Consider the following 57,671-nt stretch of genomic DNA (forward strand, 5'->3'; position numbering starts at 1 on the left):
TATGGATCCCGGGCCCGCGCCAAGTGGCGCGTCCCGGAATGACGAGGCTGAGAGACATGCTATTCACCGCCGACCACGACGACATCCGCCGATCCCTGCAGAAATTCATCGCCAACGAGATCAATCCCCATGTCGACGAATGGGAGAAAGCCGACATCTTCCCGGCGCACGAGCTGTTCAAGAAGATGGGCAATCTCGGCTTTCTCGGGCTGAACAAGCCGGTCGAGTTCGGCGGCTCCGGCCTCGACTATTCCTACGCGTTGATGATGGCGGAGGAGTTAGGGGCCATCACCTGCGGCGGCGTGCCGATGGCGATCGGAGTGCAGACGGACATGGCGACGCCCGCGTTGGCGCGATTCGGCTCGGACGAGGTCCGTCGTGAATTTCTGGCGCCCTCGATTACCGGAGATTACGTTGCCTGCATCGGTGTCTCCGAGCCCGGCGCGGGCTCCGATGTCGCCTCGATCAAGACCCAGGCGCGCTCCGACGGCGACGATTACGTCATCAATGGCGGCAAGATGTGGATCACCAACGGCACCCAGGCCGACTGGATCTGCCTGCTCGCCAACACCGGCGACGGGCCCGTTCACCGCAACAAGTCGCTGATCTGCGTGCCCATGAAGAGCAAGGGCGTCACCGTCGCGCGCAAGCTCGACAAGATGGGCATGCGCTCGTCCGACACCGCGCAGATCTTCTTCGACAATGTCCGCGTGCCCAAGCGCAACCGCATCGGCGAGGAGGGCAAGGGCTTCACCTATCAGATGATCCAGTTCCAGGAGGAGCGGCTGTGGGGCGCGGCGGCCTGTCTCAAGGCGCATGAATACATCATCGACCAGACGGTTGAGTACACCCGCAATCGCAAAGCTTTCGGCCAGAGCATTCTCGACAACCAGGTCGTGCACTTCAAGCTCGCGGAGATGCAGACCGAGGTCGAGCTGCTGCGCGCGCTGATCTATCGCGCCGGCGAGCAGCTGGTCGCCGGCGAGGACGTGACGCGGCTCGCGACCATGGCCAAGCTGAAGGCCGGCCGGCTCGGCCGCGAGCTCACCGACGCCTGCTTGCAATATTGGGGCGGAATGGGCTTTACCAACGAGACGCCGGTCAGCCGCGCCTATCGCGACAGCCGCCTGACCTCGATCGGCGGCGGCGCCGACGAGGTCATGCTGATGGTCCTGTGCAAGATGATGGGCACGTTGCCCGGCAGCAAAGGGAGTGCTTGATGATCACGCTCTATCACTGCGACGCCGCGCGCTCGTTTCGCCCGCTCTGGATGCTGGAGGAGATGGGGCTGGCCTACGAGCTGAAGATGCTGCCGTTCCCGCCGCGCGTGTTCGCCAAGGAATATCTTGCGGTCAATCCGCTGGGCACGATTCCCTTCATGGTCGACGGCGAAACGAGGATGACCGAATCCTCCGGCATCTGCCATTATCTCGGCATCAAATACGGCCCGACGCCGCTGATGGTCGGACCGGAGGATCCCGCCTATGGCGCCTTCCTGAACTGGATGTATTTCAGCGACGCCACGTTAACCTTTCCGCAGACGCTGGTGCTCCGATACACCCAGCTCGAGCCGGAGGAGCGCCGCAACCCGCAAGTCGCCACCGATTACGCAAAATGGTTCTTGGGCAGACTGCGCGCCGTTGAGGCAGCGACGGCGAATGCCGAAACATTGTGCGCAGGCCGCTTCACCGCCGCTGACATCGTCATCGGCTACGCGCTTCGCCTGGCGAGCAACATCGGCCTTGCCAAGGATTTTGGGCCAAATGTCGCAGCCTATTGGGCGCGCCTGCAGCAGCGCGACGGTTTCGAGCGCGCAGTTGCTGCGGAACAGAAGGCCGGCGCCGAGCAGAACGTTGCAGCGAGGCTGAGGGCGTAAGTTTCCCTCATTCCGGGGCGATGCGCAGCATCGAACTCCGGTGCGCCGTTGCGCACCTGAGAATCTCGAGGTTCCAGGCTCGGTCCTGCCGACCGCCTCGGAACGATGGCGCCTTTTCATGACAGCGCTATCCTATCGTGACAGCGCCCAAATTTCCGCTAAGGTGACCTCGTCCGCAGCGGCCAGAGAGCCGCGCGAGGAGGACCCCAATGGAAGATAAAGGTCGCGAATCCGACCATCTGATGCTGATCACGCCGGAGCGGGTATTTTATGCCGGGCTGCTCGGTCGGCCCCGCAAGCGGACCCCCGGCTGCTGCCATGTCTATGTGGCGGTGAAGGGCAGCCTGCATCTGACGATCGACGATGCTCATACGTCGGACGAGTTGATCGTGACCCTGCCGAACCAGCGGCACACCATTGCCAGCGACTACCGCACCGTGATCAGCGTGACGCTGGAGCCGGAAAGCATGCCGGATGGCGCGATCGAGGCGTTGGCCGAGCGGCTCCGGGGGCCGGACAAGGCCGCCTATGCGCGCAAGATCCTGGCCGCCTACACGCTGCTGCGCCAGCGCCGCTACGGCGACATCACCACTGCCGAGTTCGACGAGATGTGCTTTGGCGAGGCGCTGCCACGTCGTGTGCTCGACCCGCGCGTGATGCGTGCCGTCGCCCGCATCGGGCGTTTCTCCGGCGAGCCGGTGACGGCGGATACGTGTGCGGCGGAAGCGGGCCTCTCGGCATCGCGCTTCCTGCATCTGTTCAAGGAGGAGACCGGCATCTCCTTCCGCTCCTTCCGCGCCTGGAAGCGCGCGCGGCATCTGCTGCACTTCGCCAACCAGGACCTCAACCTCGCCCATCTCGCGCAGGACATCGGCTATCCCGACTCGACCCATTTCAGCCATTCGATCCGCCGCTTCTACGGCTTGAAGCCGCGCGCGATCTTCGTCGGCTCGCGCGACCTCGCGATCTATCGCAGCACCGAGACGGTGCGGCTGGCCGAGGCTTCGTAAGGTGGGTTACGCCATCGGCCAACTCACCCTATAAGCGCTCGCTTTTGCAGCTTCTCCGCGCAAGAAGAAGCATGTCGCGCGTCACATGATCGCAAGCGTTGAATTCTCAACCTGCGAGACATTACGGGCATGACCGACAAGGCCGTCATCACCTGCGCGCTGAACGGCGTGCTCACCGACCCGAAGCAGCACAACGTGCCGGTGACGCCCGAGCAGATGGCGCGCGAGGCCAAGGCTGCGTTCGACGCCGGCGCGTCCATCATGCATATCCATCTGCGCCAGCAGGCGCCGAACAAGGGGCATCTGCCGTCCTGGGAGGTCGCTGTCAGCAAGGAGATCCAGCAGGCGATCCGCGAAGCGTGCCCTGGCGTGATCATCAACCACACCTCGGGCGTGTCAGGGCCGAACTACTCAGGCGCGCTCGACTGCATCCGCGAGACCAGGCCGGAGATCGCCGCCTGCAACGCCGGCTCGCTGAACTACCTGAAAGTAAAGGCCGACAACACCTGGGCCTGGCCGCCGATGATGTTCGACAATGCCGTCGAGAAGGTGAAGGACTATCTCGACGTCATGAACGCGGTCGGCACCATCCCCGAGTTCGAGTGCTTCGATGTCGGTATCGTCCGCTGCGTCGGCATGTATCGCCAGGTCGGCATGTACAACGGCCCGCTCGAGTATAATTTCGTGATGGGTGTCGCCTCCGGCATGCCTGCTGATCCCGAGCTGCTGCCGATCCTGATCAAGCTCAAGCGCCCCGAGGCGAACTGGCAGGTCACCGCGATCGGCCGCGAGGAGATCTGGCCGCTGCACCAGCGCTGCGCGGAGCTCGGCGGTCATCTCCGCACGGGGCTGGAGGACACCTTCTATCTCGCCGACGGCACGAAGGTGACCTCGAACGGCCAGCTGATCGAGGCCGTCGCCGCCTGCGCAAGGCGAGCAGGCCGCGAGATCGCAAGCCCGGCTGAGGCGCGGAAGACCTTTGGGACGAATCGGTAAAGTATCGCCTCACCCGTCATTGCGAGCGAAGCGAAGCAATCCAGAGTCTCCGCGGAAGCAGTCTGGATTGCTTCGTCGCTTCGCTCCTCGCAATGACGAGCAGGATCAAGTCATGTCCATCCTCGAAAACACCATCTCCTCCGGCGGCGCCGCCTACCACGCCAACCGCGACGGCATGCTCGCGCTGATCGATCGCATGCGCGCGCTGGAAGAGCGCACACGGGCGGCGTCGGCCGCGGCCAAGGATCGCTTCCACAAGCGCGGACAATTGCTGCCGCGCGAACGCGTCGCCCTGGTGCTCGATCCCGGCGCGCCCTTCATCGAGCTGTCCACCCTCGCGGGCTACATGTTCGACGTGCCGGATTCGAACAAGAGCGTGCCCGGCGGCGGCGTCATTGCCGGCATCGGCTTCGTCTCGGGCATTCGCTGCATGGTCAGCGCCAGTGATTCCGGCATCGACGCCGGCGCGCTGCAACCTTACGGTCTCGACAAGACGCTGCGGGTGCAGGAGCTCGCGCTGGAGAACAAGCTGCCTTACGTGCAGCTCGTCGAAAGCGCCGGTGCCAATTTGCTGCGCTACCGTGTCGAGGATTTTGTCCGCGGCGGCAACATCTTTCGCAACCTGGCGCGCCTTTCCGCGGCCGGCCTGCCGGTCGTCACCGTCACGCACGGCTCGTCCACCGCCGGCGGCGCCTATCAGACCGGTCTCTCCGATTACATCGTCATGGTCCGCGGCCGCACCCGTGCGTTCCTCGCCGGACCGCCGCTGCTGAAGGCCGCAACCGGCGAGATCGCGACCGAGGAAGAGCTCGGTGGCGCCGAGATGCATACGCAGATCTCCGGCCTCGGCGATTACCTGGCCGAAGACGATCGCGACGCGCTGCGCATCGCGCGCGAGATCATGGCGGCGCTGGAATGGGAGCGGCCGGGCAGGGCGACGCCAGAATTCAAGCCGCCGCGCTACGACCAGGACGAGCTGCTCGGCATCATGCCGATGGACCACAAGCGCCCCGTGGACATGAAGCAGGTGATCGCGCGCATCGTCGATAATTCCGACTTCACCGAGATGGCGCCGAATTACGGGCCCGCCACGGTGTGCGGCCATGCCCGCATCGAAGGGCAGGCCATCGGCATCATCACCAACAATGGCCCGCTCGATCCCGCCGGCGCCAACAAGGCGACGCATTTCATCCAGGCCTGCTGTCAGACCCGCACACCGCTGCTCTACCTGAACAACACCACCGGCTATATGGTCGGCAAGGCCTACGAAGAGGCCGGCATGATAAAGCACGGCTCCAAGATGATTCAGGCAGTCACCTCGGCGACGGTGCCGCAGATCACCATCTATTGCGGTGCTTCCTTCGGGGCCGGCAATTACGGCATGTGTGGGCGCGGCTTCCATCCGCGCTTCTGCTTCTCGTGGCCGAATGCCAAGACGGCCGTGATGGGCGGCGAGCAGGCGGCCGAAACCATGGCGATCGTGACCGAAGCCGCCGCGGCGCGCCGCGGCAAGCCGATCGAGAGGGACAAGCTGGACGCCATGAAGGCGCAGATCGTCGGTGTGTTCGACGGCCAGATGGACGTGTTCTCCACCAGCGCACGCGTGCTCGACGACGGCGTGATCGACCCGCGCGACACCCGTGCGGTGCTGTCTGAAGTGCTCGCGATCTGCCGCGAGGGTGACGCACGGAATCCTCAGCGCATGCAGTTCTCGGTGGCCCGCCCATGAGGAACGGATCAGTGCAGCACCGGCCGTTCTTCAGGGTTCTGGTGGCCAATCGCGGCGAGATCGCACTGCGGGTGATGCGCAGCGCGCGCAAGCTGGGCCTCGGCGTTGTCGCGGTCTATTCGGACGTCGATCGCGATGCGCTCCATGTGAAGCACGCCGATCAGGCCGTGCGGATCGGCGAAGCGCTTCCGGCGCAATCCTATCTCAGCATTCCCGCGATCATCGGAGCCGCGAAAGCGAGCGGCGCGGATGCCGTGCATCCCGGCTACGGCTTCCTTGCCGAGAACGAGGAGTTCGCGCGCGCCTGCAAGGAGGTCGGTCTCGTCTTCATCGGCCCGTCGCCGCAGGCGATCGAGGCGATGGGCAACAAGGCCGGTGCCAAGGAGATCATGAAGAAGGCCGGCGTCCCCATCGTGCCCGGCTATCAGGGCGCAGACCAGGGCGACGAGGTGATGCTCGCGGAAGCCAGGAAAATCGGGTTTCCCGTGATGATCAAGGCGGTCGCCGGTGGCGGCGGGCGCGGCATGCGGTTCGTTGCCGATGCCGCCTCGTTTCCCGATGCGCTGCGCAGTGCGCGTTCCGAGGCGAAGGCCGCGTTCGGCGACCCGACCGTCATCCTCGAGCGTGCGATTCAGAACCCCCGCCATATCGAGATCCAGGTGTTCGGCGACAGCCACGGCAACGCCATCCATCTCGGCGAGCGCGACTGCTCGGTGCAGCGGCGGCACCAGAAGCTGATCGAGGAGGCGCCGTCGCCCGCAGTCACGCCCGAGCTGCGCGCGAGGATGGGAGAGGTCGCGGTCGCCGCGGTAAAGGCGCTGCGCTACGAAGGGGCGGGGACGCTGGAGTTCCTGCTCGACGAACGTGGCGAGTTCTACTTCATGGAGATGAACACGCGTCTCCAGGTGGAGCATCCCGTGACCGAGGCGGTCACCGGACTCGATCTCGTCGAGTTGCAGCTGCGCGTCGCGCGCGGCGAGCCGTTGCCGGTGAGGCAGCAGGACATCCGCTTCGAGGGTCATGCCATCGAGGTGCGGCTTTGCTCCGAGGATGCCGCGCAGGATTTCATGCCGCAGTCTGGCCGCATGGCGCGCTGGCAGGTGCCAGACGGCATCCGCGTCGAGCACGCGCTGCAGTCGGGCTCCGAAATCCCACCGTTCTACGATTCCATGATCGCCAAGATCATCAGCCATGGTGCGAGTCGCGAGGAGGCGAGGGGGCGGCTGATCGTCGGCCTGGAGCAGCTCACGGCGCTTGGCGTGACCACGAACCAGGCGTTCCTGATGTCGTGCCTGCGCCATCCCGAGTTTGCCGGGGGCGAGGCGACGACGGCGTTCATTGGTGCACATCGCGACGAGCTGATAGCGCCCTCCGCGAACGCCGCATTCGACGCTGCGCTGGCCGGGCTCCTGCTCTACGTCACAAATCCGCGCGCGCCTGCCTGGCAAAGTGGCCGCAGTCTGTCCGCAACGTTCCCGCTTCCAGCGAAACTCGAGATCGCCGGCCACATCCACGAGCTCGAAGTCACGCGCGAGCGCGATGGCAGCTACGCCGTCGCCATCGGCGGCCGTCGGGACAGGTTCGAGATCGTGCAGCTCGATGCCGATGCCATCCGTTTTCGCCATGACGGCGTGATGGACAGCGCAAAATTCCTGCGCGATGGCGACCGGCTCTACCTCCAGCATCGCGGCATCCCGCTTGCGGTCATCGATCTCACGCTGGCCGCACCCAAGGCTGCAGCGGGCAATGGCGGCGACGGCAAGGTCCGCGCCGCCATGAATGGCCGCGTTGTCGCCGTCCTGGTCGAGCCGGGCGATCGCGTCACCGCGGGCCAACCGGTGCTGACGCTGGAAGCGATGAAGATGGAGCACGTCCACAAGGCCGGCCGCGACGGCATCATCGCGGCGATCGACGTCACCGAAGGCGAGCAGGTGACCACCGGAAGGATCGTGGCGGAGATCGAGGCGTAGTCTCCTGTCCTGGAGGCGCGAGCCGGGACACATGGCTCCGATGCCATCCTGGGTCTTCGCCTTCGCGGGGACACGAGCCCTATGCCGGTCGCCCCGTCCCTTCATTGAGCAAGCACGCCACCTGGTGCACGTCGCCAGCGTCCACCAGCGCCGGCCGCTCCGTCCTGCAGCGTTCCATCGCAAACCGGCAGCGCGTGTGAAACGCACAGCCCGAAGGCGGGTTGACCGGGCTCGGCACGTCGCCGTCGACGAGTGGCGCGAGCTTTTTGGCCAGCGGGTTGGCGACTGGCACCGACGCGAGCAGGGCCTGCGTATAGGGATGACGGGGATTGCGGAACAGCTCGTCCTTTCCGGCGATCTCGACGATCCGCCCGAGATACATCACCGCGACGCGGTGGCTGATATGGGCGACCACGGCGAGATCGTGGGCGATGAAGAGGTAGGAGAAGTCGTGCTGACGTTGCAGGTCGATCAGGAGATTGATCACCTGCGCCTGGATCGAGACGTCGAGCGCGGACACCGGCTCGTCGCAGACGATCAGGCGCGGTCCCAGCGCCAGGGCCCGTGCAATGCAGATGCGCTGGCGCTGGCCACCGGAGAATTGATGCGGGAAGTTGCGCATTTGGTCGGGCCGCAGGCCCACCTGCTCGAATAGCTGTGCGACGCGCGCCTCCAGCGCCTTGCCGCTTGCAAGACCATGCACGGCGACGGGTTCGCCAACGATGTCGCCCGCAGTCATGCGCGGGTTAAGTGACGCAAACGGGTCCTGGAAGACGATCTGCATCGAACGGCGGTGCGGGCGCAGCGCCGTCTTCGACAGATGCGTGATGTCCTCGCCGTCGAGGCGGATCTGCCCTGAGGTCGGCTCGACCAGCCGCAGCACGCTCCGCGCCACCGTGGACTTGCCGCAGCCGGATTCGCCGACGAGGCCGAGCGTCTCGCCGGTCCCTAGCGCGAACGAGACGCCGTCGACCGCATGCACGGTGCCGACTTGCCGGCGCAACACGCCGGCGCGCACCGGGTAGTGCTTTTTGAGGTCGGTGACTTCGAGCAGCGCCTCGGTCATGCCACCTCCGCGACTTCTTCCGCGCGCCAGCAGGCCGCGAGATGGCCGCCGCCCCAGTCAGCCAGCGGCGGATATTCGGCCTCGCAGCGTTTGATGGCGAGCTTGCAGCGCGGCGCGAAGGCGCAGCCCTTGGGCAGCCGCACCAGCGAGGGCACCGTGCCGGGGATTTCGTTCAGCCGCGCCTGCGCAGGAACACCGGATGCCGGGACGGCTGGGATCGAGGCCATCAGCCCGCGCGTATAGGGATGCTTTGGTGACGCGAACAGCGCCTCGACGCTGGCTTCCTCGACCTTTCGCCCCGCATACATCACGATCACGCGCTGCGCGGTCTGTGCGACGACGCCGAGATCGTGCGTGATCAGCACGAGGCCGGTGCCGAGCTCTTTCTGGAGATCGAGGATCAGCGCCAGGATCTGCGCCTGGATGGTGACGTCGAGCGCGGTGGTCGGCTCGTCCGCGATCAGCAGTGCCGGCCGGCACGCCAGTGCCATCGCGATCATCGCACGCTGGCGCATACCGCCGGACAGCTGATGCGGATATTCCCGCGCGCGCCGCGCCGGCTCTGGAATGCGCACCAGCCTCAGCATCTCGACCGCGATATTCTGCGCCTCCTTCGACGTGATGTCCCGGTGCAGCTGCACCGCCTCGACGATCTGGTCGCCGATCCGCATCACCGGATTGAGCGAGGTCATCGGCTCCTGGAAGATCATGGAGATGCGGTTGCCCCTGACCGCGCGCATCCGCGCTTCATCCAGCGACAGCAGCTCGGTGCCTTCGAGCGTGACGGAGCCGCCGACGATGCGGCCAGGCGGATCGGGCACGAGCCGCATCAAGGAGAGTGCGGTGACGCTCTTGCCGCAGCCGGATTCGCCGACGATCGCCAGCGTCTCGCCGCGCTTCACGCTGAACGAGAGGTCGTCGACGGCCTTGAACAGGCCGGAATTGGTGAAGAACACCGTCTTCAGGTTCCTCACGTCGAGCACGAGATCGGATTTGTCCGCCATCAGCCGCGCTGCCTCGGATCCAGGATGTCGCGCAGGGCGTCGCCGAACAGGTTGGCGCCGAACACGGCGAGGCTGATCGCGATGCCCGGGAAGATCACGAGCCACGGCGCGGTACGGACATATTCGGCGGCCGATTCCGACAGCATGCGCCCCCATGACGGATAAGGCTCGGGAATGCCGAGGCCCAGGAAGGACAGCGAGGCTTCGGTGAGGATGGTCGAGCCGAGCTGCGCGGTCGCCAGCACGATCAGCGGCGCCAGCGTGTTCGGCAGCACGTGGCGCAGCGCGATCCGCATCTCGCTCATGCCGATCGATTTGGCGGCTTCCACGAATGGCTGCTCGCGAAGCGCCAGCGTATTGGCACGGATCACGCGCGCGACCGTCGGGATCAGCGGAATGGCGATGGCGATGATCACATTGGGCAGCGAGGGGCCGAGCGCCGCCGTCATCACCAGGGCCAGCACCAGCAGCGGCAGCGCCTGGAGAACGTCGGAGACGCGCTGGAATACGAGATCGACCCAGCCGGAGAGATAGCCGGAGGTGAGACCGACGATCACGCCGATGGTGCCGCCGAGCGCGGTCGAGCCAAGGCCGACCGCAAGCGAGATCCGCGCCCCGTGGATGATGCGGCTGAACACGTCCCGGCCGAAAGAATCGGTGCCCATCCAGTGTGCCAGGCTCGGGCGGGCGAGCGCGCGGGCGGAATCGACCGTCAGCGGATCATAGCGCGCAATGAAGTCGGCGAAGGCTGCCGTCAGCACGAACACCGTCATGATGACGAGCCCGGCCGCGCCCAGCACATGCCGTTGCGCCATGTACAGGACGCGCCGCCAGCCACCGGTCGCATATGCGCCGGCCCGCCTCAGTTCAACGTCGAAGTCGATCGCGGCCATGTGGGCCTCCGCAGGGAGATGCACCTCTCCCCATCGGGAAGAGGTGGAGCACCGCTGTCGCGTCTGGTTGTTTCCACCTCATGCGACTAGTCCGTGTACCTGATGCGCGGGTCGAATACCGCGTAGAGCATGTCGACGGTGAAATTCGCGAACACCACCACGACCGCGATGAACATCACGAGGTTCTGCACGATCGGATAGTCGCGCCAGCGGATCGCCTCGACCAGGAAACGCGCGACGCCGGGAATGTTGAACACGGTCTCGGTGACGATCAGGCCGCCTATCAGGAACGCCGCCTCGATGCCGATCACGGTGATCACGGGCAGGATCGCGTTCTTCAGCGCGTGATGATAGTTCACCGCGGCGTCGGAGGCGCCCTTGGCGCGGGCGGTGCGGATATAGTCCTGCCGCAGCACCTCCAGCATCGAGGAGCGGGTGATGCGCATGGTCAGTGCGGCGCTGCGGAAACCGACGGCGGCGGCCGGCACGGCGTAGGTTGTGAATGCCTCAAGCCAGGTCTTCGGATTCGGATTGAAGATCGGCATCTGGCCGAACATCGCCACCGACGCAGTGAGGATCAGAAGGCCGAGCCAGAACGAGGGCAGCGACAATCCGCTGAGGCTGACGACGCGAAGCGCGTAGTCGAGCTTTGTGCCCTGCTTCACCGCGCTGATGACGCCGAGCGGAATGCCGATCGATGCCGAGAACAAAAGCGCGAGGCCGGCGAGCCGCGCCGTGATCGGTATCCGCGGCAGGATCTCCTGCAGCGCAGGCTTCTCCGAGACATAGGAGTAGCCGAGATCGCCGCGCAGCAAGCCACCGATCCACTGCAGATATTGCGCAATCAATGGCTGGTCGATGCCGAGCTGCTTCTCGAGATCAGCCTTGTCGGCCGGATCGACGTAGCCGGCGGCGGCGAACAGGATATCGACGATGTTGCCGGGGACGATGCGCAGCAGGAAGAAGATGACGATCGAGATCCCGAACAGGGTCACGAGCATCAGGAACAGGCGCCGCACCAGATAGGCAAACATGCATCGCCCTCCGCGAGCCGCTAGTCGTCAGCCTGGCCTGCTACTTGTCGAGCCACACATCCTCATAGCGGAAGCCGTTGTAGGAACTGTTCGACATGATCGTGACGCCCTTGACATAGGGCTGCCAGCAGGTGCCGGCCCGTGCATGGAAGATGATCGGGCGGGCGACATCTTCCTGCAGCTTCTTGTCGATATCCCACACCAATGGCTTGCGCTTGCTGGCGTCGGTCTCCTGCGACTGCACGTCGAACAGCTTCTCGATCTCCTTGTTGCAGTAGTTGGTATAGTTCCGTTCCGAACCGCAGGAATAGTTCTCGTAGAACGACTGGTCCGGATCGTCGACGGAATTGCCGGTCAGATTGAGGCCGAGCATGTAGTCCTTGCGCGCGACCTTCGGAAACCAGTTGGCGGTTTCCACGACGTCGAGCTCGCCGTCGATATAGATGGTCTTGAGCTGGTCGATGAGGATCACGGCTGGGTCGCGATACTCCGCGATATTCCGTGTCGAGACCTTCACCGCGAGATGCTTGTCCGGGCCATAGCCCGCCTTCTGCATCAGCTTCTTCGCCTGCTCCCGGTTGGCGTTGATGTCCCGGCCATACCCTGGAATGGTCTCCAGCTTGTCCTTGGGCATGCCCCAGATGCCTTGAGGTGGCGGCAGCATGGTGCCGCCGATGTCGGCCTGGCCTTCGAACAGGATGTCGACGAACGCCTTGCGGTCGAGTGCAAGCGCCATCGCCCGGCGGATGTCGATATTGTCGAACGGCGGCGAGGTCGAATTGACGATGATGTTGGTCGAGACGTTGGTCGGCTCGACGGCGCAGACCGCGTTCGGCGCCTGCGACTTGATGTCCTTCAGGAGCGGGATCGTGATATGCGTCGGAAAGGTCATGTCGAACTTGCCGGCAACGAACGCCAGGATCGCGGTCGAGCGGTTGGTGATGATGGTGTACTCGATGCCGTCGAGATAGGGCAGGCCCTTCTTCCAGTAGTCCGGATTTCGCGTGAGCTTGATCGATTCGTTGGCCTTGAACTCGACGAACTTGAACGGTCCGGTCCCGATCGGATGGGTGCGCATGTCCGCCGGCGAGACGTGACAGGGATAGACCGGCGTGTAGCCGGAGGCCAGCATCGCCAGCAGGGAGGGCTGCGGCCGCTTCAGATCGAAGGTGACCTCGAACTCGCCATTCGTCGTGACCTCGTTGACCTCGCTGTACCAGGCCTTGCGCGGATTCTGCCGCAGCTTCTGCTGCGATTTGCCCATCAGCAGGTCGAAGCTGCACTTGACGTCGGCCGATGTGAACGGCTTGCCGTCGTGCCATTTCACGCCCTGGCGGAGCTTGAACGTCAGCTTCTTGTTGTCGCTGCTCCAGGACCAGCTTTCGGCCAGCTCAGGCCTGAGAGTATCCGGGCTGTTCTGCGCGATGTGCTGATCGTAGATGACGAGATTGTTGAACACGCCCATGAACGGCACGTTGACCGAATAGGTCGCGCCCTCGAGAATTGACGCGTTGGCCGGACTGTCACGGTGGTACATCCGCAGGGTTCCGCCCTGCTTGGGCTCGCCGGCGAGCGTGGCGGTTGAGGCCGTCAGCACAGATAGCGCCGCCATTGCGGCGAGCGCCCACACGCTCCGCATGCTCATCCTCCCTGGACCTCGGCCTTTTGCGGCCCGTTTGCCAGACGATAGCACGCAAGCCGACGGAGGCAACCGCTAACGCCACATGCCGCCTCGACAATTCGGATGACGGAAGGCTGCGGGGCTTACACTTTCACAATGCGAGAGTGCAGGTGCGAACGGTTCCTGCGCGGGTGTCGGTCTCGGCTGCCGCAACAAGCGCCACCGTGGTCTCGGACAAGCGCGCCTCAAGCGCTTGCGCTTGCCCGGGACGACAGCGGATTTTGTGGCGCTTGCCGGTGCGCGCTATCCAGCACAGCCCTCACACGATCCGCGACGCCTTGGTCCCCCAGTACCGGTCCCGCAGCAGCCGCTTGTACAGCTTCCCCGTCGGCAGCCGCGGCAACTCCTTCTCGAAATCGACCGAGCGCGGCACCTTCTGCCGCGACAGCGATTTTGCGCAGAACGCGATCAGCTCTTCGGCGAGAGCCGGTCCCGGCACCACGCCCGGCATCGGCTGCACCACGGCCTTCACCTCTTCGCCGAGATCGGCATTGGGCACACCGAAAACGGCGGCATCGGCAACCTTCGGATGAGTGATCAGGAGGTTCTCGCATTCCTGCGGATAGATGTTCACCCCGCCGGAGATGATCATGAAGGTCGCGCGGTCGGTCAGGTACAGGAAGCGGTCGGCGTCGACATAGCCGACGTCGCCGACCGTGCTCATGCTGCCGTCGGGCGAGCGCGCTTCCCTGGTCTTCTCCGGATCGTTGAAATATTCGAACGGCGTTGCCGTCTTGAACCAGACCTGGCCGGGTGTGCCGATCGGGCATTCCCGCATGTTCTCATCCAGGATGTGGAGATCGCCGAGCAGCACCTTGCCGACCGTGCCGCGATGGGCGAGCCATTCCTCGCTGTTGCAGGCGGTGAAGCCGAGGCCTTCGGTCGCGCCGTAATATTCGTGGATGATCGGTCCCCACCATTTGATCATGTCGTCCTTGACCAGGGCCGGGCAGGGCGCGGCGGCATGGATCGCGATCTCCAGCGACGACAGGTCGTAGCGATTGCGCACCTCCGCCGGCAACTTCAGCATGCGCGAAAACATCGTCGGCACCAGTTGCGTGTGGGTGATGCCCCATTGCTCCACGAGCTGGAGGTAACGCTCTGGATCGAAACTCTCCATGATGATCACGGTGCCGCCCATGCGGATCGTCAGGTTCACGGCAGCCTGCGGAGCGGAGTGATAGAGCGGTGCGGGCGACAGATAGACCATGCCTTCCCGGTAGTGCCAAAGCTTCGTCAGAAAATCGAACAGCGGCAGATTGTGCCTCGGCGGCTCCTCCGGCAGGGGCCGCAAGATGCCCTTCGGGCGCCCCGTCGTGCCGGACGAATAGAGCATGGCGGTACCGAGCCACTCGTCGGCGATCGGCGTCCTGGGCAGCTCGGCAGTCACCTCCGCAAGCCCGACGATACGTTCGCTCTCACCCGGGCCGTCGGCGACGATGCAGAGCTTGACGTCGGGACAGGCCTGGATCGCCTCGCGCGCGATGTCGAGCTTGGCCACGGAGGTGATCAGGATCTTCGACTGGCTGTTGACGAGGAGATAGGCGAGCTCGCCAGGCGTCAGGAAGGAGTTGATGCAGGTGTAGTAAAGCCCGGCGCGTTCTCCCGCGCCGCAGGCCTCCAGATAGCGCGAATTGTTCTCCATGAAGATCGAGTAGTGATCGAGCTGCTTCAAGCCGTGCTTGCGGAACAGATGCGCCAGCCGGTTGCTGCGTGCCTCGAGCTCGCGATAGGTGACCGCCTCGCCCGTCGCCGCCATGATGAATGCGGGCTGGAGCGGGCGAAGGCGGGCATGCGTACCAGTATACATCGATCCTCCGGCTTTCGATCAGGCGGCAAGAAGCAGGATTTCGCGCACGTCTGCAGGGCCATCGATCTTGCGTGGGTTGCGCGGAATCCAGTTCGTACGCATCGCCTGTTCGGCGATGGCGTCGAAATGCTCCGGCGACACACGCACGTCAGTGAGGCTGCGCGGCATGCCGAGCGAACGGATGAAGGCATCGAGCACATCGGCGGCGTCGTGGCCGGGATAGCCCATGGCGGCGGAAACGATCATTTGCCGCTCGGCGTTGTCGCGCGCATTCCAGCGCATCACCGCCGGAAGCATGATGCAGGACGTGTAGCCGTGCGGCACGTCGAAGGCCGCGCCCAGCACGTAGCCGATGCCGTGGCTCGCGCCCATGGGCACGCCGGCTGAAAGTGCGCCCATCGACAGCCAGGTGCCGATCTGCGCGTCCATCCGCGCATCGAGATCGGCAGGATCGGCCTTCACCCGCGGCAACGCATCGGCGAGCATGGCGAGGCCCTTCACCGCTTGCGCGTCGGCATAGGGATGCGTCTCGCGCGAGCAGATCGCTTCGACGCAATGATCGACGGCGCGGATGCCGGTGGACAGGAATAGCCATTCCGGCGTGTGCACGGTGATGGCGGGATCGAGAATGGTCGCGCGCGGCACAATGAGCGGATGCCGCAGCATCTGCTTCACATGCGTGTTGCGGTCGGTGACGCCCGCGATCGCGCTGAACTCGCCCCCGGCGATCGTGGTCGGCACGCTGATCTGCCGCACGCTTGGCGCGGTCATCTCGGGCGCGGTGCCCTTATGGACGCGGATGCGCTCGATGCCCTCGACGTCGTCGATGCCGTTGGCAAGGCAGAGCTGCACCGCCTTGGCACCGTCGGTGATCGAGCCGCCGCCCACGGTCACGATGAGGTCGGCGCCTGCCTCGCGCGCCGCTTGGGTCGCCGCGATCACCGCCTCGCGCGGCGTATGTGCCGGCATGGCATCGAAAACTCCGGCGCAGTGCGAGCCAAGCGCCTCCTTGATCTTCGTGATCTCGTCGGTCTGTCGATTTAGCGTGCCCGAAACCATCAGGAACGCGCGGCGCGTTCCGAGCCGGTCCATCTGCGCGACGACGGCGCCGGCTGCAGGATAGCCGAACACGACCTCCTCGATCGCGCCGAAAACGACACGTCCCTGGTGCACGCCTGTCCTCCCCGGGCAATTCGTCTTGTTCTTGTGCCGGCAGCCTAGCCGAGTGGTCGCCGTCCGTCATGCGCGAAGGCGCTGGGGTGGCCTCTCTGCTCCCTTGCTTACTGGGGGATCGGCGGGGAAAAGGGCCTTGTCAACCCGCCACCCGCCAAGGCGCTCTTCCAAGCCTCGCGCGCGGCACGGGTCTTGAAGAGTTCATCATCGCAACACATCTTGTGTCGCCCGCGGGTAGGCCGGTACCCTGCTGTTTCTGCGGCTTTGATGCGAGGACCTGGGATGAGCGGACCTGACGGAAGCGAGCAGTTTGTGAAAAAGCACGATTTCGTTCAGCCTCGGCCCTACGCGATCGCGGGCTTTCTCGCCGTGGCATTCGCACTGGCCGGCTGCGACAAGCCGGCATCACAGGCGGCTGCCCCGCCGCCGGCGCAAGTGACCGTCGCCCCGCCGGTCAAGCGCACGGTCACCGATTGGGACGAGTTCACCGGCCGCTTCGAGGCGGTGGAGGAAGTGCAGGTGCGGCCGCGCGTCGGCGGCTTCGTCAACTCGGTCGAGTTCACGGACGGCGCCATCGTGCGCCAGGGCGATCTGCTCTACGTGATTGACCCGCGCCCGTTCGAGGCGGTGGCCACTCAGGCGGAGGGGCAGCTGTCGGATGCACGGGCCAAAGTGGAACTTGCCAAGCGCGAGCTCGACCGCGGCCTGAGCCTGGTGCAGACCAGCGCCGTCTCCGAGCAAGTGGTCGATCAGCGCCGCCAAGCCTTGCAGGCCGCGCATGCGGCCGAGATGCAGGCCGAAGGCGCGCTGAAAGCCGCCAAGCTCAACATCGAGTTCACGCACGTCACAGCGCCGCTGACCGGCCGCGTCAGCCGCCACCTCGTCAGCCCCGGCAATCTCGTGCAGGGGAGCGATACCGGCACTTCGACGCTGCTGACCTCGATCGTCGCGCTCGACCCGATCTACATCTATTTCGATATGGATGAGGCAACGTTCATCAAATACAGCAAGCTGTGGTTCGAAGGCCGTCGCCCGAGCTCGCGCGACACGGCAAACCCGGTGCAGGTGTCTCTCGCCGGCGAGACCAAGCCGTCTCACGAAGGCACCATCAACTTCCTCGACAATCGCCTCGACGTCTCCACAGGAACGCTGCGCAGCCGCGCGGTGGTCAAGAACACCGATTTGTCGATCCTGCCCGGCCAGTTCGGCCGTGTCCGCTTGATCGCCAGCGCACCCTATGAGGCGCTGTTGATTCCGGACGCCGCTGTTGCAACCGACCAGTCCCGCAAGATCGTTTTCGTGGTGAAGCCCGACGACACCGTCGAGGCGCGCCCGGTAGTGCTCGGGCCGCTCGACGAGGGCCTGCGCGTGATCCGCGAAGGGTTGAAGGCAGAGGACCGCGTCATCGTCAACGGCATCCAGCGCGCCCGTGTCGGCGCCAAGGTCGCCCCGCAGACCGCTCAAGCGCCGGCCGGTGGCAAGTCATGAACCTCGGCCGCCTCTCCATCAACCAGCCCATTCTGGCGATGGTGCTGTCGATCGTGCTTCTGATCGTCGGCGCACTCGCTTACACGACGCTGCCCGTCTCCGAATATCCGCAAGTGGTGCCGCCGACCGTCGTCGTCACCACGCAATATCCCGGCGCCTCCGCGCAGACCGTGTCGGACACGGTGGCAGCTCCGATCGAGCAGGAGATCAACGGCGTCGAGGACATGCTGTATCTCTACAGCCAGGCCACCTCGAACGGCCAGCTCACCATCACCGTCACCTTCAAGCTCGGCACCGATCTCGACAAGGCCCAGGTGCTGGTGCAGAATCGCGTCGCCATCGCGCAGCCGCGACTGCCCGAGGAGGTCCAGCGCAACGGCGTCACCACGCGCAAGAACTCGCCCGACATCCTGATGGTCGTGTTCATGCTGTCGCCCGACGACACGTTCGACCAGCTCTACATCTCCAACTACGCGCTGCTCCAGGTCCGCGACCAGCTGTTGCGCATCGACGGCGTCGGTGACATCCAGATCTTCGGTGCCCGCGACTATTCGATGCGGCTGTGGCTCGATCCTGACCGAATCGCCAATCTCGGCCTGACCTCGACCGAGGTGCTGGCGGCGATCCGCGCCCAGAACGTGCAGATCGCGGGCGGACAGATCGCCGAGCCGCCGATCGTCGACCGCGCCTTCCAGCCGAACCTCGTTTTTACGGGGCGGCTGAAGGACCAGAAGCAGTTCGAGGACATCCTGATCAAGGCCGGCTCCGACGGCCGCACGGTGCGCCTGCGCGACGTCGCCCGCATCGAGCTCGGGGCGCTGGCCTATTCCACCAACAGTTTCCTGCTGCGCAAATCGGCCGTTGCCATGCTGGTGACGCAACGGCCCGGATCGAACGCGCTCGCGACGGCAAAGAACATCTCCGACACCATGACGAAGCTCAAGGAGAGCTTTCCGAAAGGCCTCGACTACAACATCGGCTACAATCCCACCGAGTTCATCGCGCAGTCCGTCCACGAGCTGATCAAGACCATCTACGAAGCGATGCTGCTCGTGGTCGTCGTGGTGCTGGTATTCCTGCAGGGATGGCGGCCCGCGATCATTCCGATCATCGCGATCCCGGTGTCGCTGGTCGGCACCTTCGCGGTGATGGCGGCGCTCGGATTCTCCATCAACAATCTGACCTTGTTCGGACTCGTCCTCGCCGTCGGCATCGTGGTCGATGACGCCATCGTCGTGGTCGAGAACGTCGAGCGCCATCTCGAGCACGGCCTCAGTCGTCGCGATGCCGCGCTGAAGACGATGGAAGAGGTCGGCGGCGCGCTGGTCTCGATCGCCCTGGTGCTGTGTGCGGTGTTCGTCCCGACCGCGTTCCTGGGCGGCATCTCCGGGCAGTTCTTTCAGCAGTTCGCCGTCACCATTGCCGTTGCGACCGCGATCTCGTGCTTCTGCTCGTTGACGCTGTCTCCCGCGCTGGCCTCGCAGATCCTCACGCCGCACGAAGAGAAGCGGCCGCCGGCCACCTGGAATGTCATCGCGCGCGGATGGAACGCCTTTACCGGCGTGTTCAACCGCATATTCGACCGTCTGGCGCATGGCTATGCCAGTCTCGCCAATTTCGTGATCCGTCACTCCGTCGCGATGCTCCTGATCTACGTCGTGCTGATCGGCAGCGCCGGCTGGCTGATCGTGACCACGCCGCAGGGGTTCATCCCGGCGCAGGATCGCGGCTACGTCATCATATCCGTGCAGTTGCCGGGCGCGGCGTCGCTGGCGCGCACCACCGAGGTCGTGCGCGAGATCGAGCGGATCTCATTGGATACGCCGGGCATCGTCCGCGTCGCAGCCTTTGCCGGCTTCTCCGGCGCCACGCGCACGCAGGCGGGCAATGCCGCGGCGCTATTCCCCGTGTTCGACGAGCCCGAGGCGCGGATCAAGAAGGGATTGACCGCCAACGCGATCACGGCCGAGTTGCGCAAGCGGCTGTCCGCGATTCAAGGTGCATTCATCATCGTGATTCCGCCGCCGGCCGTGCCCGGCATCGGCACCGGCGGCGGCTTCACCATCCGCGTCCAGGACCGCCAGGGTCGCGGGCCCGAAATGCTCGCGGCCGCGACCGACGAGCTGGTTGCTGCTGCGCGCAAGGCGCCGACGCTGACCTCGGTGTTCTCGCCGTTCACGGCCAACACGCCGCAGCTCTTCGTCGACATCGACCGCACCAAGGCGCAGAAGCTGGGCGTGCCCATCTCCAACATCAACGACACGATCCAAACCTATTTCGGATCGACCTATGTCAACGACTTCAACCTGTTCGGCCGCACCTACCACGTCACGGCGCAGGCCGATTTCCCGTTCCGAAAGGAACCGAGCGACCTTGCGCGCCTGCGCACGCGCAACGCCTCCGGCGACATGGTGATGCTCGGCAGCGTGGTCGAGTTCAAGGACGTCTCCGGCCCCGACCGCGTCGCACGCTATAATCTCTATGCCGCGTCCGAGCTTCAGGGCGAGCCGGCGCCGGGGACAAGCTCGACCACCGCGCTGAACACCATCAAGCAGCTCGCGAACGACACCTTGCCGAGCGGCTTCACCTTCGAATGGACCGACCTATCCTATCAACAGGTGACCGGCGGCAATGCCGGCCTCTACGTGTTCCCGATCTGCGTGCTGTTCGTCTATCTCGTGCTCGCAGCGCAATATGGCAGCTGGACGCTTCCGTTCGCGGTGATCCTGATCGTGCCGATGTGCCTGTTGGCTGCCACCATCGGCGTGCGCATCGTGGGCCAGGACGTCAATATCCTCACCCAGATCGGCTTTGTCGTGCTGGTGGGGCTGGCGGCGAAGAACGCGATCCTGATCGTCGAGTTCGCGCGCGACATCGAGAACGAGGGCAAGCCGCGGCTCGAGGCCGTGATCGAGGCCTGCCGCCTGCGCCTGCGGCCGATCCTGATGACGTCGTTCGCCTTCATCCTCGGCGTGCTGCCGCTGGTGATCTCCAGCGGCTCCGGCTCGGAGATGCGGCAGGCCGTGGGCGTTGCCGTGTTCTTCGGCATGATCGGCGTCACCCTGTTCGGGCTTCTGTTCACGCCGATCTTCTACGTGGTGGTGCGGAACCTCGCAGAGGGACGGCGCGACAAGAAGCCGGAGATGGTGGCCTGATCACTGTGGCCGCCGGCGTGTCCGCACCTTCGGTGTCGTCCCCGCCTAGTGCGCAATCGCGCACGGGGCGCGGGGACCTATAACCACAGGGAGGAGTTCGGGGCGACGCTGGCAACTCCGAGTCTTCGTCAAACCTCTTTCTGTGGTTACGGGTCCCGGATCTACGCGCGCTTGTCCGGAACGACACCGGTTGTCTAGCGCACCCCACCCATACTAACGACCAACGTGAAATGGATGGGCACGCGCGGGGTTCTTCACTAGTATCCGCGCGATTTCACAACAGAAGACTGCTGGGAGTTAACATATGAAATCAGTCCTTTTGGCCGCTGCCGCCTCTGCCGTATTGCTCACCGCGCCGGCCTCCGCGCAAGGCGTCAAGATCGGCATCCTCAACGATCAGTCCGGCGTCTATGCCGACTACGGCGGCAAATGGTCGGTCGAGGCGGCCAGGATGGCGATCGAGGATTTCGGCGGCGAGGTACTGGGCCAGAAGATCGAGCTCATCACCGCCGACCACCAGAACAAGCCGGATCTCGCCAGCTCGATCGCACGGCGCTGGTACGACGTCGAGAACGTCGACATGATCACGGAGCTGACGACCTCCTCGGTTGCGCTCGCGATCCACGAGCTTTCCAAGGAAAAGAAGAAGATCGACATCGTCGTCGGCGCCGCAACCTCGCGCCTCACCGGCGACGCCTGCCAGCCCTACGGCTTCCACTGGGCCTACGACACCCATGCGCTCGGCGTCGGCACCGGCGGCGCACTGACCAAGGCTGGCGGCGACACCTGGTTCTTCCTCACCGCGGATTACGCCTTCGGCTATGCGCTGGAGAAGGACACCAGCGAGATCGTCACGGCCAATGGCGGCAAGGTAGTCGGCTCGGTTCGCGTGCCGCTCAACTCCTCGGACTTCTCCTCCTTCCTGCTCCAGGCGCAGAGCTCGAAGGCGAAGATCGTGGGCCTCGCCAATGCCGGCCTCGACACCACCAACTCGATCAAGCAGGCGTCCGAGTTCGGCATCGTCTCCGGCGGCCAGAAGCTCGCGGGGCTCTTGATGACGCTCGCCGAAGTCAACGGGCTCGGTCTCCAGGCAGCGCAAGGCCTGGTGCTCACCGAAGGCTATTACTGGGATCTCAACGACAAGACGCGCAATCTCGGCGAACGCTTCCTCAAGCGCACCGGCCGGATGCCGAGCATGATCCATGCGGGCACCTATTCGGCGACGCTGAGCTACTTGAAGGCCGTCAAGGCCGCCGGCACCAAGGATCCGGATGCCGTCGCCAAGAAGCTGAAGGAGCTGCCGGTCAACGACGATTTCGCGCAAGGCGGCAAGGTGCTCGAGAACGGCCGCATGGTCCACGACATGTATCTGTTCGAGGTCAAGAAGCCGTCGGAGTCGAAGAAGCCGTGGGACTATTACAAGCTGCTCGCCACCGTCCCCGGCGACAAGGCCTTCTTCACGGCCAAGGAAAGCGGCTGCCCGCTGACGAAGTGACGCGTAGCGTCATTCCGGGGCGATGCCAAGCATCGAACTCAGGTGCGCAATTGCGCACCTGAGAATCTCGAGATTCCGGGTTCGGCGCTGGCGCGCCACCCCGGAATGACCGCTCGCAACCATCCTCACACCATCCGCAACACCACAGCTCCCAGCGTTCCTGCCCACAATGCCATGGCGGCGATGCTCTGGATCGCGAAACCCATACCGCGCTTGGCCGCAGCCTTCGAATAGCCGACGAAATAGACGATGCGGCCGATGATCCAGACCACGCCGATCCCCGCCGCGATGGCGTCGCTGATATAGATCGCGAACAGCCACAGCGCTGGGAGGAAGATCGGCATCCATTCCAATGTGTTCATCTGGATGCGGAAGGCGCGCTCGAAATCCGGATGGCCCGACATCGCGGGCACCTTGACGCCGGTCTTGGTACGCGAGCGCGATACGTTGATGGCAGTGAAGAAATAAAAGGCGATCGCCAGCAGCGTGACGAGGGCGGTGAGATGATGCATCGCTAGTCCCTTCGAAGAGGTCGCGCTTCAATAGCCTGTCAGCTCGAGATAGCCAACGCCGTCATGCGAGCCGGCAAAGCTGATCGGTCCTTCCCAATAGGAGAAGCCGGTCCCCATCCAGGCCTTGGAATTGAGCGGCTTGCAAGCAATCGAGAACGATCGCGAGGGGATTGCGATGTGCCACTCCACCGGCAACTTGCGTCCCGCGACGTCTGCGGTTGCCTTCGGCGTCATCTGGATGTCGCCTCCCGCGATCATCTGCGTCTCGCCAGTGGCGCTGATCCAGTTGCCGAACGGATAATGCTTGCCGTCCTTCTGCCGCAGTCGGTACAGCATCAGCTTGTCGCCGGATGCGAGATGCAGTGAGAGCCAGTCCCAGCCGGTCTGGTCGGTATCGAGCGGCTGGCTGCTCCATTCCCTGTCCATCCAGGCCTGGCCGGTGACATCGACGGATTTGGCATCGATCGTGAGATTGCCGCGCGCGCGATAGAACGGCTGGCTGTAATAGTAGGATGCCTGTCCGCGTTCCGACTTGCGGCTGTAGCCGCCGTTGCCCTGCAACACCACCGGCCGGTCCGCCTCCAGCGTCAGCGCATAGCCGAAATCGGTGCCGGACGCCTTCAGTGTCAGTGGTGCCAATGTGCGATCATCGGTGCGTTCAGAGCCCTTCATCTCCCAGTCGTCGATCCAGGCATCGAGCGGCTTGGCCGTCACGCCGGCCTGCCCCACGCCGCCGCGCGAAAACGTTTCGCTGAAGCGGTGGGTGTCGGCGCGCGTCACCGCGGCATGCGCCATCCACACCTGCTGATCGGCCCAGCCGTCGCCTTGCGGACCCGGCTGCGCGGCCTGGCGGAACAGCGTCCATTGCAGGCCGCAAGCCGCGCCGCTGCCATCGACGAGGTTAGCCGTGAGATACCACCACTCGATGCGAAACCCCGGATGCGGTCCGTGATCGGCGGGGAAGGTGAAGCTCCTTCCCGGCGTGACCTTCGCAAAGCCGTCGGCGGTCTCGCCGAGCCCGGCATAGCCCTGCGCGCCGGCGCGCCGCGCGAAGACCAGCGCGGCGATGCTGGCGGCGAAGGCGCGCCGCGAGATCCGGTCAACGCTCATTGGCAAACACCTTGACGAGAGTCGCCGGCTGCATCCGCGCCAGCCGTACCACCGGCAGCAGCGCCGCAAGCAGCGAAGCAAACAGCGCCACCGCCACGAGCTCAATCAATTGCAGCGGAAACACGTGGAACGGCAGCCGCCAGCCGAATGCCTTCACATTGACGATCGCAATCAGGCACCACGCCACCAGGAGGCCGAGCGGCACCGCCAGCACGGACGTGAACAGTGCGACCGAAAGCGTCTTGGTCAGCTCGATCGCGGCAAGGCGCGGCCGCGTGATGCCGATCGCCCACAGCGGCGCGAGCTGCGGCAGGCGGGAATTCGCCAGCGTCAGCAGGCTCGTGAGAAGCGCGACGCCGGCGACGCCGAGCGTGAAGGCGTTCAGCGCCGAGGTGACCGCGAAGGTGCGCCTGAAGATGCGGATCGATTCCGCCTTCACCGTCGCCTGGTCGGCGACGCTGCGGTCGTCGAGCGCAAACTGCTTCTCCAAGGCCACGATCAGATCGGGGATATTTTCTCTTGCGACCATCAGGCCGATCCGCGTCTGCGGCGTCTGCGGGAACTGCCGCAGCAGCGCCGCGACGTTCACGGTCAGCTGCCCCTTGGGGTTGCCGTAGTCGGCATAGATGCCGACGATGTCGAGCTCCCAGGTGCCGCCCGGCGCCGGCACTTCGATCACGTCGCCGAGGCGCACATTCAGCCGGCGGCTCAACTGCTCGCTGATGAAGGCGGCATTGCCCGGCACCAGCCGGGTCCAGGCGCGCGGCGCGGCTTGCAGCAGCGGCCAGCGCTCGCGATAGAGCGCGTGATCAGGCAGGCCCAGCAGCTCCACCGGCTGGCCTTGAATCTGCGTTTCCGCACGTCCGCCCGGAAGGATTGCCTGAACATCGCTGCGCTCCTTCAGCCAGTTGCGGATCGCCGTGCCCTGCGCATTGTCGGACGCGCTGATGTAGACGTCGGCCGCAAGCCGCCCGTCGAGCCAGCCGATGAAGGTGCGGCTGAAGGTCTCCACCATGGTCGAGACGCCGACATTGACGGCGAGCGCGAGCAGCAGCGCCATCAGCGCGAGCGACAATCCGGAAAGCTGTTGCCGGCTGTCCGCCCAGAACCACAGCGCAAGCGGGCCACGCGCGACGCGCTGGCCGGCGAGCAGGATGATGTCGAGCAAGGCCGGCAGGATCAGTGCCGCACCTAGCATCAGCGCCGCCAGCACGCCAAAGCCCGCGATCAGCGATTGTCCGTAGTGCAGCAACAGCAGCGCGACCGCGAACACGGCGCAGGCCGCGCAGCTCTGCAGGACCAGCCAGCGGCGTTGCCGCTGTTGCCAGGCGCGCGGCTGGGCGGTTGCCAGCACCGGCATCCTGATCGCCTTGACCAGGCTCGTTGCGGCCGCCACCAGCGCGCCGGCGACGCTGATGCCGATGCCGGCGAGCCACCATTCGCCTCGCAGGCTGAGCTGCCCCGGGATCTGCGCGCCATAGAGCCCGCGCAGCGAAGCGGCGACGTCGGGCAGCAGGGCGGCCGCGATGAAATAGCCGCAAGCAAGCCCGATCAGCCCGGCGACCAGCGCCAGTGCCACCAGCTCGATCACCAGCACCGTGTTGACCAGCCGCGCCGAGGCACCGCAGGCCCGCAAGGTCCGCAGCATCGGCAGCCGCTGCTCGAAGGCGAGGCCGACGGCCGAGTTGACGATGAACAGGCCGACGAAGAACGACAGCAGGCCGAACGCGGTGAGGTTGAGATGAAAGCTGTCGGTGAGGCGCTCGAGCTCCGTCTCCGCATCCGGCTCGACCCGTTGCAACTGCTCGCCAACGACGCTCGCCAGCGGCGCCGGCTTGCCCTTCGGCCTGCCGATCAGAAGGCGCGAGACCTGATCCGGCTTGTTGAGGAGGCGCTGTGCCACGCCGATATCGACCACGAGCACGTCGGGCACGAGTTGTGGCAGCACGCGCAGCGGCGGCAGCTTTGCGCCATTGCTGATCGCCGGCGCCGCCCCTTCCGCCTCATGCAAGTCGGCCAGCATCTCCCGCGCCACCAGCGTCTGGCCCGGCGGCGCCACGAAGCTGCCCAGGTCCGCGGCACCCAGACGCGGCGCGTTGCCGACATCGGCCGGCAGCGTCACCGGCTCGATGCCGAGCAGCCGCACCGAGCGCCCGTTGATCTGGACCCTTCCCTCCAGCACCGGCGAGACCGGCCAGCCGGCGCGGCGGAGTTTTACGAACAACTCCTGGGAAAAGGTTGCCGCCTTTGGCGCCACCAGCATCGCCGTGCGCACGCCGCCGAACGTCGCCGCGGCGCGGTCATAGGCATTGCGGGCCTGCTGGTTGATCGCCTGAACGCCGCTCCACAGCGCGGTCGCCGCGATCAGCCCGATCAGCAGCGTGACAAACTGCATCTTGTGGCGGCGCCAGTGGCTAAGCAGCACGGCGAGGATCCAAAGTGCACGCCTCATGCAATACGCCCCGCGTGCAAGGTGAGGTGACGGTCGAGGGTCGCCGCCAGGTGCAGGCTGTGCGTCACCATCAGGAAGCCGCAGCCGGTGCGCGCGACGAGGTCGCGCGCCAGCGCCAGCACGTCTTCGGCGGTGGTCTCGTCCAGATTGCCGGTCGGCTCGTCCGCGAGCAGCAGCGAGGGCTTCGTCGCCAGCGCCCGTCCGATCGCGACCCGTTGTTGCTGGCCGCCTGATATTTGCTCTGGATAACGTTTGAGCAGGCTGCCGAGTCCGAGCCGCTCGACAAGCTCCTTGATCCAGGCCGCATCATGCCGGCCGGCGATCCGCGCCTGGAAGGCGAGATTGTCCGCGACGGAGAGGCTCGGGATCAGGTTGAACTGCTGAAAGACCAGCCCGATGCGATCCCGCCGCAAGCCGGCACGTCCCGCATCCGACAGCTTGGTGACCTCGATCTCCTCCAGCCAGATCGTGCCGCCGTCGGCCGCATCGAGCCCCGCGATCAGATGCAGCAATGTGCTCTTGCCGCTTCCGGACTCGCCGGTCAGTGCGACGCGCTCGCCGTGCCTGAGGTCGAGATCGACGCCGCGCAGCACATGGACCGGCTCGCCGGCCGAGGAGAACGTCTTGGACAGATTTCGGATGCTCAGCACGATGAATGGCGCCGGACGGAATTGACACAATTGCTGCGTAGCACACTTGCTGCGGAAATGCCGGGTTGCGTTGGTCTTGAAGCCGTTGTTAGCTTCCAAGACGGCCAAATCAAAAAAGTGCCACAAAGACATACGGGGAGATTCATGAGCGCTCAGGGAACGCCGGCGGCGGCGGGCAGGACGGCAGGGCAATCCAAGGCAACGCCGAAGGGCGCCTGGACCATTACATTTCTCCTCTTTCTCTTCATGGTGGTGAACTTCGCGGACAAGATCGTCGTCGGTCTCGCCGGCGTGCCGATCATGACCGACATGAAGCTCAGCGCCGAGCAATTCGGCCTGCTCGGATCTTCCTTCTTCTTCCTGTTCTCGATCTCCGCCATCGTGGTCGGCTTCATCGTCAACAAGGTGCCGACGCGCTGGGTGCTGCTTGCTCTGGCTGTCATCTGGGCGCTAGCGCAATTTCCGATGGTCGGCACCGTTTCCTTCACCACGCTCCTGATCTGCCGCATCGTGCTGGGCGCCGGCGAAGGCCCGGCCTTCTCGGTCGCCGCGCACGCCATCTACAAATGGTTCCCCGACGAGAAGCGCACGCTGCCGACCGCGATCCTGTCGCAAGGTTCGGCCTTCGGCGTCATCCTCGCGGTGCCGGCGCTGAACTGGATCATCGTCAATCATTCCTGGCACTATGCCTTCGGCGCGCTCGGAATCGTCGGCCTGATCTGGGTTGCGGCCTGGCTCACGCTCGGCAAGGAAGGGCCGCTGGAGGACACGCAAGTCTCGGCCGCGACCGAGCCCAAGATCCCCTATTTGCAGCTTCTCACCTCGCGCACCTTCATCGGCTGCGTCGCCGCAACCTTCGGCGCCTATTGGGCGCTGTCGCTTGGCCTGACCTGGTTCACGCCGTTCATCGTCAAGGGGCTCGGCTTCTCGCAGAGCCAGGCCGGCTTCATCTCGATCCTGCCCTGGGTGTTCGGCGCCACCATCGTCATGCTCACCGGCTGGATCTCGCAGGTGATGATGGCGCGCGGCTACAACACCCGTGCGGCGCGCGGTGTTCTCGGCTCGGTGCCGCTGGTGGTCGGCGGGCTCATCCTGGCGATGATGCCGCATGTCCAGGGCGCGGGCCTCCAGATCGCGCTGCTTGTGTTCGGATCGGGCCTGTGCGGGGCGATCTATGTCGTCTGCCCGCCCATGCTCGGCGAATTCACGCCGACGTCGCAGCGTGGCGCGATTCTCGCAATTTACGGTGCGCTCTACACGCTCGCCGGCATCATCGCGCCGACCGTGATGGGGGCCACGATCCAGCGTGCCGGCAGCACGCTCGATGGCTACCTGACCGGCTTCACCATCAACGCCGTGATCATGGTCGGCTCCGGCCTGCTCGGCCTGCTCCTGCTCTGGCCGAATACGGAGAGGGCCAGGCTGACGCGCGGTGCCGCCCCGCAAGCCGCGCCGTTGAAGCGCGCTGTGTCGCCGACGTAAGGGGCGTCTCGCCTCACACTCCGCTGTCGTCCCTGCGAACGCAGGGACGACGCTGAGAATGAGGCGCGACGTTTGCGCCTCATGCCTTCGCTCTAATTCATTCGCTGCGCGCCGCGAATCAGCTTGCCCGGCCGCTTTCCCGTGGCCGCGCCGTGTCGCCGCGTCACCACGCCCGACACGATGGTCGCCTCGTAGCCGTCGACATCCTGCAGCAACCTTCGCCCGCCGACCGGCAGATCGTAATGCACCTTCGGCGGATGCAGATGCAGGCGGTCGTAGTCGATCACGTTGACGTCGGCCTTGTAACCGGGGGCAATCAGGCCCCGGTCGGTGAGGCCGACCGAGAGCGCGGTCTTGCGCGACTGCGCCGCGACCACGAACGGGATCGTGAGCTTCTCGCCGCGCTTGCGGTCACGCGTCCAGTGCGTCAGCAGATAGGTCGGGAAGCTCGCGTCGCAGATGATGCCGCAATGCGCGCCGCCGTCGGACAGGCCCGGCACCGATTGCGGATCGAGCAGCATCTCGCGCGTCGCATCGAGATTTCCGTCGGAATAGTTCAGGAAGGGCACGTAGAGCATGCCGCGGCCTTCGTCCGACAGCATGGCGTCATAGGCGAGCTCTTCCGGCTGACGGCCCTGCCTGCGCGCTTGCGCCCCCAGCGCGTTCTCCGGCGGCTGCTCGTAATCGGGGGGATTGCCGAGCAGGAACATCTTGTCGTAGTTGGGACTGAAGAACAGCGGATCGTCGGTCGCGGTCGCCGTCTCGCTCAGGATTGCCTTGCGCACATCAGGCTGGCGCAGCCGCGCCAAGCGTTCCTGCAGCGGCAGGTGGGCGATCGCCCTGTAGCTCGGATGGGTCTGGAAAGGGTTGCGCGAGAGCTCGAGCCCGAGCAGGAGACCAACGGGGCGCGCCGCGATCTGCGCGGTGATGTAGAGGCCGCGCCGCGCCGCCGCATTGATCTCGTCCAGCGTCTGGCGCCAGCGCTGCGGTGCCTTGTCGTTCTGCGTGATCGAGAACGAGATCGGGCATTTCGTGGAGTCCGCGACCCGCAGCATCATCGGCAGGTCTTCGTGGATGGTGGAGAGGTCGAGCACGAATTGCAGCACGCTGCGGCCCTGCCGGTGCATCGCGCCGGCAATCGCGGTGAGCTCGTCCTCGCCCGCTTTCAGCGTCGGTGTGAAATCGCCGGTCGAGGTGCGATGATTGAGCGTGCGCGAGGTGGAGAAGCCGAGCGCACCGGATCGCACTGCCTCGCCCGCGAGCCTCGCCATCGCCGCATTGTCCTCCGCGGTCGAGGGATCGCGGCGCGCGCCGCGCTCGCCCATGACGTAGACGCGCAGCGCCGCATGCGGCAGTTGCGCGCCGACATCGATGTCGAAATCGCGCCTGGAGAGCCAGTCCATGTAATCCGGAAAGCTCTCCCAGGCCCAGGGAATGCCGGCGCTCAGCACCGGCTCCGGAATATCCTCCACGCCCTCCATGAGCTGAATCAGGCGAGTGTGGTCATCAGGCTTGCACGGTGCAAAGCCGACGCCGCAATTGCCCATGATCGCCGTGGTGACGCCGTTCTGCGAGGACGGCGTGATGTCCTGGCTCCAGGTGACCTGCCCGTCGTAATGGGTGTGCACGTCGACGAAGCCCGGTGTCACCAGCTTGCCGCGCGCGTCGATCTCTTCGTGCCCGTTCGACGCTATCGTGCCGATCGCGCTGATCTTGCCGCCGGTGATGGCGACATCAGCCTCGAACAGCTCGCCGCCGCTGCCGTCCGCGACGGTGCCGCCGCGGATCACGAGATCAGGGTTGCTCATGGTGTTTCTTCCCGGTTGTTGTTGTTTGTTCTCGTCGTCCCGGACAAGCGTGCCAAAGGCACGCGCAGATCCGGGACATAACCACGGGGGAGAGGTGTTACGAAGACTCGTACTTACCAGCTTCGCGCGACAATCGCTCCCTGTGGTGATGGGTGGACGGGCCCCGTGCGCAATTGCGGACTAGGCCGGGACGACAGTTGAATTCGGGGCTATACCGACTGCTCAATTTGCAGCACCTTGCCGCTTCCGTTCCGTGAACGGCGACAGCACCACCGTTGCGAGCATGAAGATCACGGACGCGCCGAACACCCAATGCGGCGCGCTCTGATCCATGATCCAGCCGAACAGCAGCGGGCTGACGATGCCGCCGAGATTGAAACCGGTCGAGACGATGCCGAAGGCGCGCCCCGCAGCGCCGGCGGGCGCCGCATTGCGCACCAGCATGTCGCGCGAGGGCGCGATCACGCCGGAGAGGAAGCCCGCGGTCGCCATCGTGGCGGTCAGCGCCCAGCCCGGCAGCGTCACCAGCGCGATCAGCAGCACGATTGCCGCATTCGCCGCAAAGCAGGCCGCCGCGACATAGCCGTGGCGCTCGGTGTGGTCGGCGAGGAAGCCGCCCGCGAGCACGCCGATGGCGCTGGCGCCCAAGAACGCAGTCAGCGCGATGTTGGCGGCGGAGTAAGAGGCGCCGTAGCCGCTCATCAGGGCCACCACGCCGAAATTGTTGATGCCGGCGACCGACAGGCTGAGCAGCATGAACAGCGCGGTCAGGGTGATCAGCGCCGGCGTGATCACCGCCTGGTTCGGCGCGCTCGCGCCGCCCGGCTTCTTCTTGTGCCCGCCCGCGTCCGGAATGTTCATGACGATCAGCAGCAGCGCCACTGCGACGCCAATGGCGCCGGACGCGATCAGCGCCCCGGCTCCTCCGGAGAATGTGACGAGCGCTGCGACGATGGCCGGCGCCACCGCACCGCCGAGAAAGCCGGCAAAGGTGTGGATCGAAAAGGCGCGGCCCATCCGCGCCTCGTCCATGTGCTCGGCCAGAATCGCGTAATCGGCGGGATGGTAGACGCTGTTGGCGAGGCCGAGCAGCACGGCGCAGGCGATCAGCGAGGCGTAGCTGAGCTGCAGCCCGAGCAGGATCAGCGCGCAGCCGCCGAGCGTCAGCCCGGCCAGCAAGATCCTGCGCGCACCGAAATGGTCGACGAGATAGCCCGTCGGCGCCTGCGTCAGACCCGAGACGACGGCGAGTGTCGTCAGCGCAAAGCCGAGCTCGACATAGCCGACGCCGAGCTTTTCCTTGAGGAACGGGAACAGCATCGGCAGGACCAGCAGATGGAAATGGCTGACCCAATGCGCGATCGAGATTCCGGTCAACGTGCGCAGCGCACTGTCCGCCTTGGCTTGCTGCGGTGCGGCGAGAACGTCGACCATTGCAGTTCCGTTTCACTCCCGATGGAGGCGCAAACTATCGAGGAGAGCGGTTATTTGTCCATGAACGCAGGTGCATGGCAGCTAGCGCGGGCGGGGAGAGAGGCGTTGAGGCGCCTCCACGCTGTCGTCCCTGCCTGGTGCGCAATTGTGCACTAGGCGGGGACGACGGCGGAGCTTGGGGTTACACCTCATAACGGCTCGTCGTCCGGACCGTAGCGGTCGCGTTTCGGCGTGGCGATGTCGCCGTCCTCGTAGTCGTCCTCATCGAGAGGAGGCAGGGGTATCTTTGCCTTGTCTTCCGCCCGCTTCGTGTCAGCGGTCTTGGGCGGCTGGCTCGGCTTGGCGGTCGTATTCCCGGTCTTGGCCATGGCTGGTCCCGGATGGTGATGCTGCATCCGAATCTACCCGCCAAATATGTGCGGTTCCTGACTTAACTCAAGGCCCGCGACACTCAAGGCCCGCGACGAAGCCCTCAGTGCACGACCGGCCCGCCCGCCTTCTTCCAGGCATCGATGCCGCCGGCGATATGGGCGGTGTTGAGAAGCCCGGCTTCCTTCGCGGCCGCAACCGCCATCGCCGAGCGTTCGCCGAAGGCACAGAAGAACACCACGCGGCGGCCGGTGGCGGCGGCGACCTCGCGCAGCATGCCGCCGGGCTTGAGGCTCTCCTCGACGGACGGATAGGGCGTGTGCAGCGCGCCCTCAATCATGCCGTGCTTCAACCGCTCATTGGTCTCGCGCAGATCCACAAGCAGCATGTCGGGCCGGCCGAGAATCCGGATCGCTTCCCCGGCGCTCAGCGCGCGGCCCTCTTTCTCGAGCTCCTCCTGATGCAGGCCGACATGCATGTTGGCGGGCACCGCCACGTCCATCATCTTCGGATTGGGCAGCTTCAGGTTCGCCATCAGCTCGATATATTCGTCGACCGAGCGCACCTGGAGCCGCGGATTGTAGCGCTTCTCCTCGCCGATGGTGGAGACGGTATCGCCCTTGTAGTCATGCGCCGGGAACACCATCGTCTCGTCCGGCAGCTTCAAGAGGCGGTTGAAGATCGAATCGTATTGCGCGCGCGATGAGCCGTTCTGGAAATCGGTGCGGCCGGTGCCGCGGATCAGAAGCGTGTCACCGGTGAAGACGCGGTCGCCCATCAGATAGGAATAGGAATCGTCGGTGTGACCCGGCGTGTACATCACGTCGAGCGACAAGCCCTCGATCGTCACCCTGTCGCCGTCGGCCACCCGCATCGCCACCACATCGGCCTTGGTCTGGTCGCCCATCACGGTCATGCAATGCGTGCGGTCGCGCAGTTCGCCGAGGCCGGTGACGTGGTCGGCATGCAGATGGGTATCCACGGCCTTCACCAGCTTGAGGTCGAGCTCGCGCAGCAATTGGCAGTAGCGGTCGACCTTTTCCAGCACGGGATCCAGGATCAGCGCCTCGCCGCCGTGGCGGCTGGCGAGGAGATAACTGTAGGTGCCCGAAACGCTGTCGAAAAGCTGGCGGAAGATCATGGCAGGACCCGGCTTGGAACTGACTTCGAGAATTCTACTACGGTGGGGGCCGGAAAGAGAAGCAATTCACTGTGTGAATAGCAATATTTGGAAGATTTTTATTGTGAGGCGGGTGACAGGGCGGGGGCAGCCGGTCCCACAAACTCAGTGTCGTCCCCGCCAAGGCGGGGATCCATAACCACAGGGAGGAGTTGCGGGCGTAACCGGTAACTCCGGGTCATCGCCAAAGCACTCCTGTTGGCTATGGGTCCCGCATCGGCGTGCGCTTGAGGCGCGCTTGACCGGGACGACAGGGAGATCGCCGGGCTCGCATCATCCCTGGTCCGCAATGCCTGGATTGCCTTCGACTCCCTTCAGCGTCACGCCGGAGCCGAGCCGCTCCTGAAGCATCCGGCCCGAGCGCAGATACTTGCCGACGACGTCCCACACCGGCGCGCCTTGCTGGCCGTTGACCGAAGCCCAGCCCGCGACCTTGTAGCGGTGGCTGGCAGCGAGCGCCTTGCCGCTGCCAAGCCTCAGCTCCGAGATGCGGTTGCCGATCGCGGCTGTCGGCGTGCAGGTGTAGCTGAGCCCGCCGACGCGCACCATGTCGCCGCCCTGCTGATAATAGGGGTCGGCGTTGAAGAGATTGTCGCAGACGTCTTCCAGCACGTCCTTGATCTGGGCTCCCGTCATCTCCTGCACATAGGTTTCGGGATAGGTGATCGCGGTTTCCGCGAGCAGATCCTCCATGGTCAGCGCCTGGCCGGACAGCGCGGTGACGCCCCAGCGGAAGCCCGGCGACAACGCGATCTCGGCGTCGAGCTCGGTACGCAGCGCCGCGCAGATCAATTCGTCGATGGGCCCGGAGAAATTGTCTCGGCGGTAGAGCAGGCGATCCGGCGTTGCGATCTTCTCCGACCAGTCGCTCACATGCGGCGCGCGCAGCCGGCCGATCAGTTCGGCCATGGCAGGGTCGGGCTTCAGCAGCTCGGAATAGACCGGCAGCAGATGATAGTGGATGTCGCTGACCTTGCCCCTGTCGACTGCAAGATCGAGCACGGCCAGGAATTTCCCGTTGGAGCCGGCATTGGTGACGAGCGTCGTGCCGCCCGCATTCTTCACGGCAATCGGCTGCGGCACGGCATCATGGGTGTGGCCGCCGAGGATGACGTCGATGCCGGTGACCCGGCTTGCGAGCTTGAGGTCGACATCCATGCCGTTGTGCGACAGCAGGACGACGGCGTCGACCTTGTCGGTGCCGCGCAAGGTGTCGACATGCTTCTGCAATTCCTCCTCGCGGATGCCGAAGCTCCAATCCGGTGTGAACCGTTTGGGATGCGCGATCGGAACGTAAGGGAAGGCCTGGCCGATGATCGCGACGCGGTGCCCGCCGAGCTCCTTGATCATGGATGGCTTGAACACGCGTCCCGCGGCCTTGTCGAAGGCGGGCGCGTCGTTGAACGCCGCTTCCTCGGTCAGGAACACGTTCTGCGCCAGGAATTCGCCCTTGAAGCGCTCGAGATTGTCGCGCAGTGCCTGCTCGCCATAGGTGAATTCCCAATGCCCGGTCATCGCCTCGATGCCGAGCAGATTGGCGACTTCGACCATGTCGCGGCCCTGCATGACGTTGGCGAGCCCGGTGCCCTGCCAGAGATCGCCGCCGTCGACGAGCAGCGAACGCTTCTCGCCGACATCGCCGCGCAAGCGATCGACCAGCGTCTTCAGGTGGGCGAAGCCGCCGAGCTTGCCGAAGCGGCCTGCGGACTTCTCGAACTCGAAGCAGGTGAAGGCATAGGCATCGGCGCTGTCGGGCCGAATGCCGAACCGCTCCAGGAAGGCGCGGCCGACCAGATGCGGCGGCCGTCCCGCCATCTCACCGATGCCGATATTGACGCTGGGCTCCCGGAAATAGACCGGATTGAGCTGCGCATGCGTGTCGGTGATGTGCAGGATCCGCGCATTGCCAAACCGCTCGACGTCGTAGATGCTGGCGGTCTCGGTGCCGCGGGCCAGCCGCGGCAGGCCGAGCGTCGCGGTGGCAAGGCCTGCACCCTTCAGGAAATCGCGGCGGCGGATCGCCATCCAAGAATTCTCCGCGCCTCTCGTGATCGTCGGACTATTCCACTCAGGCGCAGTCTAGCGGATTTCCATCGCCTTCCAGGCTTCTTTTTCGGACGTGGCCTGGAAGATCGACGCCTTCGCCAGGGCTTCGGCCTCCCTGGCTGCGGCCACCGCACGGTCGAAATCGCCGCCGTCGGCAGCCTTCCTCGCTGCCGCCAGCGCAGATACGGTCACGGTCCACTGATTGCGCATGCCAGCCGCCTCCCTGGAGGCGGCTTCGGCGGCGGCATAGGCCGCCTTGTAGTCCGCCTCGTTCGCCGCGCGCGCGGATGACGCAAGGCTTGCGACAAGCAGCATGGCGAGAGCAAGTGACCGCTTCATGGCCGTGCTCCCGGGCCCGAGATCGGCAGGCCGTTGGCGACGTAGGACAGGAAATACTCGACGTCGCGATATTCGTCCGATTGCGGCTCCAGCGGAACCGCGCGGGTCTGGCTGTTGCAGGTGACGAAGCGGCGGCTGGTGGTGCCCATGCCGCTCCATTCGGAGCGGTAGATCGGCATCGCGTTGAGGATGCCGAGCGCCGGTGCCAGGGTCTCGGCGCGGATGCGCTCACCCGGGCTCTGCACATGGCAGCTGGCGCAGGAGAAATTCAGCTGGCCGCGCCGCGTGTAGAAATAGCGCTTGCCGTTCTCGTACGCCGCCAGCGCACGCGGATCGTCGGGAATCTTGATCTCCATCGGCTTGCCGCGCGAGGTGTAGGCCATGTAGGCGGTGAGCGAGGCCATCTCGTCCTTGACGTAGGAATAGGGCGCTTCGCCATTGGCCTCGCGGCAGCGGTTGAGCGCAAGCTCCAGCGTGACGACCTTGCCTTCCTTCTCGTCGAAATAGGGATAGTTCTGGCGGATGCCGATGCCGCCGTTCGGGAAGCAGTCGGCGTAGGTCTTGCCGTTCTTGAACGGGGTCGCAAACATCTCCTTGCCGGCATCGAGCGCGAACTCGTAGGGCGGGAATTCCTCCTTTTCCTGCCACTGCCGCTTCATGTCCTCGTTCATGGAATAAGGACCGTTGACGAAATCCTCGTGCTTCACGTTCGGAAACTTCTGGAAGAAGAAGTTCTGGAACGCCTTCGCATCGGCGACGGGATCGACCTTGTCGGCTGCGACGACGCGCGTTGCGACGAGAACAAGTGCCGCGAGTGCGACGAAGGCTGAGCCGAGCAGAATCGCGGCGCGCTGTTTCATCACGCGATCTTCGCGGTGGTCGTATCCGACGCACCCTTGTTGTCGGTCCAGGAGATCTTGAGCTCGTCGCCCTTCTTGGCGCCCTTGAAGCTGAACTTGACGTAGGGGTCCTTGGAGACCGCAGTGCCCCAATTGGCGACGAAGACGTCCTTGCCGTTACATTCGAACTTCAGCTCCTGGATGAAGTGCGCCGGAATCGGCTCGCCCTTGGAATCCTTGACCAGGCCGGTGTCCATGGGGTGCTGGATCAGCGTCTGCACCTCGGTGATGTCGCCGTTGGATGTCGCGCGCACGCGAATGCTGGATGCCATGTCGAACTGCCTCGCTTAACCGCCGCAACCGCCGACGGTGACCTTGACCTCTTTGGTCGCGCTGTAGAGCTTGCCGTCGGCTTCCACGATCGCGGTCAATCTGGTGGTCTTGGCCATCTTCAGCCGGTTGGCGACGGCAGGGATCGTGCCGTCGGGAATCTTGTAGCTTGCCGCGAGCGCGTTCGGGTTCTCGGCCACGAAGAATGAGATCGAGGTCACCTTCTCGAGTGACGTCGTCACCGAGATCGGCACCACGCCGCCGTTCTCGGCGATCTCCGGCGCGTCGAGCTTGACCTTGTCGGACGGCTCCGCGGTCTTGCCATAGAGCGCCTTGATCGCATCCGCCTCGTTCTTCTGCTTGAACGCCTCTTCCGGATATCTGTCGTTGGCCGCGGCACGCGCGGGAGCGACGCCGAACGGCAGATTGCCGAGGCCGAGCAGCGCGACACTGGCTGCGCCCTGAAGGATCAGGCGCCGTGTCGGATCGAGGCCGGTGGTCGCGGTCATCTCAAGTCTCCTGGGCAGCCGGCCGTTACAGGGTCTGCAGGAAATCAACGATCGCGTTGATCTCCTGTTCGGTCAAAATCCGGTTTCGACCGAACGGCGGCATCATGGTCTGCGGGTTGCGCTTGGTTTCGTCGAAGATGATCGCGACCAGCTCGCTGCGATCAGGGTATTTTGATTTGATGTCCTTCAGCTCCGGACCGATCGTTCCCGGCAGGTCGCCGCCCTTGATGACGTGGCAGGTCAGGCAATTGCCCTTGCCGCGGTCGAAGGCGAGCTTCTGGCCCTCGGTCACGGTGGACTGCGCCCCCGCCGGGGCAACAGCCGCGCCGGCGAGCAGGGCCAGAGCAACCAGCAGGACGGGCTTGCAAGGAAAGGCGGTCAAGGCATCGTCCCGGAGCGTTATCTCGATGATCTCGTTTGCGGAATGGCTTCAAAAGCACAAAGGGCATCGCCTGACAATCAAGACTATGCAGGCGGCAAAATGGAGTTAATATCCTCCGCATTTCAACCGATGAGATAGTTCGTTCATCAGATCGACTGCGATTAGCAAATTATTCTCAGGGCGTTTTGGCCCTCACTCCAGCGTTTTCTGTTTAACATTTTTGGGGACGTCACTTGGCTGAATATGTCGTCGAATTTGGCAGGGATGGCGGGCGGGTCGAGCCGGATGGCCGGCTCGATGCGCCGGCCTTCCATCGCAATCACGAACCGATCTGGGCGGCGCTGGAAAAGCATCTGGCGGGCTGCACCGGCAACGTGGTGGAACTCGGCAGTGGAACTGGCCAGCACGTGGTTCATTTCGCCCGCCACACGCCCGATCTGATCTGGTGGCCGAGCGACCTCAACCAGCGCCATCTCAAGAGCATCGAAGCCTGGCGCGTGCATGCGGGCCTGCCGAACATCCGCTCACCCCTGCGGATCGATCTCACCGATCCCGACTGGTGTCCGGAGATGAAGGGCGGGCAGGGGCCGACGAGCCTTGCGGCCGTGTTTTGCGCCAATGTCATTCACATCGCGCCCTGGGCCGTGGCCGAAGGCCTGTTCGCCGGCGCCGGCCGCTATCTGCGCGCCGACGGCAAGCTGTTCCTCTACGGCCCCTTCAAGCGTGACGGCAAGCACACCGCGCTCAGCAATGCGGTGTTCGACACCTCCTTGCGCGAAGGCAATCCCGAATGGGGCGTGCGCGACATCGTCGACGTGGAGAGTCTCGCACGTGGAGCGGGTCTTCACCTCGTCGATACCATCGAGATGCCCGCGAATAATCTCACGCTGGTGTTTGCGAGGAGCTAGGAGGTCGTCACGCCCGGGCTTGTCCCGGGCTTCCACGTTCTTCGGGCACCAAGGCAAGGCGTGGATGGCCGGGTCAAGCCCGGCCATGACGATCAGAAACATCGGCGCACCCAACTCTAGCCTTCATCCTTCCACCCGATCCTCTCCTTCAGAAACCTGAAGCCGAGCACCTCGAATCCAGCGCGCTCCTTGTTGTCCTTGCCGTAGCCGTGGCCGCCGGCGGCCGGCTCGTAGAACCAGGCTTCAAAGCCCATCGCCTGGAGCTTTGCGGCCATCTTGCGGGCATGGCCGGGATGAACGCGGTCGTCGCGCCGCGTGGTCGCGATCAGGATCGGCGGATAGGCCTGGCCGGCCTTCACGTTGTGATAGGCCGAGTAGGTCTTCAGCCACTCCCATTCCTCGGGCTTGTCGGGATCGCCATATTCCGCGATCCAGCTCGCGCCCGCGAGCAGCTTCGTGTAGCGGCGCATGTCGATCAGCGGGATGGTGCAGAACAGCGCGCCGAAGCGCTCGGGGTAACGCACCAGCATGTTGGTGATGAGGATGCCGCCGTTCGATCCGCCCTGCGCCGCGATGCGCTTCGGCTGCGTCACGCCGCGCCGGACCAGATCGGCGGCCACCGCGGCGAAATCGTCATGCGACAGCTTCTTGCCGGCCAGCCGTCCGGCATCGTGCCAGCGCGTGCCGAACTCGCCGCCGCCGCGCAAGTTTGCCTGCACCGTCGTGCCGCCGCGCTCCAGCCACAGCTTGCCGAGCGAGGCGTTGTAGTACGGCTTCACGGCAAGTCCGAAGCCGCCATAGGCGCTCATGTAGACCGGCGCATCGCCGGTCTCGCCGGCGGGCCCGGTCTGCACGTAGGGAATACGCTCGCCGTCGATCGAGACCGCCTCGTGCTGCGTCACCACGAGGCCTTCGGCGGTGAACGTCTTCGGCGCCTGCTTCAGCACGGACGGACTGGCAACGCCGCGCGCGATCAAGAGCAGCGACGGCGGCGTGAGCGGGTCCTGCACATTGGCGAGCAGGTCGCCATTGCTTTCGGAGGCATGGCGATCGAGCGGCCAGACGTCGACGACGCCAATTCCCGGCAGGCCGCCAAGCGTCTCGCGGCTCCAGCCCGTCGCGGATGGCGTGCAGATCTCGAAGCGCGGTCTGAGCTCGTCGAGGATCGACAGGACCAGCTTGCCGGCGGCCCAGAACAAACCCTGCAGCGCGCGCCGCGGTGCCGGCTCGAACAGCACCGCGAAGTCGCGGCGGCCCTCCAGGAATGCCGAAAGCGAGATGCCGAGCACGGTATCGGTGACATAGGTCTGGCCTGCGACCGTCCAGTCGTTGCGCAGCTTCATCGCGAACCAGTCGCCATGCGCCTGCATCCAGATGCCGGTCGGCAAATCGAGCTTCGTCGTCGTGCCCGCCGCATCGCGCAGCCGGATCGCGTGGTTGAAGAAGTCGATCTGGTCGACGATCCAGACCCGCGGCGCTGCACCGGTGTGGTCGGCACTGCCATAGATCGTCATGTGATCGGCTGCGGTCTCGATGATCACCTGCGCCTGATCGACAGGCTGGCCTCGCCGCCACAGGCGAACCGTCCGCGCATATCCCGAGCTCGTCGCCATGCCCTCGCCATGGGCGCTCGACAGCAGCAGCGTGTCGGCATCGAGCCAGTCGACGCTGCCCTTGGCCTCCGGCAGCGTGAAGCCGTCCGCCACGAAGCTCTTGGTGGCGAGGTCGAATTCCCGCAGGGTGACGGCGTCGCTGCCGCCGCGCGACAGGCTCAGGATCGCGCGCGAGCTTCCCGGCATCGTGGCGATCCCGCCGAGCAGCCAGTCCTCGCCTTCGCTTCTCGCGAGCTGGTCGATATCCAGCATGGTCTCCCATGCCGGATCGGCTTTGCGAAATTCCGCCAGCGTCGTGCGCCGCCACAGGCCGCGCGGGTTGCTGGCGTCCTTCCAGAGGTTGTGCAGATCGTTGCCGCGCCGGCTGACATAGGGAATGTTGTCCGGCCGGTCGTAGATCGCCGCGAGGATATCGCGGTCGCGCGCGAAGGCCGCTCCACCGAACGCGGCGAGCGTCAGGCTGTTCTGCCGCTCCACGAAATCGAGCGCCTGCGTGCCCTCGATCTCCTCGAGCCACAGCCAGGGATCGTCGTCGGGAGCACTGATCGTGGGCCTGTCGTCGACGGACATGAACGAAACTCCAAAAACTCGCGGCGGATAGGATTTGATCGAGCGCAAGCCGTCAAGGGCGCGGCCCGCTATCATCGGTCCGATTGCGTCAGAGGCATGGCCTGCGCCCGTTTGCGCCGGTTGTCTGCCCTTCCGCGCCCCTCCATAGTGCCGGGAATCAACAAGACCCCTTGAAAGCCTAAAAAGCCCCTTGGGGCGGAAGTGCCGATGCTGGACGTAACTGCTGTCAATGAGGTCGCCGACGATGCCCGCGCGCGTGCCAATGTTATCCGCCTCGCCGCCGCGCAGGCGCTGACCGGCGCCAACTCGGCCGTCATCTTCGCCACCGGCGCGATCGTCGGCGCCACGCTCGCGCCCGACATGTCGTTCGCGACCGTGCCGATCTCGATGTATGTGGTGGGGCTTGCCGCCGGTACGCTGCCGACCGGCGCGATCTCGCGCCGCTTCGGTCGCCGCGTGGCTTTCGTCATCGGCACCGGCCTCGGCACGCTCACCGGCCTGCTCGGCTCGGTCGCGATCCTGCACGGCTCCTTCGCACTGTTCTGTGTCGCGACCTTCCTGGGCGGCCTCTACGGCGCCGTGGCGCAGTCCTATCGCTTCGCCGCCGCCGACGGCGCCAGCGCGGACTATCGCCCGAAGGCAGTGTCCTGGGTGATGGCGGGCGGCGTATTCGCCGGCGTGCTCGGTCCACAGCTCGTGCAATGGACCATGGATGTCTGGCAGCCCTATCTGTTCGCCTTCAGCTTCCTGGTGCAGGCCGCGGTGGCGCTGGTCGCCATGGGCATTGTCGCCGGCGTCGACATGCCGAAGCCTGCGCCGGCCGATCTGCACGGCGGGCGGCCGCTGCTGACCATCGTGACGCAGCCGCGCTTCATCGCGGCGGCGCTGTGCGGCGTGATCTCCTATCCCATGATGAATCTGGTGATGACGTCGGCGCCGCTCGCGATGCAGATGTGCGGCCTGTCGGTGTCCGATTCCAATTTCGGCATTCAATGGCACATCGTCGCCATGTACGGGCCGAGCTTCTTCACAGGGGCGCTGATCGCCCGCTTCGGTGCACCCAGAATCGTGGCCGCCGGCCTGCTGCTGGAAGCCGGCGCCGCCGGTATCGGCCTCTCGGGCCTCACCGCCATGCATTTCTGGGCGACGCTGGTCGTGCTCGGAGTGGGCTGGAATTTCTCCTTCATCGGTGCCTCCGCGCTGGTGCTGGAGACGCACCGTCCGCAGGAGCGCAACAAGGTGCAGGCCTTCAACGATTTTCTGGTGTTCGGCATGATGGCGATCGGCTCGTTCTCCTCGGGCCAGTTGCTCGCCAATTACGGCTGGTCGGCGGTGAACCTGGTGGTGTTTCCGCCTGTTGTTCTCGGCCTTGTCGTCCTCTCGCTGGTCGCATGGGCCCGCCGCCGCAAGGCGCGGCTGGAGGCGGCCATGGGCGAGTTCCCGGATGCAGTTTAGATTGGCGGGAGGCTGTCAGCAGCGTTGATGCTTCGATCGCCGTCGAAGTGAATTTCGAAAGGCCGGTTGTTACATGATGCTCGTCATCAACAGACGGGCGTGACGCAAGGCGCTCGCGGGGGACACGAAGGAGAAGCGCAAATGCTCGACAATCCCCGCCACGCAACCCCCATCGGCGAATCCTCTCTCCGCTACGAAGGCTGGCGCATCGTCGCGGTCTGCTTCCTGCTCGCCACCTTCGGCTGGGGGCTCGGCTTCTATGGCCAGAGCGTCTACGTCGCCGAGCTCCAGCGCGCGCGGGGCTGGCCGACCACGCTGATCTCCGCAGGGACGACGTTCTTCTATCTGTTCGGCGCGCTGCTCGTCGTCTTCGTCGGCGAAGCCGTGCGGAAATACGGCCCGCGCCTCTGCCTGATTGCGGGCACGCTGGCGATGGCGGCCGCCGCGGTCGCGATCGGCACGGTGCGCGAGCCCTGGCAGCTCTATCTCGCCGATGCCGTGCTCGCCTTTGGCTGGGCCGGCACCAGTCTCGCCATGATCACCAACACGATCAGCGTTTGGTTCGACCGCAAGCGCGGCATGGCGATCAGCCTGGCGCTGAACGGCGCAAGCTTCGGCGGCATCGTCGGCGTGCCGCTGCTGGTGATGCTGATCGGCCAGATCGGCTTTGCCGGCGCGATGTATGCCGCTGCCAGCGCCATGCTGGTGTTGCTGTTGCCGGTCATCCTGCTTCTCGTCGGCCGCGCGCCCGACCTTCACGACCGGCACGCAACGGCGAAGGTCAAGCCGCTATCCTCGACGCAGATCCGCGCATGGGCGCTGCGAGATGTCGGCTTCCTCACGGTGACGATCGCCTTCGCCCTGGTGCTGTTCGCCCAGGTCGGCTTCATCGTGCATCTGATCTCGTTCCTCGATCCCGTCATCGGTCGCGAGCGCGCGGCCGTGGCGGTCGCCGTGCTGACCGCGATGGCGGTGGTCGGCCGCGTGCTGTTCTCGCTCGTGATCGACCGCCTCGATCAGCGCCTTGCGTCCGCGCTGTCGTTCCTCAGCCAGGCAGCCGCGCTTCTCGTCGTCATCAATCTGCACGATGACTATGTGCTGATCGCGGCCTGCGCGGTGTTCGGCTTCTCGGTCGGCAATCTCATCACCTTGCCGTCGCTAGTCGTGCAGCAGGAGTTTGATTCCGCCGCGTTCGGCGTGCTGATCAGCCTCAACACCGCGATCAACCAGGTGACCTACGCGTTCGGCCCGGGCGTCGTCGGGGCCTTGCGCGATTGGTCCGGCGGCTATTCGCTGCCGTTCTATCTCTGCATCGCGCTGGAGGTGGTGGCGGCGGCGCTGATCATGGTGCGGGGGAAGCCACGGGCGAAGATGGCATAGACGCGCAATGATGGGGAGGGAGCGGAGCTCACGCCTCGCGCTGCTTCAACAACGCCTCCACATCCAGCCGCTTGGTGAACATCGCCAGCCTCCCGTCCGGCCCGAACGGCCATTGCTCCCTCGGCTTGTCCCAGTACAGCTCGACGCCGTTCTGGTCGGGATCGCGCAAATACAGCGCCTCGCTGACGCCGTGATCGCTGGCGCCATCCAGCGCAATGCCGGCCGTGAGCACCCGATGCAGCGCATCCGCCAGCGCGGCGCGCGTTGGATAGAGGATCGCGGTGTGAAACAGCCCGGTCGCATCAGGCGGCGGCGGCGAGCCGCCCTTGCTCTCCCAGGTGTTGAGCCCGATGTGATGGTGGTAGCCGCCGGCCGAGATGAAGGCCGCGCCCGAGCCCATGCGCTGCATCAGCTCGAAGCCGAGCACACCGCAATAGAAGCCGAGCGCGCGATCGAGATCGGCGACCTTGAGATGGACGTGGCCGATCCTGGTGCCGGCGGCGACGGCGGGGCTTTGCGACATGGGAATGCTCCGTTGCTGAGCTGCACATAGGGCGGGGCTCGGGACAGCGCCATTGCTCATCTCGAAACCCATCGTTTCCAGATAGTAAGCTAGGCCAGCTCCGACACCTCGCCTTCCGGCAGGCCGAACTCGAACGTGTTGAGCGTCATCGACACCAGCGTGTAATAGCCGCACAGTCCGACCACCTCCACGACGCCGCGTTCGCCGAGCAGCTTTACCGCGTCATCATAGAGCCCCCTCTCGACGCCGTGGCCTTCATGCAGCGACTTCGCGACGTCGTAGATCATCCTGCCCTTGGGATCGTCGAAGTCGGGCGTGCGGCGGTCGCGGATCGCCTCGATGATCTCGGGCTTCATGCCGCCGGCGAGTGCGAGGCGCTTATGCGCGTACCATTCGTAATGCGCGGTCCAGTGCCGCGCCGTCACCAGGATCGCGATCTCCGAGAGCTTTGCCGGGAAGATCGTGTCGAACCGCATGACCTCGCCGAGCCGCGTCGCGTGACGTGCCATCTCCGGGCTGCCCAGCCAGGCCATCATCGGCGCCGGCGGCTTGCCGCGCTTTCCCGCAATCGATTCGTCGTAGGTCTGCCGCTGGCTCTCGTTCATTTCGCCAGGCGAAAGAAGTTTCAGGCGCATTGTCGTTTCCTCTTTGTTTTCAAGCCTCGCCGCAGGGCGACTATAGCCGACTGCGAGTTGCGGAAGTGGTTGAATTCCGCGGGGGCTTGGCCCAGAGTCGTGCCCAACAAGTCGATTTTGATTGATGGAAACGACCATGAGCGACACTGAGACCGCCGATCTCGAGATATTCCGCAACGAGACGCGCGCCTGGCTGGAAGCCAATTGCCCGCCGGAAATGCGCAAGCCCGCGACGTCGGATGCCGACGTGTTCTGGGGCGGGCGTAACGCAAAATTCTCGTCCGAGCCGCAGCGCATCTGGTTCGAGCGCATGCGCGACAAGGGCTGGACCGTGCCGGACTGGCCGAAGGAATATGGCGGCGGCGGCTTGAGCGCGGCCGAGCACAAGGTGCTGCGCGCCGAGATGGCGCGGATCGGTGCGCGCCCGCCGTTGTCGAGCTTCGGCATCTGGATGCTCGGGCCGGCGCTCTTGAAGTACGGCAACGACGCCCAGAAGAAGGAGCACCTGCCGAAGATCGCGGCGGGTGAGATCCGCTGGTGCCAGGGCTATTCCGAACCGAACGCCGGCTCCGATCTCGCCTCGCTCCAGACCCGCGCCGAGAGTGACGGCGACGACTTCATCATCAACGGCCAGAAGATCTGGACGTCCTACGCCAATTACGCCGACTGGATCTTCTGCCTGGTCCGCACCGATCCCGCCGCGAAGAAGCATGACGGCATCAGCTTCATCCTGTTCGACATGACCTCGAAGGGTGTCTCGACCAAGCCGATCCTGCTGATCTCCGGCTACTCCCCGTTCTGCGAGACCTTCTTCGACAATGTCCGGGTGCCGAAGTCGAACGTGGTCGGCACCATCAACCGCGGCTGGGACGTCGCAAAATATCTGCTCCAGCACGAGCGCGCGATGATCTCAGGCATGGGCGAGCGCGGCGTCGGCCGGCCGCTCGGCCAGATCGCCGCCGATTCCGTCGGCACCGATGGGCAAGGCAGGCTGGACGATGCCATGCTGCGCGGCAAGATCGCGACGTTCGACGTCGACGAGGCCGCGCTCGCGGCCTGCGCCGAGCGTGCGGTCGATCTCGCCAAGGCCGGGCAGGCGCATCCGGCGTTCTCCTCGGCGATGAAATATTACGGCACCGAACTCAACAAGCGCCGTCACGAGATCCTGATGTCGGCCGGCGGCGTTGATGCGCTGGAATGGGAGAGCGAGCGCTCCAGGCAGGGGGCGCGCCCGCGCGCCTGGCTGCGCACCAAGGCCAACTCGATCGAGGGCGGCACGTCCGAGGTCATGCTCGGCATCGTCGCCAAGCGCATCCTGGATCTGCCGGGGGCGTGAGCCACCGTCGTTCCGGGGCGCGCGAAGCGTGCCCCGGAATGACAGCAACAATATGCATTTCACGCGATACCAGAGACTTAAGCCATGGCCCTCGTCCTCACCGAAGAACAATCGATGCTCCGCGACAGCGCGCGCGGGCTGATCAGCGACAAGGCGCCGGTGTCGCACCTGCGTCACTTGCGCGACAGCAAGGATCCCACCGGCTTCTCCAAGGAGCTATGGCATTCCTTTGCCGAGATGGGTTTTGCCGGCCTTCTGGTGCCGGAGGAGTTCGGCGGCAGCGGCCTCGGCCATGTCGAAGCCGGCGTCGTCATGGAGGAGATCGGCCGCACCCTGATGCCCTCGCCCTTCCTCGCTACCAGCGTGGTCGCGGCCTCGGCGCTGAACCGCGGCGGCAATTCCGCGCAGAGATCGGAATATCTGCCGAAGATCGCGAGCGGTTCGCTGCTCGCAACGCTCGCAATCGATGAGGCCGCCAAGCACCGTCCGCTCCACAGCAGCTTGCAGGCCGTGCGCGCCGGCAACGGCTTCAAGCTCAGCGGTGCCAAGGCGCTCGTGATCGATGGTCACGTCGCCGATCTCCTGATCGTCGCGGCGCGCACCGCGGGTTCTGCCGGTGAGCGCGAGGGCCTGACGCTGTTCCTGGTGAACGCTGCGGCGAAGGGCGTGGCGATCGAGCGCACCATCATGGTCGACGCGCACAATGCAGCGCGCATCGAGTTCGCCAATGTCGAGGTCAATGCCGACAGCGTGCTTGGCGAGGTCGATCAGGCGGCCGGCCTGCTCGATGGCGTGCTCGATATCGGCCGCGGCGCGGTCGCCGCCGAAATGGTCGGCCTCAGCGAGGAGGTCTTTGGCCGCACCGTCGAATATCTGAAGAGCCGCAAACAATTCGGCAAGCTGATCGGCGAATTCCAGGCGCTGCAGCACCGCGCCGCCGAGCTCTATGTCGACATCGAGATCACCCGCGCCGCAGTGATGAAGGCGCTGCAGGCCCTGGATGCCGACGTCGCCAAGGCCGCGTCGAGCGTCGCGGTCGCCAAGGCCCGCGCCGGCACCACCGCCACGCGCGCGGTGCAGGAAGGCGTGCAGATGCATGGCGGCATGGGCATGACCGACCAGTTCGACATCGGCTTCTTCATGAAGCGCGCACGGGTCTGCGAGGAGCTGTTCGGCGACGCGAACTACCACACCGAACAGCTGGCGAGGGCCCGCCGGTATTGAGGCGGCGGTCCAGGCCCGGTGCTGCCTCACCCCGGGTGTCGTCCCGGCGAACGCCGGGACCCATAACCCCAGGGAGTAGTTTGGCGAAGGCTCGTAGTTAAAGAGCCTTCGCTCGGTACTTTCACCTGCATTGATCGATAGATCACGCGGTATGGGTCCTTGCGTTCGCAGGGACGACACCGGTGCTACCGCATTGGCGGCGCGTACTGCACACCACCCGCGTTCCACAGCTGGTTCATGCCGCGCGGGATCTTCAGCTTCGACTTCTCGCCGATATTGCGCTCGTACATCTCGCCGTAATTGCCGACGTGGCGGATGATGCGCGCGGCCCAGTCCTTGGTGAGGCCGAGCTGCTCGCCGTAGCGGCCCTCGGTGCCGACGAGGCGCATCACTTCCGGCTTCTTCGACTTCAGGGCTTCGTCGATGTTCTCCGAGGTCACACCCAGCTCTTCGGCGTTGATCATCGCATACAGCGTCCACTTCACGATCATCATCCAGTCGTCGTCGCGCTGGCGCACGACCGGGGCGAGCGGCTCCTTGGAGATCATGTCCGGCAGGATCATGTGGTCGCCGGGTTTCGACAGGTTCAGCCGCAGCGCATAGAGCTGGGAGACGTCGGCCGAGAGCGTGTCGCACTTGCCGGTGTCGTAGGCCTTCACGACGTCGTCGAGCTTGTCGAACTTCACCTCTTCGTACTTCATGTTGTTGACGCGGAAGTAATCGGCGACGTTGAGCGTGGTCGTGGTTCCGCTCTGCACGCAGACCTTGCTGTCGGTCAGGTCCAGCGAGGTCTCCTTGTTGCGCGTGCGCGGAACCATGAAGCCGACGCCGTCGTAATAGGCCACGGCCGGAAAATACAGGTCGTAGTCGAGCTCGCGCGCCATGCTCCAGGTCGTGTTGCGCGAGAGGATGTCGACCTTGCGGCTCTGCAGCTCCTTGAAACGCTCATTGGCATCGAGCGGAACGAATTTCGCCTTGCCCGGATCGTCGAAGATCGCTGCGGCGACCGCGCGGCAGAAATCGACGTCGAAGCCGGTCCAGTTGCCCTTGTCGTCGGGGATCGAGAAGCCCGGCAGGCCCCTGTTGACGCCGCACAGCACTTCGCCGCGGCGAACCGTGCGCTTCAACGTGCGGGTGTCGTAGAATTCATAGATGATGGCCAGGACGGCGACCAGCACGGCGATGGCGAGCCCGATCAGCAGGCCGCCACGAAAAGTGCGCATCATGTTGCTCTCTCGAAAGTATCGGGAAAAGGAATCTGGAGGAGGGGCAGAGCATGATCCTGACGATCATGCTCGAACCAAAGCCCTTAGAGTTCGGGCTTCTGCCGAATGACGACCTTGGTCCCGACCGGGACGCGATCATAGAGATCGGCGACGTCGTTGTTGACGAGACGGAAGCAGCCAGAGGACACCTTGGTGCCGATCGTGTCAGGACGGTTGGTGCCGTGGATGCGGTAGACCGTAGTCCCCAGATACATGGCGCGGGCGCCCAACGGATTGCCGGGGCCGCCGGCCATGAAGCGCGGCAGATAGGGCTGGCGCTGGATCATCTCCGGTGGCGGCGTCCAGTCCGGCCACTCCTTCTTGTTGGTGATGGTCACCAGCCCCTGCCACTGAAAGCCGTCGCGGCCGACGCCGATGCCATAGCGGATCGCGCGCCCGCCGGGCTGCACCAGATAGAGGTGCCGTTCTGCGGTCGAGACGATGATCGTTCCCGGCGGCTCCGTGGTGCGGAAGTAGACCACCTGCTTCTGCCATTCCGGATCGAGCTGGTAGGCGTCATCGGCGATCAGGCCCGGCTCGTCCCCGCGGTCCGGCTGCTGGGCGAAGGCTTGCGGCGTGGACAGAACCAGGCCGATCGCAGCCATAAACATCCCGGTCAGGCGACGAAAATCCGTCATGTAAAGCTCTCCCCGCTGCCACAGCGCAAATCAATCAGGAACCATCAAACCTGAGGGGCAAGTTCATGGCAAGTTGATGGCGCGCCGCCCTGATATGTCACGAGAATGCTTTGGTTTTTTGACGGGGTCGGAGCAATGCCACGAACAGGGGATGGCGCGAAAAGCCTAGATTGCTGCCGCACCGGTGGTGCGCTCCCTCCCCCGCCTGCGGGGGAGGGCTGGGGAGAGGGTTTCTCCTCCAGGGAGACTCCCCCAAGGATAGAACCCTCACCCGCGCCTTCGGCGCGACCTCTCCCGCAAGCAAGCGGGAGAGGCTCAGACCGAGTTCGCCGAAACATCAAGCTTCGACAGATGGCACTGAATGCCAGCTAAATCTTGTTGCTCTCCGCTGCAATCCCGAGCCGCCGGACGATCTCGGTGGCCACGGCGCGCGCCTCGGCTCTCGACCCGATGCGGGGGCTGCGAAACCGTCGCCCCGAGTGCAACCGGATCACGACGATGCAGTGCTCGTCCTCGGACCGGCCGCGGCGCTCGATGGTGATCGATTTCACCTCACGCCCCTCGATATGGTCGGCGCGCAAGCTGCCGTCGCCCCACAGGCGCTCGACGCGAATATCGCTCTGGCGGATGATCCAGAAGACACCGGTGACGAGGTTGGCGTATCTGTAGACGACGAACGCGGCGATCGCGCCGGCGGGCAACAGCGCGATGTCGATCGGGCCCGGCGGCAGGCCGCGCCAGAGCTTGTAGGCATAGGGAACGGCGCTCACGGCGACCGCGATCAGTGCAACGATGTAGATTTCCCGCGCCGGAAACGGCTCGATCGGCTCGCCGAGATGCATCTCGGGGTTGCTGGCATCGAGCGGATTGACGGGCTCCTCGACATTGGGAACCTCGAACTGCGCGGCGATCCGGGCCACGGTGTCGCGAACATGGGTGACGTCGGCGATCGGCGGAGACGTCAGGCGTTCTCCGGAGGCCAGCGTGAAGACGAGTTGAAAGCGGGCCTTCACTCTCTTGCTGCCGGGGACCTGCAACCCCGCGATGTCGTCTTTGGCCACGATGCGCGTACGCAGCTTTCCGAACGGACTTTGCCGCCCGATCAGGATCTCGTTCGGCGTGATGATCCACACCACGGCCGGCGCCAGCATGATGCCGATGACGAATCCTGCGCCGACCAGCAGCGCGACCATGGAGATGACGATCTCCAGAATGTCCTGTGTGAACAAGCCCGGCGTAAAGCACAGCGCGACGGCGGCGGCAAAGCCGGACATCACCAGCCGCTGCGCGATCGAGGAGCCTTCACGAAGGCGAATGTCGGTGCTGGTCGCGTCGTCCATTGCGGGCGGCTGGTTCCGTTGCGCGCGAAACTCCACGGATGGGTCCGTGGAGTCAAGCAACAACGCCGTCACTTGGCGCCCGTGCGAAATCAGCTGTCGACGTTCAGCAGCCTTGCCACGGTGCGGTCGATCTGTTCATAGCTGCCCTCGCCGGCGTGCTGGAACACGATCTTGCCGCTCTGGTCGATGATGTACTGCGCCGGCCAATATTGGTTGCGATAGGCGTTCCAGGTCTTGGAATCATTGTCCTGCGCCACCGGATAGGTGATGCCGTGGCGCTTCAGCGCGGCCTGCACGTTCGCGGCCGACCGCTCGAACGGGAATTCCGGCGTGTGCACGCCGACCACGACGAGGCCCCTGTCCTTGTACTTGGCAAAGAGGCTGGTGACGTGCGGCAGCGTGTTGACGCAGTTGACGCAGCCATAGGTCCAGAAGTCGACCAGCACGACCTTGCCGCGGAGGCCGGCGATGTTGAGCGGTTTTGAGTTGAACCAGTTGTTGATGCCGGTGAAGTCGGGCGCGGTCTCGTGGCTCGCGGCAGCGACGCGGACGGGGCTTGCGCGGGAAACCTCGTCGCAGATGCCGGGGATGACCGCGCCGGTGACGGCGAAGCCGACCAGTGCGGCGGAAACGGCGAGCAGTTTGAGAGTCATGGAAGCGTCCTCCGGGTGAAGTCTTCGACGATTAGAGGCCGATCTGGCCGGTGGGATAGAAGCTGGTGAGCCACGCCACGATCAGCGTGTCGTATTGGAAATACGCTGCGACCGCGAAGCCGATCACGACGACGCCAAAGCCCTGCTGCAGCCGCGGCGAGATGCGCGCGAGGCTGCGCACGCGCGTGGTTGCGGCCTGTCCGCCATAGGCGATCGCCAGCATCGGGATCGCCGCGCCGACGGCGTAGGCGACCAGCAGCGTGCCGGCCCAGGCAAGGTTCCTCGAGGTCGCGACCAGCGTCAGGATCGAGCCGAGCACCGGGCCGGCGCAGGGCGTCCAGACAAGGCCCAGCGTGGTGCCGAGCACGAGCCCGCCGAGCCCGCCGAGCGCGCCGTCGCGCTGTGCGCTGTTCGAACTGCCGAGATCGAGCCAGCCATTGAGTCGTGCCGACAGCCACTCGAAGGGCGCCGGCCACAGCATCAACAGGCCGAATCCGAGCAGCAGGATCGATGCGGCTTCGCGCAGCACGTTCGGGTCGAAATCGAGCGCCTGCGTGATCGCGCCGAGCAGCAGCGCGACTGCGGAGAACGAGACGACGAAGCCGAGCGCGATCATCGCCGGCCGCAGATGCCCCGCGCGCCCGATCGAGGCGCCGAGCAGGATCGGCAGCATCGGCAGCGTGCAGGGCGCAGCGATGGTGAGGATGCCGGCAAGGAGAGCGAAGAGAAGGTCGAGCATTGCGCACTCGTGGAGGAGGTCACGAGGGCAGTTCGGGTCGGGCGTGGGAGCCGTTACGCGGCGTCACGGCTTCGTGACGGGAGATCGGGTTGTGAGGCAACTGTGTCGGCCGCAATGGCGGTGCGCTCCCTCCCCCGCAAGGGGGGAGGGAATGAGAGAGCAGTGCCTCCTGACTTCAGCGGGAGAGGGTGGGGCTGCGGCAACCGCTCGGCCCCAAAAAAACGACCCGGAAGGGGGGCATCCTTCCGGGTCGATGGGGGTCTTGGGAGGTTTAACGAAACCGTATGTGGGACTTTTAATGAGGAAGTTTTTCCGCCTGATGTTGTGCTTTGTTTCAATTGTTTCGTCGGCGGTAACACTTCCGTGTCCGGGGGCAGGGGATGATCTGTGGTCCTATCCCATTGAATTGATTGGGCTCAGGCGGCGAAGCGGTCGACGCCGGCGCCCTTAAGCAAATCGGCCAGCTGCTTGCGGGCATAGAACATCCGCGTCTTCACCGTGCTCTGGGGGATGCCGATGATCTGTCCGACCTCCTCCACCGATTTCTCGTGATAATAGACGAGGTTGATGATCTCCCGATGCGCCGGCGACAGCTTCTGCACGCAGGCACGCAGGATGGCGCTGGTGTCGCTGCGGTCGAGCGAGGTCTCGGGCGTGTCAGCACCATCAGGAATCTGGCGCACGTCCTCCTGGTCGATGTCCTCGAAGCGGCGCTGGCGCATCGCGGTCAGCGCCTTGAAGCGCGCGATCGAGAGCAGCCAGGTCGAAACCTGCGAGCGGCCCTGGAATTGGCCGGCGGTCCGCCACACGTCCAGGAACACCTGGCTGACCAGATCTTCCGCCGTGGTGGCATCGCGCACGATGCGCAGGATGAAGCGGTAAACCCGCACATTGTGCCGGCAATAAAGGATGTGCATGGCCGTCCGGTTGCCGTCGGCAATGCTCTCGAGGAGCATGTCGTCCGAGGTCGCCTGAGCGGCAATGATGCTCTGGCTGGCTTGGGCGTTGATGGCGATGACGTTCGGCATGGACTTGGCTCCCCGTAGCGCCGCGACCGAGCGGCGTTTCCTTGAGCCGAAGTGTTAATGAGCCAACGTTTCGGGACGTCTGCACGAAGAGGGGAAAATGGTTTCGTGCGCCGCCAAATTGTTTCGTCGCAGCAGCCGCGACGAAACATTCGGGGCAAAAAGACGTGGAATTTCAATGCACGGAAAATACGGGGGTGGGAATTTGGGGCTGAGCGCAGGTACCGGAACGGATTTCGGGCCATTGCGTTCGGTCGCGCGACACCCAGGGCTGTCGTCCCCGGGCGCGAAGCGAGACCCATAACCACAGGCTGTGGTTTGGCGATGATTGGGAGCTGCGCGCACCCCAGGACGACAGGGGAGTTTGCCGCCCGCTGCCTAAGCCTTCTCGCCCGCCGGAGAAAACAGATAGCCGCCGCCGCGGATGGTGCGGATCACGGCGGGCTTTGCCGGGTCGGGCTCGATCTTGCGGCGGATGCGCATGATGCGGAGATCGACGGCGCGGTCGAAGGCCTCGGCGTCGCGCGCATTGGCCAATTCCAGCAGGCGCTCGCGCGACAGCACGCGCTTCGGATTCGCTGCGAATACCTTCAAGAGCCCGAACTCGGAGGCGGTCAGCGGATGTTCGTTGCCCTCGTCGTCGCGCAAGGCCTGGGCTTCGAGATCGAGCCATTTGGTGCCGAAGCGCACCAGCTGGTCCTTGTCGGATTTCGCCGCCGAAGCATCCGGCACTGCTGCCTTGGCCGGCACGCTCCGCCGCAGCACCGAGCGGATGCGCGCCATCAGCTCGCGCAGCTCGCAGGGCTTTGCTACGTAATCGTCGGCGCCGAGCTCGAGTCCGACGACGCGATCGATCGGGCTCGCGGTCGCCGTGAGCATGATCACCGGCACGTTGATGCGGCTCTTGAGGTCGCGAATGATCGAGAGCCCGTCTTCCTCGGGCATGTTGAGATCGAGCACGACGAGATCGGGCATGCTGCCCTGGATCGCGGCGCGCAAGCTCTTGCCGCCGTCGCACAGCGTCACGGTGAAGCCGTGCATCTTGAGGTAGTCGCCGACCATCTCCCGGGCCGGGGCCTCGTCGTCGACGATCATGATGTGCTGGCTTTGGGTCATGGGCTTTGCATCACGGCATTTCAGTCACGGGGAGGGTGATGGTGAAGGTCGATCCCTTGCCGGGGCCGTCGCTGTCGGCGGTTACCTCGCCGCCGTGCATGTCGATGATACGCTTGACGATGGAGAGCCCAAGTCCTGTCGAGCTCTCGCCGGCAGTCGGTTTTGCCGACAGCCGCTGGAACCGCCCGAACAGGCGGCCGAGATCCTCCGGCGACAGGCCGGCGCCCTCGTCGCTGACGCGGACGGTGGTGTCGCGGCCCTCATGGCTGACAGCCACGTCGATCCTGCCGCCGATCGGAGAGTATTTGATGGCGTTGCTGATGAGATTGTCGATCGCCTCGCGGATGCGGTCGGTGTCGCACATGGTGACGATGTTAGGCGGAGCGGCGACGCTGATCGTCTGCTGCTTGTTGACGGCGAGCGGCTGGTTGGCTTCGGCAACCTCCTTGGCCAGCGCCGCGATGTCGACCGGCTCGCGGCGGATGGTGATGTCGAAGGCATCGGCCATCGCATCCGAGATCAGGTGATCGACCATCGTGGTCAGGCGCTTGGTGGCGTCGCGAATGTGGTCGACCTGGGCGACCACGCCGCTCTCCGAGGCGCCGGTCGAGATCAGCTCCTTCAGCATCTCGGTGCGGCCGAGGATGACGCCGAGCGGATTCTTCAGGTCGTGCGCGACGGTGCCCAGGATCTCGTTCTTGAAGCCGTTGGCGCGCTGCAGCCGCAGCCATTGCGCCGAGAGCCGGCGGTTGGCCTGCATCAGCGCGCGGGTGCGCTGGGCGACGCGGTCTTCGAGCTGGGTGTTGGCGTCCTGGAGCTGCTGGTAGAGGATCACGTTGTCGAATGCGATCGAGAGCCTGGAGGAGAAGATCTCGACCAGCGAACGGTCGGTCTCCGACAATTCGCGCTCGGCCTGCAGTAGCACCACCACTTCGCGCCCCGAACCGGTGCGCAAATAGATCACGCTGCGATGGTCGGCGAATTCGTTCTTGCGGCGCTGGAACGCGGCCTCCACCATCTCGCGCAGCTCGGGATCGAGCGCCTTCGACGTGGTGGTGCCGATGAAGCGGCTGTAGCAGCCGCTGCCGGCGAGCACCGAGAGTTCGGGGTCGATGCCGCCATTGTCGCGCAGGACCAGGATGCCGGCGCAATCGACGTTGAGCAGCGAGGCGAGCTGGGTCAGCACGCCCTCGGCGAGCCGCTGCATCGACTTGAAGTCGTACAGCGTCGAGGCCGCGTCGATGATGATCTCCAGCCCGCGCCGCGTCTGCACCATGCGCTCGAGCTGCTGATAGGACCGCAGCGCCGCGGTCAGCGAGGTGAACAGCTTGTCGGCCGTGAGTTCGGTCTTGGCCTTGTAGTCGTTGATGTCGTACTGCACGATCACGCGCCGCTCCGGCGCCTGGCCGGGCTGGCCGGTGCGCAGGATGATGCGCACGGTCTCGTTCCTGATCTCGTTGCGGATGAACTCGACCAGTTCGAGGCCGGCGACGTCGGTCTCCATGATGACGTCGAGCAGCACGGCGGCGACGTCGCGGTGCTCGGCCATCAGCTTGCGCCCTTCCGCCGCGGAATAGGCCGACAGGATCTCCAGGCTCTGGCCGTTGAGGCTGTAGTCGGACAGCGCGAAACGGGTGCCGTCATGCACGGCCGGATCGTCGTCGATGACGGCGATCTTCCATTTCCGGGCGTTGCTATCCTCCGACGCGGTACCGGTATCGTCGATCAGGTGGAGGACATCGTCCTGTTCGGCCATTGAGAAGATCCGTCACTGTCTGTGCTTTGCGCGCCGCCTTTGGCGACCCGGGGTATGATAATGCGAAAAGTGGTGCCTTGTCCCAGCTTGGATTCCAGCACCATGCGGCCGCCGAGCTGCTGGGTGACGAGGTTATAGACGATATGGAGGCCGAGTCCCGTGCCGCCTTCATTGCGCCGGGTGGTAAAGAAAGGGTCAAAGGCCTGGCGCTGCACGTCAGGGGTCATGCCGGCCCCGTCATCGGCGAAGCTGATCTCGATGTCGTCGGTCCCGCGCGGCCGCGCCGAGATCGCGATCGTGCCGGCGCGCCCGTCGGCGAAGGCGTGGTTGGCGGCGTTGAGGAACAGGTTGGTCAGGATCTGGCCGTAGGAGCCGGGATAGCCGTCAAGCAGCAGCCCCTCGGGCACGTCGACCTGAAGCGTGATCGGCGAGCGCTTCAGCACCGGGCGCAGGCTGGCGATGATCTGGTCGGTGGCTTCGCTGAGCGAGAATTGCCGCCGCTCGGCATGCGAGCGGTCGACCGCAACCTGCTTGAACGACTGGATGAGCTCGCCGGCGCGCTGGAGGTTGGCGACGAGCTGCTGCGAGGCGTCGCGCGAGGACTGCACGAATTCCTCCAGCTGCGAGCGGCGCAAGCCGCCGTCGCCCTTGAGCTGGGCCTCGAAGATCTCGCTGCGCCGGGCCAAGCTGGAGGCCACCGTCAGGCTGATGCCGATCGGATTGTTGACCTCGTGCGCGACGCCGGCCACCAGGCCGCCGAGCGCTGCCAGCCGTTCGGCATCGATCAAATTCTGCTGCGCGGCATTGAGCTCGAGCAGCGCACTCTCGGCTTTCTCCTTGGACGCGCGCAGCTCGTCCTCGGCCTTGCGCTTGGCGATCGCGTTCTCGCGGAACACTTCCACTGCGCGCGCCATGGCGCCGACCTCGTCGCGTGCCTTGGTGCCCTGCACCTCGCGGTCGAGGTCGCCGAGCGTGATCGCGCGCATCGCCGCCATGATCTGCTGCAGCGGCAGGCGGATCGACAGCGCGATCAGCACGCCGGCGGTGAGGATGATGCCGAGGAAGATGACCGCGATCGACAGCACCCGGCGGGAAATGTCGGCCAGCGTGCGGTCGAAGGTCTCCTGCGCCTTCTGCTCGCGCTGGCGCATCTTGGTCGAGAGGTCGTCGATGGCGCCGATCGCCTCGGCCTGGCTGGCGTCGATGGTGTTGCGGAGCAGCTCGGTGCGGCTCGCAAGCTGCTCGGAGAGCTTGGCAAAGCCCTCCCGCAGCGCCATGGTGCGGGCGGCAAGCCGCCGCAGGGCCATCTTCTGGAGGTCGTTGTCGGCGAGATCGATCATGACCGGGATGGTCTTCTCGATCGTCTCGGTGCTGCGCCGCGCGTCGTCGGCGGCGCCCGATGACTGCGACAGGTAGTAGGAATTGGCCGCCACCAGCATCGCGGTGAAGGCATCGCGGGACTTGCCGAGCGAGGGCCAGATCAGCGCGTCACGATGGCCGGTGGCGCCTTCGATGATGGAATAGAGGCCGGCCATGTCCCTCGCCGGTCCTTGCACCTGCTCCTCGTAAGTCTTGGCGATCGTCGCCTGCACGCTGCGCAGCTCGCCGAAACCGTTGAGAAAGCGATCGGTGGTGCGCTCCAGCTCCTCGACCGAGCCCGACAGCATCGGGTC

Annotated in this window: 48 protein-coding genes (1 of these 48 running past the window's edge); 15 read left to right on the top strand and 33 right to left on the bottom strand. The window is 65.1% G+C overall.

What is annotated here, in order from left to right:
- Window positions 1-56 precede the first annotated feature (56 nt).
- From EHH60_RS15275 to EHH60_RS15305, 6 genes are all read left to right on the top strand, one after another.
- The gene (locus tag EHH60_RS15275; protein WP_124160343.1) at window positions 57-1,220 is read left to right on the top strand and encodes an acyl-CoA dehydrogenase family protein; all 1,164 of its coding nucleotides are present in this window, start codon (window positions 57-59) and stop codon (window positions 1,218-1,220) included.
- On the top strand, window positions 1,220-1,876 hold the full coding sequence (locus EHH60_RS15280; protein ID WP_124160281.1) for a glutathione S-transferase family protein: 657 nt from the start codon (window positions 1,220-1,222) through the stop codon (window positions 1,874-1,876). The genes EHH60_RS15275 and EHH60_RS15280 overlap by 1 nt, the downstream gene beginning before the upstream one ends.
- Before the next feature lie 209 nt (window positions 1,877-2,085).
- Window positions 2,086-2,886: an AraC family transcriptional regulator gene (locus tag EHH60_RS15290; protein ID WP_124160282.1), complete on the top strand. Its 801-nt coding sequence runs from the start codon at window positions 2,086-2,088 to the stop codon at window positions 2,884-2,886.
- Window positions 2,887-3,015: 129 nt separating this feature from the next.
- The gene (locus EHH60_RS15295) at window positions 3,016-3,882 is read left to right on the top strand and encodes a beta-keto acid cleavage family enzyme (RefSeq protein ID WP_124160283.1); all 867 of its coding nucleotides are present in this window, start codon (window positions 3,016-3,018) and stop codon (window positions 3,880-3,882) included.
- Between the two features lie 112 nt (window positions 3,883-3,994).
- Window positions 3,995-5,611 carry an acyl-CoA carboxylase subunit beta gene (locus EHH60_RS15300; protein ID WP_124160284.1) on the top strand — a complete coding sequence of 539 codons (1,617 nt, stop codon included), beginning with the start codon at window positions 3,995-3,997 and terminating at the stop codon, window positions 5,609-5,611.
- On the top strand, window positions 5,608-7,581 hold the full coding sequence (locus EHH60_RS15305) for an acetyl/propionyl/methylcrotonyl-CoA carboxylase subunit alpha (RefSeq protein ID WP_124160285.1): 1,974 nt from the start codon (window positions 5,608-5,610) through the stop codon (window positions 7,579-7,581). The genes EHH60_RS15300 and EHH60_RS15305 overlap by 4 nt, the downstream gene beginning before the upstream one ends.
- A 79-nt stretch (window positions 7,582-7,660) precedes the next feature.
- Here EHH60_RS15305 and EHH60_RS15310 read toward each other — a convergent pair whose 3' ends face one another.
- From EHH60_RS15310 to EHH60_RS15340, 7 genes are all read right to left on the bottom strand, one after another.
- On the bottom strand, window positions 7,661-8,647 hold the full coding sequence (locus tag EHH60_RS15310) for an ABC transporter ATP-binding protein (RefSeq protein ID WP_124160286.1): 987 nt from the start codon (window positions 8,645-8,647) through the stop codon (window positions 7,661-7,663).
- Window positions 8,644-9,651: an ABC transporter ATP-binding protein gene (locus tag EHH60_RS15315; RefSeq protein ID WP_124160287.1), complete on the bottom strand. Its 1,008-nt coding sequence runs from the start codon at window positions 9,649-9,651 to the stop codon at window positions 8,644-8,646. Before EHH60_RS15315 ends, EHH60_RS15310 begins: the two co-directional genes overlap by 4 nt.
- A complete protein-coding gene (locus EHH60_RS15320; protein ID WP_124160288.1) occupies window positions 9,651-10,544 on the bottom strand; it encodes an ABC transporter permease in 894 nt (297 codons plus the stop codon). Before EHH60_RS15320 ends, EHH60_RS15315 begins: the two co-directional genes overlap by 1 nt.
- 86 nt (window positions 10,545-10,630) lie before the next feature.
- On the bottom strand, window positions 10,631-11,578 hold the full coding sequence (locus EHH60_RS15325) for an ABC transporter permease (RefSeq protein WP_124160289.1): 948 nt from the start codon (window positions 11,576-11,578) through the stop codon (window positions 10,631-10,633).
- Window positions 11,579-11,618: 40 nt separating this feature from the next.
- Entirely contained in the window at window positions 11,619-13,217 is a 1,599-nt protein-coding gene (locus tag EHH60_RS15330) for an ABC transporter substrate-binding protein (protein ID WP_124160290.1), read from the bottom strand.
- A gap of 301 nt (window positions 13,218-13,518) precedes the next feature.
- Window positions 13,519-15,069 (bottom strand): AMP-binding protein, encoded by a 1,551-nt coding sequence (locus EHH60_RS15335; RefSeq protein WP_124160291.1) that lies wholly within the window; start codon window positions 15,067-15,069, stop codon window positions 13,519-13,521.
- Between the two features lie 18 nt (window positions 15,070-15,087).
- Window positions 15,088-16,242, bottom strand: coding sequence for an iron-containing alcohol dehydrogenase (locus EHH60_RS15340; protein ID WP_124160292.1), 1,155 nt, complete (start codon window positions 16,240-16,242; stop codon window positions 15,088-15,090).
- Window positions 16,243-16,524: 282 nt separating this feature from the next.
- Here EHH60_RS15340 and EHH60_RS15345 point away from each other — a divergent pair, with 282 nt between their 5' ends.
- The 3 genes from EHH60_RS15345 to EHH60_RS15355 all read left to right on the top strand — a co-directional run bounded on the left by EHH60_RS15345 (window position 16,525) and on the right by EHH60_RS15355 (window position 22,380).
- Window positions 16,525-17,730: an efflux RND transporter periplasmic adaptor subunit gene (locus tag EHH60_RS15345; RefSeq protein WP_199751483.1), complete on the top strand. Its 1,206-nt coding sequence runs from the start codon at window positions 16,525-16,527 to the stop codon at window positions 17,728-17,730.
- Complete coding sequence (locus EHH60_RS15350) at window positions 17,727-20,885, top strand: efflux RND transporter permease subunit (RefSeq protein ID WP_124160294.1); 3,159 nt, start codon at window positions 17,727-17,729, stop codon at window positions 20,883-20,885. The genes EHH60_RS15345 and EHH60_RS15350 overlap by 4 nt, the downstream gene beginning before the upstream one ends.
- A gap of 304 nt (window positions 20,886-21,189) precedes the next feature.
- The gene (locus tag EHH60_RS15355; protein WP_124160295.1) at window positions 21,190-22,380 is read left to right on the top strand and encodes an ABC transporter substrate-binding protein; all 1,191 of its coding nucleotides are present in this window, start codon (window positions 21,190-21,192) and stop codon (window positions 22,378-22,380) included.
- A gap of 125 nt (window positions 22,381-22,505) precedes the next feature.
- Here the strand turns inward: EHH60_RS15355 and EHH60_RS15360 are convergent, their stop codons facing one another.
- Genes EHH60_RS15360 through EHH60_RS15375 form a run of 4 tightly spaced genes read right to left on the bottom strand, consistent with a single transcriptional unit; the run spans window position 22,506 to window position 27,104 of the window.
- The gene (locus EHH60_RS15360) at window positions 22,506-22,892 is read right to left on the bottom strand and encodes an MAPEG family protein (RefSeq protein WP_124160296.1); all 387 of its coding nucleotides are present in this window, start codon (window positions 22,890-22,892) and stop codon (window positions 22,506-22,508) included.
- A gap of 27 nt (window positions 22,893-22,919) precedes the next feature.
- A complete protein-coding gene (locus EHH60_RS15365; RefSeq protein WP_124160297.1) occupies window positions 22,920-24,002 on the bottom strand; it encodes a lipocalin-like domain-containing protein in 1,083 nt (360 codons plus the stop codon).
- On the bottom strand, window positions 23,992-26,454 hold the full coding sequence (locus EHH60_RS15370) for an ABC transporter permease (protein ID WP_124160298.1): 2,463 nt from the start codon (window positions 26,452-26,454) through the stop codon (window positions 23,992-23,994). Before EHH60_RS15370 ends, EHH60_RS15365 begins: the two co-directional genes overlap by 11 nt.
- Window positions 26,451-27,104, bottom strand: coding sequence for an ABC transporter ATP-binding protein (locus tag EHH60_RS15375; RefSeq protein ID WP_124160299.1), 654 nt, complete (start codon window positions 27,102-27,104; stop codon window positions 26,451-26,453). The genes EHH60_RS15370 and EHH60_RS15375 overlap by 4 nt, the downstream gene beginning before the upstream one ends.
- A 144-nt stretch (window positions 27,105-27,248) precedes the next feature.
- On the opposite strand from EHH60_RS15375, the gene EHH60_RS15380 reads away from it, so the two are divergent.
- The gene (locus tag EHH60_RS15380; protein ID WP_124160300.1) at window positions 27,249-28,586 is read left to right on the top strand and encodes an MFS transporter; all 1,338 of its coding nucleotides are present in this window, start codon (window positions 27,249-27,251) and stop codon (window positions 28,584-28,586) included.
- Window positions 28,587-28,678: 92 nt separating this feature from the next.
- On the opposite strand, the gene EHH60_RS15385 is transcribed toward EHH60_RS15380, so the two are convergent.
- The 10 genes from EHH60_RS15385 to soxX form a co-directional block, all read right to left on the bottom strand.
- Window positions 28,679-30,394: an N-acyl-D-amino-acid deacylase family protein gene (locus EHH60_RS15385; protein WP_124160301.1), complete on the bottom strand. Its 1,716-nt coding sequence runs from the start codon at window positions 30,392-30,394 to the stop codon at window positions 28,679-28,681.
- 222 nt (window positions 30,395-30,616) lie between these two features.
- On the bottom strand, window positions 30,617-31,828 hold the full coding sequence (locus EHH60_RS15390) for an MFS transporter (protein ID WP_124160302.1): 1,212 nt from the start codon (window positions 31,826-31,828) through the stop codon (window positions 30,617-30,619).
- Window positions 31,829-32,016: 188 nt separating this feature from the next.
- Window positions 32,017-32,196: a hypothetical protein gene (locus tag EHH60_RS15395; RefSeq protein ID WP_199751484.1), complete on the bottom strand. Its 180-nt coding sequence runs from the start codon at window positions 32,194-32,196 to the stop codon at window positions 32,017-32,019.
- Window positions 32,197-32,300: 104 nt separating this feature from the next.
- Complete coding sequence (locus EHH60_RS15400) at window positions 32,301-33,338, bottom strand: MBL fold metallo-hydrolase (RefSeq protein ID WP_124160304.1); 1,038 nt, start codon at window positions 33,336-33,338, stop codon at window positions 32,301-32,303.
- A 312-nt stretch (window positions 33,339-33,650) separates the two neighbouring features.
- Complete coding sequence (gene soxB / locus EHH60_RS15405; protein ID WP_124160305.1) at window positions 33,651-35,402, bottom strand: thiosulfohydrolase SoxB; 1,752 nt, start codon at window positions 35,400-35,402, stop codon at window positions 33,651-33,653.
- A gap of 54 nt (window positions 35,403-35,456) precedes the next feature.
- Window positions 35,457-35,762, bottom strand: a complete 306-nt coding sequence (locus EHH60_RS15410; RefSeq protein ID WP_124160306.1) for a hypothetical protein — start codon at window positions 35,760-35,762, stop codon at window positions 35,457-35,459.
- Entirely contained in the window at window positions 35,759-36,622 is an 864-nt protein-coding gene (gene soxA / locus EHH60_RS15415; RefSeq protein ID WP_199751485.1) for a sulfur oxidation c-type cytochrome SoxA, read from the bottom strand. Before soxA ends, EHH60_RS15410 begins: the two co-directional genes overlap by 4 nt.
- Complete coding sequence (gene soxZ, locus EHH60_RS15420; protein WP_124160308.1) at window positions 36,622-36,933, bottom strand: thiosulfate oxidation carrier complex protein SoxZ; 312 nt, start codon at window positions 36,931-36,933, stop codon at window positions 36,622-36,624. Before soxZ ends, soxA begins: the two co-directional genes overlap by 1 nt.
- Window positions 36,934-36,948: 15 nt before the next feature.
- Entirely contained in the window at window positions 36,949-37,440 is a 492-nt protein-coding gene (gene soxY, locus EHH60_RS15425; RefSeq protein WP_124160309.1) for a thiosulfate oxidation carrier protein SoxY, read from the bottom strand.
- A 25-nt stretch (window positions 37,441-37,465) separates the two neighbouring features.
- Entirely contained in the window at window positions 37,466-37,822 is a 357-nt protein-coding gene (gene soxX / locus EHH60_RS15430) for a sulfur oxidation c-type cytochrome SoxX (RefSeq protein WP_124160310.1), read from the bottom strand.
- Window positions 37,823-38,055: 233 nt separating this feature from the next.
- Between soxX and EHH60_RS15435 the strand changes: the two genes are divergently transcribed.
- The gene (locus EHH60_RS15435; RefSeq protein WP_124160311.1) at window positions 38,056-38,730 is read left to right on the top strand and encodes a DUF938 domain-containing protein; all 675 of its coding nucleotides are present in this window, start codon (window positions 38,056-38,058) and stop codon (window positions 38,728-38,730) included.
- Between the two features lie 116 nt (window positions 38,731-38,846).
- On the opposite strand, the gene EHH60_RS15440 is transcribed toward EHH60_RS15435, so the two are convergent.
- The gene (locus EHH60_RS15440) at window positions 38,847-40,913 is read right to left on the bottom strand and encodes a prolyl oligopeptidase family serine peptidase (protein ID WP_199751486.1); all 2,067 of its coding nucleotides are present in this window, start codon (window positions 40,911-40,913) and stop codon (window positions 38,847-38,849) included.
- Window positions 40,914-41,120: 207 nt separating this feature from the next.
- Between EHH60_RS15440 and EHH60_RS15445 the strand changes: the two genes are divergently transcribed.
- Together EHH60_RS15445 and EHH60_RS15450 are read left to right on the top strand one after the other, a co-directional pair.
- Window positions 41,121-42,368, top strand: coding sequence for an MFS transporter (locus EHH60_RS15445; RefSeq protein WP_199751487.1), 1,248 nt, complete (start codon window positions 41,121-41,123; stop codon window positions 42,366-42,368).
- 141 nt (window positions 42,369-42,509) lie between these two features.
- A complete protein-coding gene (locus tag EHH60_RS15450; protein ID WP_124160314.1) occupies window positions 42,510-43,748 on the top strand; it encodes an MFS transporter in 1,239 nt (412 codons plus the stop codon).
- 28 nt (window positions 43,749-43,776) lie between these two features.
- On the opposite strand, the gene EHH60_RS15455 is transcribed toward EHH60_RS15450, so the two are convergent.
- Together EHH60_RS15455 and EHH60_RS15460 are read right to left on the bottom strand one after the other, a co-directional pair.
- Entirely contained in the window at window positions 43,777-44,271 is a 495-nt protein-coding gene (locus EHH60_RS15455; protein WP_124160315.1) for a VOC family protein, read from the bottom strand.
- An 89-nt stretch (window positions 44,272-44,360) separates the two neighbouring features.
- Window positions 44,361-44,906, bottom strand: a complete 546-nt coding sequence (locus EHH60_RS15460; RefSeq protein ID WP_124160316.1) for a carboxymuconolactone decarboxylase family protein — start codon at window positions 44,904-44,906, stop codon at window positions 44,361-44,363.
- A 136-nt stretch (window positions 44,907-45,042) separates the two neighbouring features.
- Here EHH60_RS15460 and EHH60_RS15465 point away from each other — a divergent pair, with 136 nt between their 5' ends.
- Both EHH60_RS15465 and EHH60_RS15470 read left to right on the top strand, forming a co-directional pair.
- A complete protein-coding gene (locus tag EHH60_RS15465; protein WP_199751488.1) occupies window positions 45,043-46,242 on the top strand; it encodes an acyl-CoA dehydrogenase family protein in 1,200 nt (399 codons plus the stop codon).
- A gap of 84 nt (window positions 46,243-46,326) precedes the next feature.
- Window positions 46,327-47,466 (top strand): acyl-CoA dehydrogenase family protein, encoded by a 1,140-nt coding sequence (locus tag EHH60_RS15470; RefSeq protein WP_124160318.1) that lies wholly within the window; start codon window positions 46,327-46,329, stop codon window positions 47,464-47,466.
- 185 nt (window positions 47,467-47,651) lie between these two features.
- On the opposite strand, the gene EHH60_RS15475 is transcribed toward EHH60_RS15470, so the two are convergent.
- The 9 genes from EHH60_RS15475 to EHH60_RS15515 form a co-directional block, all read right to left on the bottom strand.
- Entirely contained in the window at window positions 47,652-48,689 is a 1,038-nt protein-coding gene (locus EHH60_RS15475; RefSeq protein WP_124160344.1) for an amino acid ABC transporter substrate-binding protein, read from the bottom strand.
- Window positions 48,690-48,775: 86 nt separating this feature from the next.
- Window positions 48,776-49,369: a L,D-transpeptidase gene (locus EHH60_RS15480; RefSeq protein ID WP_124160319.1), complete on the bottom strand. Its 594-nt coding sequence runs from the start codon at window positions 49,367-49,369 to the stop codon at window positions 48,776-48,778.
- Window positions 49,370-49,737: 368 nt separating this feature from the next.
- Window positions 49,738-50,709, bottom strand: coding sequence for a hypothetical protein (locus EHH60_RS15485; RefSeq protein WP_199751489.1), 972 nt, complete (start codon window positions 50,707-50,709; stop codon window positions 49,738-49,740).
- An 89-nt stretch (window positions 50,710-50,798) separates the two neighbouring features.
- A complete protein-coding gene (locus EHH60_RS15490; RefSeq protein WP_124160321.1) occupies window positions 50,799-51,362 on the bottom strand; it encodes a thioredoxin family protein in 564 nt (187 codons plus the stop codon).
- Window positions 51,363-51,393: 31 nt separating this feature from the next.
- Window positions 51,394-52,101, bottom strand: a complete 708-nt coding sequence (locus EHH60_RS15495) for a cytochrome c biogenesis CcdA family protein (RefSeq protein WP_124160322.1) — start codon at window positions 52,099-52,101, stop codon at window positions 51,394-51,396.
- A 416-nt stretch (window positions 52,102-52,517) separates the two neighbouring features.
- A complete protein-coding gene (locus tag EHH60_RS15500) occupies window positions 52,518-53,129 on the bottom strand; it encodes a sigma-70 family RNA polymerase sigma factor (RefSeq protein ID WP_124160323.1) in 612 nt (203 codons plus the stop codon).
- 375 nt (window positions 53,130-53,504) lie between these two features.
- Window positions 53,505-54,242 (bottom strand): response regulator, encoded by a 738-nt coding sequence (locus tag EHH60_RS15505; RefSeq protein WP_124160324.1) that lies wholly within the window; start codon window positions 54,240-54,242, stop codon window positions 53,505-53,507.
- Window positions 54,243-54,252: 10 nt separating this feature from the next.
- A complete protein-coding gene (locus EHH60_RS15510; protein ID WP_124160325.1) occupies window positions 54,253-55,998 on the bottom strand; it encodes an ATP-binding response regulator in 1,746 nt (581 codons plus the stop codon).
- Window positions 55,968-57,671, bottom strand: the 3' portion of a protein-coding gene (locus EHH60_RS15515) for a sensor histidine kinase (RefSeq protein ID WP_245454499.1). Its footprint extends 375 nt past the window's final position; only the last 1,704 of its 2,079 coding nucleotides appear in the window; the start codon falls outside the window, past its right edge — the gene reads right to left on this strand; the stop codon is at window positions 55,968-55,970. The genes EHH60_RS15510 and EHH60_RS15515 overlap by 31 nt, the downstream gene beginning before the upstream one ends.

The sequence above is a fragment of the Bradyrhizobium sp. RP6 genome, from assembly GCF_003837805.1.
Taxonomy (GTDB): domain Bacteria; phylum Pseudomonadota; class Alphaproteobacteria; order Rhizobiales; family Xanthobacteraceae; genus Bradyrhizobium.

Excerpts from the sequence above, each read along its gene's own strand:
- EHH60_RS15275 (WP_124160343.1), top strand. The coding sequence starts at position 57 with ATGCTATTCACCGCCGACCACGACGACATCCGCCGATCCCTGCAGAAA.
- EHH60_RS15280 (WP_124160281.1), top strand. The coding sequence starts at position 1,220 with ATGATCACGCTCTATCACTGCGACGCCGCGCGCTCGTTTCGCCCGCTC.
- EHH60_RS15290 (WP_124160282.1), top strand. The coding sequence starts at position 2,086 with ATGGAAGATAAAGGTCGCGAATCCGACCATCTGATGCTGATCACGCCG.
- EHH60_RS15295 (WP_124160283.1), top strand. The coding sequence starts at position 3,016 with ATGACCGACAAGGCCGTCATCACCTGCGCGCTGAACGGCGTGCTCACC.
- EHH60_RS15300 (WP_124160284.1), top strand. The coding sequence starts at position 3,995 with ATGTCCATCCTCGAAAACACCATCTCCTCCGGCGGCGCCGCCTACCAC.
- EHH60_RS15305 (WP_124160285.1), top strand. The coding sequence starts at position 5,608 with ATGAGGAACGGATCAGTGCAGCACCGGCCGTTCTTCAGGGTTCTGGTG.
- EHH60_RS15310 (WP_124160286.1), bottom strand. The coding sequence starts at position 8,647 with ATGACCGAGGCGCTGCTCGAAGTCACCGACCTCAAAAAGCACTACCCG.
- EHH60_RS15315 (WP_124160287.1), bottom strand. The coding sequence starts at position 9,651 with ATGGCGGACAAATCCGATCTCGTGCTCGACGTGAGGAACCTGAAGACG.
- EHH60_RS15320 (WP_124160288.1), bottom strand. The coding sequence starts at position 10,544 with ATGGCCGCGATCGACTTCGACGTTGAACTGAGGCGGGCCGGCGCATAT.
- EHH60_RS15325 (WP_124160289.1), bottom strand. The coding sequence starts at position 11,578 with ATGTTTGCCTATCTGGTGCGGCGCCTGTTCCTGATGCTCGTGACCCTG.
- EHH60_RS15330 (WP_124160290.1), bottom strand. The coding sequence starts at position 13,217 with ATGCGGAGCGTGTGGGCGCTCGCCGCAATGGCGGCGCTATCTGTGCTG.
- EHH60_RS15335 (WP_124160291.1), bottom strand. The coding sequence starts at position 15,069 with ATGTATACTGGTACGCATGCCCGCCTTCGCCCGCTCCAGCCCGCATTC.
- EHH60_RS15345 (WP_199751483.1), top strand. The coding sequence starts at position 16,525 with ATGAGCGGACCTGACGGAAGCGAGCAGTTTGTGAAAAAGCACGATTTC.
- EHH60_RS15350 (WP_124160294.1), top strand. The coding sequence starts at position 17,727 with ATGAACCTCGGCCGCCTCTCCATCAACCAGCCCATTCTGGCGATGGTG.
- EHH60_RS15355 (WP_124160295.1), top strand. The coding sequence starts at position 21,190 with ATGAAATCAGTCCTTTTGGCCGCTGCCGCCTCTGCCGTATTGCTCACC.
- EHH60_RS15360 (WP_124160296.1), bottom strand. The coding sequence starts at position 22,892 with ATGCATCATCTCACCGCCCTCGTCACGCTGCTGGCGATCGCCTTTTAT.
- EHH60_RS15365 (WP_124160297.1), bottom strand. The coding sequence starts at position 24,002 with ATGAGCGTTGACCGGATCTCGCGGCGCGCCTTCGCCGCCAGCATCGCC.
- EHH60_RS15370 (WP_124160298.1), bottom strand. The coding sequence starts at position 26,454 with ATGAGGCGTGCACTTTGGATCCTCGCCGTGCTGCTTAGCCACTGGCGC.
- EHH60_RS15380 (WP_124160300.1), top strand. The coding sequence starts at position 27,249 with ATGAGCGCTCAGGGAACGCCGGCGGCGGCGGGCAGGACGGCAGGGCAA.
- EHH60_RS15385 (WP_124160301.1), bottom strand. The coding sequence starts at position 30,394 with ATGAGCAACCCTGATCTCGTGATCCGCGGCGGCACCGTCGCGGACGGC.
- EHH60_RS15390 (WP_124160302.1), bottom strand. The coding sequence starts at position 31,828 with ATGGTCGACGTTCTCGCCGCACCGCAGCAAGCCAAGGCGGACAGTGCG.
- EHH60_RS15395 (WP_199751484.1), bottom strand. The coding sequence starts at position 32,196 with ATGGCCAAGACCGGGAATACGACCGCCAAGCCGAGCCAGCCGCCCAAG.
- EHH60_RS15400 (WP_124160304.1), bottom strand. The coding sequence starts at position 33,338 with ATGATCTTCCGCCAGCTTTTCGACAGCGTTTCGGGCACCTACAGTTAT.
- soxB (WP_124160305.1), bottom strand. The coding sequence starts at position 35,402 with ATGGCGATCCGCCGCCGCGATTTCCTGAAGGGTGCAGGCCTTGCCACC.
- EHH60_RS15410 (WP_124160306.1), bottom strand. The coding sequence starts at position 35,762 with ATGAAGCGGTCACTTGCTCTCGCCATGCTGCTTGTCGCAAGCCTTGCG.
- soxA (WP_199751485.1), bottom strand. The coding sequence starts at position 36,622 with ATGAAACAGCGCGCCGCGATTCTGCTCGGCTCAGCCTTCGTCGCACTC.
- soxZ (WP_124160308.1), bottom strand. The coding sequence starts at position 36,933 with ATGGCATCCAGCATTCGCGTGCGCGCGACATCCAACGGCGACATCACC.
- soxY (WP_124160309.1), bottom strand. The coding sequence starts at position 37,440 with ATGACCGCGACCACCGGCCTCGATCCGACACGGCGCCTGATCCTTCAG.
- EHH60_RS15440 (WP_199751486.1), bottom strand. The coding sequence starts at position 40,913 with ATGTCCGTCGACGACAGGCCCACGATCAGTGCTCCCGACGACGATCCC.
- EHH60_RS15445 (WP_199751487.1), top strand. The coding sequence starts at position 41,121 with ATGCTGGACGTAACTGCTGTCAATGAGGTCGCCGACGATGCCCGCGCG.
- EHH60_RS15450 (WP_124160314.1), top strand. The coding sequence starts at position 42,510 with ATGCTCGACAATCCCCGCCACGCAACCCCCATCGGCGAATCCTCTCTC.
- EHH60_RS15455 (WP_124160315.1), bottom strand. The coding sequence starts at position 44,271 with ATGTCGCAAAGCCCCGCCGTCGCCGCCGGCACCAGGATCGGCCACGTC.
- EHH60_RS15460 (WP_124160316.1), bottom strand. The coding sequence starts at position 44,906 with ATGCGCCTGAAACTTCTTTCGCCTGGCGAAATGAACGAGAGCCAGCGG.
- EHH60_RS15465 (WP_199751488.1), top strand. The coding sequence starts at position 45,043 with ATGAGCGACACTGAGACCGCCGATCTCGAGATATTCCGCAACGAGACG.
- EHH60_RS15470 (WP_124160318.1), top strand. The coding sequence starts at position 46,327 with ATGGCCCTCGTCCTCACCGAAGAACAATCGATGCTCCGCGACAGCGCG.
- EHH60_RS15475 (WP_124160344.1), bottom strand. The coding sequence starts at position 48,689 with ATGCGCACTTTTCGTGGCGGCCTGCTGATCGGGCTCGCCATCGCCGTG.
- EHH60_RS15480 (WP_124160319.1), bottom strand. The coding sequence starts at position 49,369 with ATGACGGATTTTCGTCGCCTGACCGGGATGTTTATGGCTGCGATCGGC.
- EHH60_RS15485 (WP_199751489.1), bottom strand. The coding sequence starts at position 50,709 with ATGGACGACGCGACCAGCACCGACATTCGCCTTCGTGAAGGCTCCTCG.
- EHH60_RS15490 (WP_124160321.1), bottom strand. The coding sequence starts at position 51,362 with ATGACTCTCAAACTGCTCGCCGTTTCCGCCGCACTGGTCGGCTTCGCC.
- EHH60_RS15495 (WP_124160322.1), bottom strand. The coding sequence starts at position 52,101 with ATGCTCGACCTTCTCTTCGCTCTCCTTGCCGGCATCCTCACCATCGCT.
- EHH60_RS15500 (WP_124160323.1), bottom strand. The coding sequence starts at position 53,129 with ATGCCGAACGTCATCGCCATCAACGCCCAAGCCAGCCAGAGCATCATT.
- EHH60_RS15505 (WP_124160324.1), bottom strand. The coding sequence starts at position 54,242 with ATGACCCAAAGCCAGCACATCATGATCGTCGACGACGAGGCCCCGGCC.
- EHH60_RS15510 (WP_124160325.1), bottom strand. The coding sequence starts at position 55,998 with ATGGCCGAACAGGACGATGTCCTCCACCTGATCGACGATACCGGTACC.